General features: G+C 59.5%; 55 protein-coding genes (2 of these 55 only partly in view). 30 read left to right on the top strand and 25 right to left on the bottom strand.

Annotated features, from left to right (window positions below; genetic code table 11):
* Together GF108_RS15595 and mmsB are read left to right on the top strand one after the other, a co-directional pair.
* Positions 1–254, top strand: the end of a protein-coding gene (locus GF108_RS15595) for an isobutyryl-CoA dehydrogenase (RefSeq protein ID WP_153668833.1). Its footprint begins 910 nt before the window's first position; 254 of the gene's 1,164 nt are visible here — the last part of the coding sequence; its start codon lies beyond the left edge, outside the window; the stop codon is at positions 252–254.
* Between the two features lie 25 nt (positions 255–279).
* Positions 280–1,170, top strand: coding sequence for a 3-hydroxyisobutyrate dehydrogenase (gene mmsB / locus GF108_RS15590; RefSeq protein ID WP_153668831.1), 891 nt, complete (start codon positions 280–282; stop codon positions 1,168–1,170).
* On the opposite strand, the gene GF108_RS15585 is transcribed toward mmsB, so the two are convergent.
* Both GF108_RS15585 and GF108_RS15580 read right to left on the bottom strand, forming a co-directional pair.
* Positions 1,171–1,461: a hypothetical protein gene (locus GF108_RS15585; RefSeq protein WP_153668829.1), complete on the bottom strand. Its 291-nt coding sequence runs from the start codon at positions 1,459–1,461 to the stop codon at positions 1,171–1,173.
* A 375-nt stretch (positions 1,462–1,836) separates the two neighbouring features.
* Positions 1,837–2,184, bottom strand: coding sequence for a hypothetical protein (locus tag GF108_RS15580; protein ID WP_153668827.1), 348 nt, complete (start codon positions 2,182–2,184; stop codon positions 1,837–1,839).
* Positions 2,185–2,567: 383 nt separating this feature from the next.
* On the opposite strand from GF108_RS15580, the gene GF108_RS15575 reads away from it, so the two are divergent.
* The 5 genes from GF108_RS15575 (at position 2,568) to GF108_RS15555 (ending at position 10,110) form a co-directional block, all read left to right on the top strand.
* On the top strand, positions 2,568–3,572 hold the full coding sequence (locus GF108_RS15575) for an ABC transporter substrate-binding protein (protein ID WP_153668825.1): 1,005 nt from the start codon (positions 2,568–2,570) through the stop codon (positions 3,570–3,572).
* Between the two features lie 132 nt (positions 3,573–3,704).
* Positions 3,705–4,592 (top strand): proline/glycine betaine ABC transporter permease, encoded by an 888-nt coding sequence (locus GF108_RS15570; RefSeq protein WP_091945245.1) that lies wholly within the window; start codon positions 3,705–3,707, stop codon positions 4,590–4,592.
* Positions 4,585–5,658, top strand: a complete 1,074-nt coding sequence (locus tag GF108_RS15565) for a glycine betaine/L-proline ABC transporter ATP-binding protein (protein ID WP_153668823.1) — start codon at positions 4,585–4,587, stop codon at positions 5,656–5,658. Before GF108_RS15570 ends, GF108_RS15565 begins: the two co-directional genes overlap by 8 nt.
* Before the next feature lie 235 nt (positions 5,659–5,893).
* Positions 5,894–7,474, top strand: a complete 1,581-nt coding sequence (locus GF108_RS15560) for a trimethylamine methyltransferase family protein (RefSeq protein ID WP_153668821.1) — start codon at positions 5,894–5,896, stop codon at positions 7,472–7,474.
* Between the two features lie 59 nt (positions 7,475–7,533).
* A complete protein-coding gene (locus tag GF108_RS15555) occupies positions 7,534–10,110 on the top strand; it encodes an FAD-dependent oxidoreductase (RefSeq protein ID WP_153668819.1) in 2,577 nt (858 codons plus the stop codon).
* Here the strand turns inward: GF108_RS15555 and GF108_RS15550 are convergent.
* Positions 10,087–10,857: a phosphate/phosphite/phosphonate ABC transporter substrate-binding protein gene (locus GF108_RS15550; protein ID WP_153668817.1), complete on the bottom strand. Its 771-nt coding sequence runs from the start codon at positions 10,855–10,857 to the stop codon at positions 10,087–10,089. The two genes, GF108_RS15555 and GF108_RS15550, sit on opposite strands and share 24 nt — an antisense overlap.
* A gap of 6 nt (positions 10,858–10,863) precedes the next feature.
* Complete coding sequence (locus tag GF108_RS15545) at positions 10,864–11,793, bottom strand: fatty acid desaturase (protein ID WP_246663969.1); 930 nt, start codon at positions 11,791–11,793, stop codon at positions 10,864–10,866.
* 223 nt (positions 11,794–12,016) lie between these two features.
* Here GF108_RS15545 and GF108_RS15540 point away from each other — a divergent pair, with 223 nt between their 5' ends.
* Both GF108_RS15540 and bmt read left to right on the top strand, forming a co-directional pair.
* Positions 12,017–12,847, top strand: coding sequence for a helix-turn-helix domain-containing protein (locus GF108_RS15540; RefSeq protein ID WP_153668813.1), 831 nt, complete (start codon positions 12,017–12,019; stop codon positions 12,845–12,847).
* Between the two features lie 109 nt (positions 12,848–12,956).
* Complete coding sequence (gene bmt, locus GF108_RS15535; protein WP_153668811.1) at positions 12,957–13,970, top strand: betaine--homocysteine S-methyltransferase; 1,014 nt, start codon at positions 12,957–12,959, stop codon at positions 13,968–13,970.
* A gap of 66 nt (positions 13,971–14,036) precedes the next feature.
* Here the strand turns inward: bmt and GF108_RS15530 are convergent, their stop codons facing one another.
* The 3 genes from GF108_RS15530 to GF108_RS15520 all read right to left on the bottom strand — a co-directional run bounded on the left by GF108_RS15530 (position 14,037) and on the right by GF108_RS15520 (position 17,157).
* Entirely contained in the window at positions 14,037–14,642 is a 606-nt protein-coding gene (locus GF108_RS15530) for a PadR family transcriptional regulator (RefSeq protein WP_246663968.1), read from the bottom strand.
* Positions 14,643–14,781: 139 nt separating this feature from the next.
* Positions 14,782–15,447: a 4Fe-4S dicluster domain-containing protein gene (locus tag GF108_RS15525; protein WP_153668809.1), complete on the bottom strand. Its 666-nt coding sequence runs from the start codon at positions 15,445–15,447 to the stop codon at positions 14,782–14,784.
* A gap of 123 nt (positions 15,448–15,570) precedes the next feature.
* The gene (locus GF108_RS15520) at positions 15,571–17,157 is read right to left on the bottom strand and encodes a trimethylamine methyltransferase family protein (RefSeq protein WP_027231795.1); all 1,587 of its coding nucleotides are present in this window, start codon (positions 17,155–17,157) and stop codon (positions 15,571–15,573) included.
* A gap of 277 nt (positions 17,158–17,434) precedes the next feature.
* On the opposite strand from GF108_RS15520, the gene GF108_RS15515 reads away from it, so the two are divergent.
* A complete protein-coding gene (locus tag GF108_RS15515) occupies positions 17,435–18,130 on the top strand; it encodes a B12-binding domain-containing protein (protein WP_153668807.1) in 696 nt (231 codons plus the stop codon).
* A gap of 93 nt (positions 18,131–18,223) precedes the next feature.
* Here GF108_RS15515 and GF108_RS15510 read toward each other — a convergent pair whose 3' ends face one another.
* The gene (locus tag GF108_RS15510) at positions 18,224–18,379 is read right to left on the bottom strand and encodes an entericidin (protein WP_091922446.1); all 156 of its coding nucleotides are present in this window, start codon (positions 18,377–18,379) and stop codon (positions 18,224–18,226) included.
* Positions 18,380–18,449: 70 nt separating this feature from the next.
* Here GF108_RS15510 and GF108_RS15505 point away from each other — a divergent pair, with 70 nt between their 5' ends.
* The 9 genes from GF108_RS15505 (at position 18,450) to GF108_RS15465 (ending at position 26,602) form a co-directional block, all read left to right on the top strand.
* Complete coding sequence (locus tag GF108_RS15505; RefSeq protein ID WP_153668805.1) at positions 18,450–19,073, top strand: DUF1638 domain-containing protein; 624 nt, start codon at positions 18,450–18,452, stop codon at positions 19,071–19,073.
* Positions 19,074–19,111: 38 nt separating this feature from the next.
* Positions 19,112–19,693: a DUF4893 domain-containing protein gene (locus tag GF108_RS15500; protein ID WP_153668803.1), complete on the top strand. Its 582-nt coding sequence runs from the start codon at positions 19,112–19,114 to the stop codon at positions 19,691–19,693.
* A gap of 70 nt (positions 19,694–19,763) precedes the next feature.
* On the top strand, positions 19,764–20,432 hold the full coding sequence (locus GF108_RS15495) for an exopolysaccharide biosynthesis protein (RefSeq protein ID WP_091945218.1): 669 nt from the start codon (positions 19,764–19,766) through the stop codon (positions 20,430–20,432).
* Positions 20,433–20,549: 117 nt separating this feature from the next.
* Positions 20,550–20,852 carry a virulence factor gene (locus GF108_RS15490; protein WP_091922166.1) on the top strand — a complete coding sequence of 101 codons (303 nt, stop codon included), beginning with the start codon at positions 20,550–20,552 and terminating at the stop codon, positions 20,850–20,852.
* 16 nt (positions 20,853–20,868) lie between these two features.
* On the top strand, positions 20,869–21,741 hold the full coding sequence (locus tag GF108_RS15485) for a methylenetetrahydrofolate reductase (RefSeq protein WP_153668801.1): 873 nt from the start codon (positions 20,869–20,871) through the stop codon (positions 21,739–21,741).
* Between the two features lie 10 nt (positions 21,742–21,751).
* The gene (locus tag GF108_RS15480; protein WP_091922168.1) at positions 21,752–22,720 is read left to right on the top strand and encodes a methyltetrahydrofolate cobalamin methyltransferase; all 969 of its coding nucleotides are present in this window, start codon (positions 21,752–21,754) and stop codon (positions 22,718–22,720) included.
* Between the two features lie 144 nt (positions 22,721–22,864).
* Positions 22,865–24,892 carry an ASKHA domain-containing protein gene (locus tag GF108_RS15475; protein ID WP_153669496.1) on the top strand — a complete coding sequence of 676 codons (2,028 nt, stop codon included), beginning with the start codon at positions 22,865–22,867 and terminating at the stop codon, positions 24,890–24,892.
* 76 nt (positions 24,893–24,968) lie between these two features.
* On the top strand, positions 24,969–25,883 hold the full coding sequence (locus GF108_RS15470) for an ROK family protein (protein ID WP_153668799.1): 915 nt from the start codon (positions 24,969–24,971) through the stop codon (positions 25,881–25,883).
* Positions 25,880–26,602, top strand: coding sequence for a copper homeostasis protein CutC (locus GF108_RS15465; RefSeq protein WP_153668797.1), 723 nt, complete (start codon positions 25,880–25,882; stop codon positions 26,600–26,602). The genes GF108_RS15470 and GF108_RS15465 overlap by 4 nt, the downstream gene beginning before the upstream one ends.
* Before the next feature lie 11 nt (positions 26,603–26,613).
* Here the strand turns inward: GF108_RS15465 and GF108_RS15460 are convergent, their stop codons facing one another.
* Positions 26,614–27,516, bottom strand: coding sequence for a LysR family transcriptional regulator (locus GF108_RS15460; RefSeq protein ID WP_027231806.1), 903 nt, complete (start codon positions 27,514–27,516; stop codon positions 26,614–26,616).
* Between the two features lie 140 nt (positions 27,517–27,656).
* Here GF108_RS15460 and GF108_RS15455 point away from each other — a divergent pair, with 140 nt between their 5' ends.
* Together GF108_RS15455 and GF108_RS15450 are read left to right on the top strand one after the other, a co-directional pair.
* Positions 27,657–27,914, top strand: a complete 258-nt coding sequence (locus GF108_RS15455) for a hypothetical protein (RefSeq protein ID WP_246663967.1) — start codon at positions 27,657–27,659, stop codon at positions 27,912–27,914.
* 220 nt (positions 27,915–28,134) lie between these two features.
* Complete coding sequence (locus tag GF108_RS15450; protein ID WP_027231808.1) at positions 28,135–29,133, top strand: GlxA family transcriptional regulator; 999 nt, start codon at positions 28,135–28,137, stop codon at positions 29,131–29,133.
* 1 nt (position 29,134) lies between these two features.
* Here GF108_RS15450 and GF108_RS15445 read toward each other — a convergent pair whose 3' ends face one another.
* From GF108_RS15445 to GF108_RS15425, 5 genes are all read right to left on the bottom strand, one after another.
* Entirely contained in the window at positions 29,135–29,986 is an 852-nt protein-coding gene (locus tag GF108_RS15445) for a DUF1194 domain-containing protein (RefSeq protein WP_153668795.1), read from the bottom strand.
* 141 nt (positions 29,987–30,127) lie between these two features.
* Positions 30,128–32,644, bottom strand: a complete 2,517-nt coding sequence (locus tag GF108_RS15440; protein WP_153668793.1) for an FAD-dependent oxidoreductase — start codon at positions 32,642–32,644, stop codon at positions 30,128–30,130.
* Positions 32,645–32,871: 227 nt separating this feature from the next.
* Positions 32,872–33,135: a hypothetical protein gene (locus GF108_RS15435; protein WP_027231811.1), complete on the bottom strand. Its 264-nt coding sequence runs from the start codon at positions 33,133–33,135 to the stop codon at positions 32,872–32,874.
* 120 nt (positions 33,136–33,255) lie between these two features.
* A complete protein-coding gene (locus tag GF108_RS15430) occupies positions 33,256–35,706 on the bottom strand; it encodes a mechanosensitive ion channel domain-containing protein (RefSeq protein ID WP_370462186.1) in 2,451 nt (816 codons plus the stop codon).
* A complete protein-coding gene (locus GF108_RS15425; RefSeq protein WP_153668791.1) occupies positions 35,703–36,035 on the bottom strand; it encodes a hypothetical protein in 333 nt (110 codons plus the stop codon). The genes GF108_RS15430 and GF108_RS15425 overlap by 4 nt, the downstream gene beginning before the upstream one ends.
* Here GF108_RS15425 and GF108_RS15420 point away from each other — a divergent pair.
* The 3 genes from GF108_RS15420 to GF108_RS15410 are packed head-to-tail and all read left to right on the top strand — an operon-like array spanning position 36,028 to position 39,867.
* Positions 36,028–36,303 carry a sarcosine oxidase subunit delta gene (locus GF108_RS15420; RefSeq protein ID WP_027231813.1) on the top strand — a complete coding sequence of 92 codons (276 nt, stop codon included), beginning with the start codon at positions 36,028–36,030 and terminating at the stop codon, positions 36,301–36,303. The genes GF108_RS15425 and GF108_RS15420 overlap by 8 nt on opposite strands.
* Positions 36,300–39,287, top strand: a complete 2,988-nt coding sequence (locus GF108_RS15415) for a sarcosine oxidase subunit alpha family protein (RefSeq protein WP_153668788.1) — start codon at positions 36,300–36,302, stop codon at positions 39,285–39,287. Before GF108_RS15420 ends, GF108_RS15415 begins: the two co-directional genes overlap by 4 nt.
* On the top strand, positions 39,280–39,867 hold the full coding sequence (locus tag GF108_RS15410) for a sarcosine oxidase subunit gamma (protein ID WP_153668786.1): 588 nt from the start codon (positions 39,280–39,282) through the stop codon (positions 39,865–39,867). Before GF108_RS15415 ends, GF108_RS15410 begins: the two co-directional genes overlap by 8 nt.
* Before the next feature lie 3 nt (positions 39,868–39,870).
* On the opposite strand, the gene GF108_RS15405 is transcribed toward GF108_RS15410, so the two are convergent.
* The 4 genes from GF108_RS15405 to GF108_RS15390 all read right to left on the bottom strand — a co-directional run bounded on the left by GF108_RS15405 (position 39,871) and on the right by GF108_RS15390 (position 44,446).
* A complete protein-coding gene (locus tag GF108_RS15405) occupies positions 39,871–41,082 on the bottom strand; it encodes an FAD-binding oxidoreductase (protein WP_153668784.1) in 1,212 nt (403 codons plus the stop codon).
* A gap of 62 nt (positions 41,083–41,144) precedes the next feature.
* Positions 41,145–42,455: a guanine deaminase gene (gene guaD / locus GF108_RS15400; RefSeq protein WP_153668782.1), complete on the bottom strand. Its 1,311-nt coding sequence runs from the start codon at positions 42,453–42,455 to the stop codon at positions 41,145–41,147.
* On the bottom strand, positions 42,452–43,681 hold the full coding sequence (locus GF108_RS15395) for a urate hydroxylase PuuD (protein WP_153668780.1): 1,230 nt from the start codon (positions 43,679–43,681) through the stop codon (positions 42,452–42,454). The genes guaD and GF108_RS15395 overlap by 4 nt, the downstream gene beginning before the upstream one ends.
* A gap of 54 nt (positions 43,682–43,735) precedes the next feature.
* A complete protein-coding gene (locus GF108_RS15390; protein WP_153668778.1) occupies positions 43,736–44,446 on the bottom strand; it encodes a 2OG-Fe(II) oxygenase in 711 nt (236 codons plus the stop codon).
* 202 nt (positions 44,447–44,648) lie between these two features.
* Here GF108_RS15390 and GF108_RS15385 point away from each other — a divergent pair, with 202 nt between their 5' ends.
* The 5 genes from GF108_RS15385 to GF108_RS15365 all read left to right on the top strand — a co-directional run bounded on the left by GF108_RS15385 (position 44,649) and on the right by GF108_RS15365 (position 51,365).
* Entirely contained in the window at positions 44,649–45,077 is a 429-nt protein-coding gene (locus GF108_RS15385) for a hypothetical protein (RefSeq protein ID WP_153668776.1), read from the top strand.
* 102 nt (positions 45,078–45,179) lie between these two features.
* A complete protein-coding gene (gene secD / locus GF108_RS15380) occupies positions 45,180–47,708 on the top strand; it encodes a protein translocase subunit SecD (protein ID WP_153668774.1) in 2,529 nt (842 codons plus the stop codon).
* A gap of 185 nt (positions 47,709–47,893) precedes the next feature.
* Positions 47,894–49,651 (top strand): YbaL family putative K(+) efflux transporter, encoded by a 1,758-nt coding sequence (gene ybaL, locus GF108_RS15375; protein WP_153668771.1) that lies wholly within the window; start codon positions 47,894–47,896, stop codon positions 49,649–49,651.
* 43 nt (positions 49,652–49,694) lie between these two features.
* Complete coding sequence (locus GF108_RS15370) at positions 49,695–50,645, top strand: lysylphosphatidylglycerol synthase domain-containing protein (protein WP_027231823.1); 951 nt, start codon at positions 49,695–49,697, stop codon at positions 50,643–50,645.
* Between the two features lie 159 nt (positions 50,646–50,804).
* A complete protein-coding gene (locus GF108_RS15365) occupies positions 50,805–51,365 on the top strand; it encodes an alpha/beta hydrolase (RefSeq protein ID WP_153668769.1) in 561 nt (186 codons plus the stop codon).
* A gap of 11 nt (positions 51,366–51,376) precedes the next feature.
* Here the strand turns inward: GF108_RS15365 and cysW are convergent, their stop codons facing one another.
* The 4 genes from cysW to GF108_RS15345 form a co-directional block, all read right to left on the bottom strand.
* Positions 51,377–52,252, bottom strand: a complete 876-nt coding sequence (gene cysW, locus GF108_RS15360) for a sulfate ABC transporter permease subunit CysW (protein ID WP_153668767.1) — start codon at positions 52,250–52,252, stop codon at positions 51,377–51,379.
* Positions 52,236–53,078, bottom strand: coding sequence for a sulfate ABC transporter permease subunit CysT (cysT, locus tag GF108_RS15355; protein WP_153668765.1), 843 nt, complete (start codon positions 53,076–53,078; stop codon positions 52,236–52,238). Before cysT ends, cysW begins: the two co-directional genes overlap by 17 nt.
* A 99-nt stretch (positions 53,079–53,177) precedes the next feature.
* Complete coding sequence (locus GF108_RS15350) at positions 53,178–54,185, bottom strand: sulfate ABC transporter substrate-binding protein (protein WP_091945166.1); 1,008 nt, start codon at positions 54,183–54,185, stop codon at positions 53,178–53,180.
* A 222-nt stretch (positions 54,186–54,407) separates the two neighbouring features.
* A complete protein-coding gene (locus tag GF108_RS15345; RefSeq protein ID WP_153668763.1) occupies positions 54,408–54,599 on the bottom strand; it encodes a hypothetical protein in 192 nt (63 codons plus the stop codon).
* 306 nt (positions 54,600–54,905) lie between these two features.
* On the opposite strand from GF108_RS15345, the gene GF108_RS15340 reads away from it, so the two are divergent.
* A complete protein-coding gene (locus GF108_RS15340) occupies positions 54,906–55,355 on the top strand; it encodes an Rrf2 family transcriptional regulator (protein ID WP_153668761.1) in 450 nt (149 codons plus the stop codon).
* A gap of 719 nt (positions 55,356–56,074) precedes the next feature.
* Here the strand turns inward: GF108_RS15340 and GF108_RS15335 are convergent.
* The 3 genes in view from GF108_RS15335 to thiO are tightly spaced (at most 2 nt apart) and all read right to left on the bottom strand, a layout consistent with a single transcriptional unit that may run on beyond the window.
* Positions 56,075–56,848 carry a thiazole synthase gene (locus tag GF108_RS15335; RefSeq protein WP_153668759.1) on the bottom strand — a complete coding sequence of 258 codons (774 nt, stop codon included), beginning with the start codon at positions 56,846–56,848 and terminating at the stop codon, positions 56,075–56,077.
* A gap of 2 nt (positions 56,849–56,850) precedes the next feature.
* Entirely contained in the window at positions 56,851–57,048 is a 198-nt protein-coding gene (thiS, locus tag GF108_RS15330; RefSeq protein WP_153668757.1) for a sulfur carrier protein ThiS, read from the bottom strand.
* Positions 57,045–57,111, bottom strand: the 3' end of a protein-coding gene (thiO, locus tag GF108_RS15325; RefSeq protein WP_153668755.1) for a glycine oxidase ThiO. Its footprint extends 893 nt past the window's final position; 67 of the gene's 960 nt are visible here — the last part of the coding sequence; its start codon lies off the right edge, out of view; the stop codon is at positions 57,045–57,047. The genes thiS and thiO overlap by 4 nt, the downstream gene beginning before the upstream one ends.

The raw sequence follows: 57,111 nt of genomic DNA, 5'->3' as shown, positions 1-57,111 counted from the left end.
TGCTCTACACAGCGGCATCGAAGCTTGACCGCAAAGCCCACGACGCTTCCAAATGGTCCGCCATGGCCAAGCGCTTCGTCACCGACAAGGGGTTCGATATCGCCAACGACGCTCTGCAGATCCATGGCGGCTATGGCTACCTGCACGACTATGGCGTGGAGAAACTGGTACGTGACTTGCGGGTGCACCAGATCCTGGAAGGCACGAACGAAATCATGCGGGTAATCATCGCGCGGCACATGACGGGCCGTTGAAATTTCAAATTGAGGGAGAAGTGCGATGACGACTATCGCTTTTATCGGCCTTGGACATATGGGCAATCCGATGGCCGCCAATCTCGTCAAGGCAGGCCATAAGGTACTCGGGTTCGATCTCGTGTCCGAAAACCTCGATACCGCGCGGGGCAACGGCGTAACGATTGCAGACAATGCCAAAGCTGCCGTCGCCGGGGCCGATGTCGTCATTACGATGCTCCCGGCCGGCAAGCAAGTGCTGTCGGTGTACGAAGCGGTTGCCAAGGCAGCACGAAGCGGCGCGCTGTTCATCGATTCATCGACGATTGACGTCGACTCCGCCCGCAAGGCGCATGCAATCGCGACGGAGAACGGACTGTTGTCCGTCGATGCACCGGTCTCAGGCGGCATTGGCGGCGCGGCGGCGGGCACCCTCACCTTCATGGTGGGCGGTTCCGATGGAGCCTTCGTCAAAGCCGAACCGATCCTGAAACCGATGGCCGGGCGGATCGTTCATTGCGGCGAAGCGGGCAACGGCCAAGCGGCCAAAATCTGCAACAACATGATCCTCGGCATTTCGATGATCGGTGTCAGCGAAGCTTTCACGCTGGCCGAGAAGCTTGGGCTATCACACAAGGCGCTGTTCGACGTTGCCTCCACATCTTCCGGCCAATGTTGGTCTCTGACGACCTATTGTCCGGTACCGGGACCGGTGCCGAGCTCTCCGGCCAACAATGGCTATAAGCCCGGCTTTGCTGCCGCGCTCATGCTCAAGGACCTTAAATTGTCGCAGGAGGCGGCGACAAGTGTTGGCGCAGCAACGCCGCTCGGCGCCCATGCCGAGGCGCTTTATGCCGAGTTCGGGGCAGCGGGCAATGAAGGATCGGATTTCTCCGGCATTATCAATTATTTGCGCGACGCCAAGCGCGAAGGCTGATCACAATCCTGGCAGAAAAGTCGCAAATTTAGATTTGCTTAAGCTCTCGATAACCTCGCGGTAACGATGTCCGGCTAAAACTTTACGGGCGAGCAGGGTCAAACCTGTTCCCCGCTCCGGATCAGGTACCGCGTACCGGAGCTGTAATTTTCTGCCCGCGTTGAGTTCGGCAGAACTGCCATGCGTAACTTGGCAAAAACCGCGCTGTTCCATCGTGAACGGGGCGGTTTTTTTGCATCCTTCGGAAATTCCGAGCAAAGAAAAACCGCCACCTCGGAGGCAGCGGTTCACATGCCGTCTCGTCGATCGATTAGCCGGCCGAACGGGTCCAGATGAAGGACAATGCCGAGCCGATACCGCTCTTAGAATTGCTGGACGGAGCGTTGCGCTTTTCGGTTGCATTCCACGAAATGTGCACGCGGTTATTGCGATTGAAAATGTAGAGCATTTTGGCGACCTCGAAAGGAAATGAGTTGTTGCCGCTCAAATGCGCTTTTTGCTCAAAGTTTGATCACGAAATTTCGCCATGGCATGTCGCATTTACAGCAGGAACCCTTGCATTTTCGCATGGTCACCATGCCGGAACGGCATACCTCGCCCTTACAGAAAGGTAAGTTTTATAAAATCACCGTCGAAAACCAAGCGTGACGCTAACGGAAAAGCTGTTCAGCTCCCGGGAACAAGTCGTTTGTAGTTTGCCTGCAACGTCTTTCTGCCCGGCCGCAATGCCGCTGCGGCAGCCTTGTTGGCGGCTTCGGAAACGAGGCTTGCGGGCGACCTGCCGCGCATGACGTCAAACCAGAACGTCGCTGCGGAGTTCATGAGAGAAATCTGCGCGGACACGACACCATCCACGGACGCCGCCACTTTTTCCGAAACGGCCCGGTGCGTTTCTGCGCCGCCACCCTTCTCGCTCATCGCCTCCAGCATCATCATCGGCACGCGCATGGCAATTACCATCGATGCCAATTGCAGGTCACGGGTTTGGCGTCCAGTCTTCAGCTCAGATTTCATCGGGAGTTCCTTTTCGTTGGCAGGCCCATTGCAAACCTTCGGCGGGCAAAATGGTTTCATGCCGTGCGGAAAATATCGGTAGGGGCCGGATCGAGGCAGGCAAATCCGCCGATCGTGCAGGCAGATCGTCTAAAGCGTTGATCTTTCGTTTAAACCCTTGTTACGATACCTGATGGAGCCATGTGCCGTTTGGTGTCGCATCCTTTATCCCGGCGTCGCTATATCGACAGGGCTTGTCGCGATACACCGCATTAATTCGATGATTCCATTGCATTCTGACGGGATAAGAATGCCAAATGGCACATAAGCGAACGACTAGGTAAGGCAGTACCAAGTTAGAATTCGTTACCGGGTGAACTGTCAAAGAGTGGGAGATAAAGAACATGAAGAAGCTGCTTGCTTCAACTTTTCTGATTGCCGCTGGGTTTTTCGGCTACTCCGCGTCGGCTTCGGCTGCGGAATGCGGCACCGTTACTATTGCCAACATGAACTGGCAATCGGCCGAGGCACTTGCCAATCTCGATAAGATCATCCTGAGCGAAGGCTATGGATGCGACGCCGAGCTCGTAGCGGGCGATACTGTTCCAACCTTCACGTCCATGATCGAAAAGGGTCAGCCGGACATCGCCCCCGAGGGCTGGCTCAATGCCGTCCGCGAGCCGCTTGAAAAGGCGGTCAAGGAAAACAAGCTCGTCTACGCTGCACCGGCGATCACCGAAGGCGGCACGGAAAGCTGGTGGATCCCCAAATATTTCGCGGATGCCCACCCCGATATCAAGACCATTGCCGATGCCATGAAGCATCCAGAACTGTTCCCTGCTCCGGAAGATCCGAAGAAGGGCGCAGTCTTCAACTGCCCGTCAGGCTGGGCCTGCCAGATCACCACGACGAACTTCTACAAGGCTTTTGAGGGCGACAAGCACGGCTTCACCCTTGTCGATACGGGTTCGGCTGCGGGCCTCGATGGCTCGATCGCCAAGGCCTATGAGCGCAAGGAACCCTGGCTTGGCTATTATTGGGGTCCGACCGCCATACTCGGCAAGTATCCGATGGTCAAGCTCGACAATGGCGTGGCATGGGACGAAAAGGAATGGAACCGCTGCAACGCCATCGCGGATTGCCCGGATCCAAAGCCGAATGGCTGGCCGAAGGCTGATATCTTCACGATCGTCACCAAGAAGTTTGCCGACAGCGCCGGCGATGCCTTCGAATATCTGAAGAAGCGCCAGATCTCGACCGAGGAAGCCAACAAGCTTCTAGCATGGATGGTCGACAACCAGGCGACGGGCGAAGATGGCGCCAAGTACTATCTGAAAAACAACGAGGCGACCTGGTCCAAGTGGGTCTCTCCGGAAGCCGCCGAGAAGATCAAGGCTGCCGTACAATAATAATGTCTTGCGGCAGGGCACCGGTCCTGCCGCAATCCATTACCTCGCTGGAACAGGCTGTACGTATAATCGTCCGGCGCTTCGGTCATTAGAGAGAACGAGCCTCAATGGCCCAATGAAGGGGATACCAACATGGATTGGTTATATTCATTCCCGAACATGAATGATGACACGCTGCGCAACCTCAAGAAGGCCATGGACGAAGGCTTCAAGGCCTTCACCCGCGAATATGGCGACATCATCGAATCGTTCTTTCAGCCGCTGCAGTATTTCCTCATTGAGGCCGAGCGCTTCATGACGACGACGCCGTGGCCGATCATGCTGCTGTTGATCGGCGGCATCGCCTGGATCGCCAGCCGTAACTGGAAAATCGTTGCCGGCACCATCATCACGCTCCTCCTCATCGGCTATTTCGACATGTGGAGCGATGCGATGAAGACCATCGCCATGATCTTCGTCGGCACCGTCGTTTCGATCTTCGTCGGCATTCCGATCGGCATCATCATGGCCCGGTCAGACAGTTTCCAGCGCGTGGTCAATCCCATTCTCGACGTGATGCAGACGATGCCGAGCTTCGTCTACCTTATCCCCGTCGTCATGCTTCTGGGCATCGGCAAGGTGCCGGGCCTCATAGCGGTGGTGATCTACGCCATCCCGCCAATGATCCGCCTCACCAACCTCGGTATCCGGCTCGTCGACAAGGACGTCCTCGAAGCCGCTGATGCGTTCGGTTCATCGAGTTGGCAACGTCTCAAGAACGTGCAGATCCCCCTCGCCCTCCCGACAATCATGGCCGGTATCAACCAGACGATCATGATGGCTCTGGCAATGGTGGTCATTGCTTCGATGATCGGCGTCCAGGGCCTTGGGCAGCCGGTGCTGCGCTCCGTCAACGGGCAGTTCTTCTCACTCGGGCTTTTCAACGGCCTTGCCATTGTCGGCATCGCCATCATTTTCGACCGCGTTAGTCAGGCCTATGGCAAGCGTCTTCAGAAGCATCAGGAGGTGGTCCATGGCTGATCGTTCGGTCCAGGGTGCAGGCATCAAGATCAAGAATCTCTACAAGATTTTTGGCCAGAGACCCGTCAGTTACGTCGAAGCCGTCAAGAAGGGCATGTCCAAGACCGAACTCAACGAACAGCATGGGCACGTGCTCGGCCTCAGGGACATCAACATCGACATGCCGGCGGGCTGCATACAGGTTGTCATGGGGCTTTCAGGGTCGGGTAAATCGACCCTTATCCGCCACATCAACCGGCTTATCGACCCGACTTCCGGCGAGGTGATCATCGACGGCGCCGATGTCTGCAAAATGAACCAGAACGATCTGCGCGAATTTCGTCGCCACAAGACCGCGATGGTGTTCCAGAAGTTTGCGCTGCTTCCTCACCGCACCGTCCTCGACAACACGGTCTATGGCCTCGAGATCCAGGGGCTTCCCCGCGACAAGCAGGAAGCACAGGCGCGTCGCTGGATCGAGCGTGTCGGCCTCAAAGGATTTGAGGGCCACTACCCCAACCAGTTGTCGGGCGGCATGCAGCAGCGCGTGGGTCTTGCCCGTGCGCTGACCAACGACGCACCGATCCTCCTGATGGACGAAGCCTTCTCGGCGCTCGATCCGCTCATTCGCATGGATATGCAGTCGGTGCTTCTCGATCTGCAGAAGGAAATCCGCAAGACCGTCGTTTTCATCACCCACGATCTCGACGAGGCGCTGCGCCTCGGCGATCGCATCGCCATCCTGCGCGACGGTGAAGTGGTGCAGCAGGGCACCGGCCAGGACATCGTGCTGCAGCCCGCGGACGAATACATTTCCAACTTCGTCAAGGAAGTGAATCGCGGCCGGGTCATCATGGTCGATACGATCGCAACGCCAGCGGGCGCTCCGGCCACGAGCGGCAGCGTCACAGTGCGCACGGGCACGATCCTCGAGGAAGCCGCCAAGACGATGACCGACGCCAACCAGCAATATGCGACGATCATCGATGACAATGGCAAGCCGACCGGCGTCATCAGCATGAACAACCTGATCCAGGCGATGGTTACGCCAATCAGCCACCTGACGTCGAAGGCCGCTGCGGAGTAGGGATACTGTAGTTGCTATATGTGGGGTCGTTTCACCCCCTTTGCCCGGCAGGACAAAGGGGGTGTGGACGAACTCCAAGAACCGCCCTTGATCCGCCCAACTCTGGCCCCAGCGACCCACCCCACACCATGTCGCTTCCTTTGCGCTCGGCGTCGCTCACGCCGCGCACGCACAATGCCGCTCTGGCGATAGTGGCAACAGCGCACGCAAGACGTGCAAGCGAAGGGCATGGGCAATGAGCGAACCGGCAATCGAGATCGAAACCAACACGTCAGCGCGGGATCACGGACGACGGGGCGGACGAGCCCGGCCGCGCAGCACCGAAAGCGGAGCCTTCGACCAGCCGCCGTTTCGCCAGCTGAAAATTCCGTTCACGCCGACCAAGATCGTCTCGGACGACGAACTCGAATCGATCCACGACGCGTCGCTGCGCGTCCTGCAGGAAATCGGCGTCGAGGTTTTGCATGACGGCGCGCGCGAAATCATGAAGAGCGCCGGCGCTGACGTTCGCCCCGGCTCGATGCGGGTTCGCTTCGACAAGGACATGATCCTTGAATATGTCGGCTATGCGCCATCCGAATTCACGTTGCATGCCCGCAACCCGGCCCACAATGTCCGCTTCGGCGGCAATAATCTCATCTTCGCGCAGATGGGTTCGGCGCCGAACTGCTCGGATACCGACAATGGCCGGCGCTCCGGCAACCAGGCCGACTTCCGTAATTTCATCAAGCTCGCCCAGATGCACAATATCATCAACACGACCGGCGGCTATCCGGTCGAACCGATCGATATTCACCCGTCCGTTCGGCATCTCGAATGCATCCGCGACCTTACGACGCTCAGCGACAAGGCGTTCCACATCTATTCGCTCGGCAAGGAGCGCAATCAGGACGGTATCGAGATCGCCCGCCTCGCGCGCGGTGTCAGCCACGAACAGCTTCAGCAGGAGCCATCCTGCTATACGATCATCAATACCAATTCCCCGCTCAAGCTCGACATACCGATGATGGAAGGCATCATCCAGATGTCGGGCAAAGGCCAGATCGTCATCGTAACGCCCTTTACCCTCGCCGGTGCCATGGCTCCGGTGACGATTGCCGGTGCCCTCGTGCAGCAGAATGCGGAAGCGCTTGCCGGAATCTCGTTCACGCAGATGGTGAGGAAAGGCGCTCCCGTCGGCTATGGCGGCTTTACGTCCAATGTCGACATGAAGTCCGGCGCGCCGGCCTTCGGCACGCCCGAATACATGAAGGCGCAGTTGGTCGGCGGTCAGCTTGCCCGCCGCTACGGAATTCCCTATCGCACCTCCAATGTCTGCGCCGCCAATACCGTGGACGCGCAAGCCGCCTACGAATCGGTCTTCTCACTCTGGGGCGCCATCCAGGGCGGTGGCAACTTCATGCTGCATTCCGCCGGCTGGCTCGAAGGCGGCCTTTGCTGCTCCTATGAGAAGATGATCCTCGATTTCGACCTCCTGCAGATGGTGGCAGAGTTCTTGACCCCGCTCGATCTTTCCGAAGATGCGCTCGGCGTCGATGCCATGCGCGATGTAGGCCCCGGCGGTCATTTCTTCGGCACGGCTCATACACAGTCGCGCTACAAGACCGCCTTCTACGCACCGATCATCTCCGACTGGCGCAATTATGAAACCTGGCAGGAGGCTGGCTCGCCGATTGCGATCGAGAAGGCCAACCGCATCTGGAAGGAGCGCCTTGCAACCTACCAGAAGCCCGAAATCGACCCTGCGGTCGAAGAGGCCATCAACGCCTTCGTCGCCCGCCGCAAATCAGAAGGCGGCGCGCCCACGGATTTCTGATCGCTTGAATCGAAGTCTCAACGCATTGAATCACTTTTCCACATACGAGGCACAAGAGTATGAAATCGCACGTTAAAGCAGTTGTCATCGGCGGTGGCGTCGTTGGGTGTTCGGTGCTTTACCACCTTGCGCGCGCCGGCTGGACCGATGTGATGCTGATCGAACGCTCGGAACTGACGTCCGGCTCTTCCTGGCATGCCGCCGGCGGTTTCCATACGCTCAATGGCGATCCCAACGTTGCCAAGCTCCAGGCCTATACGGTCAGCCTCTACAAGGAAATCGAGGAGCTTTCCGGACAGTCCTGCGGCCTGCATTTGACAGGCGGCGTCATGATGGCGGATTCGCCGGAGCGCATGGATTTCCTGCGGCTCGCCCATGCGCGCGGCCGCTATCTCGGCATGGATACGGAGCTGATCACGCCATCGGAGGCCAAGGCCATGTTCCCGCTCATGGACGAGACGAATTTCGTCGGCGCCATGTGGGACCCGGTCGAGGGCCATCTCGACCCTTCCGGGACCACCCATGCCTATGCCAAGGCCGCGCGCAAGCTCGGTGCTGAAATTACCTTGCGTAACCGCGTCGTCGAACTTACGCAGGATAGCGATGGCACTTGGAACGTTGTCACCGAACAGGGCACCGTGAAGGCGGAGCACGTCGTCAACTGCGGTGGTCTCTGGGCCCGCGAAGTCGGGCGCATGGTCGGGCTCGAACTGCCGGTCCTTGCCATGGAACACATGTACCTTCTCACCGAAGACGTTCCGGAGGTTATGGAATTCAATAAGTCCACGGGCCGCGAACTCATCGGCGTCATGGATTTCAAGGGCGAGATCTATACCCGCCAGGAGCGGAACGGCATCCTGCTCGGCACCTATGAGAAGGCAGCAAAGCCCTGGTCTCCGGTCAACACGCCATGGGATTTCGGCCACGAGCTTCTGGCGCCCGATCTCGACCGCATTGCCCCGTCCCTCGAAGTCGGCTTCAAGCATTTCCCCGGCATCGAGAAGGCGGGTATCAAGCAGATCATCAACGGCCCCTTCACCTTTGCGCCGGATGGCAATCCTCTGGTCGGCCCAGTACCCGGCCTTACCAATTACTGGACGGCATGCGCCGTCATGGCCGGTTTCAGTCAGGGCGGCGGCGTCGGGCTCGCGCTCTCCAACTGGATGGTGCATGGCGAACCCGGCTTCGACGTCTGGGGCATGGACGTGGCGCGTTTCGGCGAATGGGCGACGTTGCGCTACACCAACGCCAAGGTGCGCGAGAACTATTCTCGGCGCTTCTCGATCCGTTTCCCCAACGAGGAGTTGCCCGCGGCGCGGCCGCAGCAAACCACGCCGCTCTACGACACGATGCTGGCGCAGAATGCCGTCATGGGCGATTCCTGGGGCCTTGAAACCCCGCTCTGGTTTGCGCCAAAGGGCACTGAAGCGCGCGACATCGTCTCCTATCATCGCTCCAACGATTTCGAGCATATCGGCAACGAGGTAAGGGCGACACGCGCCGGCGTCGGCGTGACCGAGATTGCCAACTTCGCAAAGTACGAAGTAACCGGCAGCGGCGCCGAAGCGTTCCTGTCGCGCCTGATGACGAATACGATGCCCAAAGTTGGAAGGCTCGTCCTGACGCCCATGCTCAACGAAGAGGGCAAGCTCATCGGCGACTTCACCATCGCCAAGGCGGCCGACGACCGCTTCCTGATCTGGGGCTCGTCTGCCGCCCAGCGCTATCATATGCGCTGGTTCCAGAAGCAGCAGCCGAAGGATGGCTCAGTGCATATCCACCGCTTCGACCAGACACTGGTCGGTCTTGCGATCGCCGGGCCGAAGTCGCGCGACCTTCTTGCCAAGCTCGTCGACGAAGACGTGTCGAATGCCGCCTTCCGGTTCATGGATTTCCGCGAAATGGCCGTTGGCGGCGCGCCGTGCAAGGTCAATCGCATTTCGTATACGGGTGACCTTGGCTACGAAATCTGGATGGAACCTGCCTATCAGCGCCTCGTCTACAAGGCGATCAAGGACGAGGGGGCCGCGTTCGGCATTGTCGATTTCGGCATGCGCGCCCTGCTCTCCATGCGGCTCGAAAAGAACTTCCCCACGTGGTTCCGCGAGCTTCGCCCCATCTACGGCGGCTATGAGGGATCGATGGATCGCTTCATCAAGCTGTCGAAGAACGATTTCATCGGCCGCGAACATGCCGCCAGGGAAAAAGCCGAGTTCGACGCCGGGACGAGCACGAAGCTGCGCCGGGTTTCCTTCCTCATCGACGTGCCGCACGGCGAAGGCGCCGCGGATGTGATGGGCGACGAGCCGATCTGGGCCAAGGTCTCCAAGGACTACGGTACGGTCCAGGCCGGCCATGGCGTCGGCGCTCCCCGCTTCGATGCGTCCGGTGCTGTCGTCTCGGATGCGAGTGACAAGGGCGCCGTACGGGGCGACTGGCGCGTTGTCGGCTGGGTCACGTCCGGTGGCTACGCCCATTTCGTGCAGCATTCGATGGCGCAGGGTTACGTGCCGGCGGAACTCGCATCAAACGAATCCAATGGCCTGTTCGAGGTGGAGATTCTCGGTGTTCGGCGCCCCGCCCGCATCAATCTCGAGCCGCCATTCGATCCCTCAGGCGAAAAGATGCGCGGGTAGCGGCAGCGCGGAAATAAACGGCAGGCCCTTGCGCCTGCCGGTCCAGCCGACAACGGCAAGTGTGGCTGCCGCCGCGTCAAAGCGCTGGCTTCTTGCCCAGGATTTGCAGTCGATAGCGGCTACATCCGCCTTGCCGGACGCCACAGCAGCCACGGAGGCGCGGTGTCCGCCGGTCTGGAGTTCGCCGGCAAATATCGCAAGTGATTCACCCGTCGCCACCAGGTCGCGTTGCAGCCCCAGATAGCCAGACATTGAATCGTGGCTGTTGAAGGCAAAGCGTTTGCCGCGCAGCAGTTCCAGCGGCAGTATGGGCTTGCCGTCTTCCGGCGCAGCGACTGCCGCCCGCCCCTCGCCGCGCCGCATGACGAGCGCACTCGAATAAAGCGCGCCGTCCCCACCCTCAATGCCCGAATAGTCATCCTGCCCGGCAAGGTGAACGTGGGATTGAATCCCGAGTTCCATCGGCCCCCAGCATGTCTGTGTGATCAGCAATGCCGGATGGAGCCACAAGGTCGGCAGGTAGAGTTCGTCGGGAGGCAATGTAGCTGGGTCAGGCGAAATCAAATTGCCTGACCGGTCTCTGATGCCGCCTGGAACCGCCGGAAGGTCGCCATTGCGGGAAACGAGCTTTTCCGGCGCATCATAGCCATTGTCTAGCAGCACGCCGCGCATTCTTTGCCATTGCGCATGAAGTTCCGATTGCATTTCCGGCCAGTCATACATCGGCAAGGCCGCAATCAACGTCATGCGCAGCTACTCTTTGGGAGGCTCGGCTGGAATGGGAACGGTCGAACCGCCCTGCAAGCTGATGCCATGTGCCCGAGGCCGGAAAGCGCGGCCGGGAGCCAATTCGCGGCGCAGCACCGGGTGAACGACATCCTGCTTCTGTCTGAATGCGTAAGCACGCAGAATCTCGAAGTAGTTGCGGAAGACATAGCCTCCATTCATCCTCAGCCATTCATCACGCTGTTCGCTGTAAAGCCCCGGCAAATCGTACCAAGGTACAGTCGGACGGTTATGATGGACGAAGTGAAGATTGTTGTTAAGGAAGATCAACGCCAAGGGCGATTTTTCGACGATAACCGTCCGCCCGTCCGGGCGTTCCGACCACTGGTGTTCGCAATAGCTGCGGATCGAGATGATCGCAAGGCCCAGATAGACGGACGTCAACGCGTAAAGCCAAACGGGAATTCCGAAGACAAACCAAACGATCGCGAGCATCGGCACAAGGCCAAGGCCATGCAGCACCCATGCCGTTTGCGTTTTCTTGTCGCCGCCCCTTACGAGCTTGATCTCGGTGATGACGAAACCGACCACCATGAGAAACGGGCCGAGGACAACGCGGCCGACCAGCGAATTGTTGAAGTTGAGCAATGCTTTGACAAAGCCCGGCAGTTTTTCCCAGTCACCGAGCGCACGGTAATAGCTTTCGGGGTCATCGTAGGGATCGGTCAAGCGCTCGTCCGCATGGTGCTTGAGATGCAGATGCTTGTAGCGCCGATAGGGAAAGACAAGGCCGAGCGGCAGCGAAACGAGGAGTTCATTGATCATGCCACTGCGGGTCGGATGACCATGAAGGGCTTCATGCTGCAAGGATGAATGAAACGCGACAGCGATCCCCATGAGTGTCAGCGCGACGATCGGCAGGCTCGGATAGAGATAATATCCCCCTATGAACCACATTCCATAGCATGCTGTGAGCAGTGCAATGGTTGGCCACTCAATGCCGGGGTGTTTTCGCGGGTGTTGAGATCGGGAGGCGGGTATTTCGGTATGTCTTTCTGATTCCATGATTTTCATGGTCTCATTGTCAGGAACTGTCAGCAATGCGATTATTGTGAGAAAGTGTTGATTTTGGTCACCAAATGGCGCACTTGTTGTATATTATAAACAACCGAGTGTTTTCATGGACAAGCGCGACCTTGCACGGCTTTTTCAGGAGCGGATCAAGAGCCTGCTTACCCGCAGCGGTGAAAATCAATCCGCATTCGCGGCTTCCGTTGGCATAGACCGCTCTGCACTCTCCCAGTTGCTCTCCGGGCAATCGACTCGCCTCCCCCGCGTGGAAACGCTGCTCAACATCGCCGAACGGCATTCCGTATCGCTCGACTGGCTGCTTGGCCTCAGCCAGGACGAGGGCATTACCGGCGAACTGCGGCCAAGCCTTGAAATCGAGGAAGGGTTCGACAACCAGACCTTGCTGGTCAAATGGCATGCCGAGGCCACAGGCACGAAGATACGTTATGTGCCGGCCCGTATCCCCGATCTTCTACGCACGCAAGCGGTGATCGCCTATGAAACCCTGATGGTCCATCGCGATCCAGCCATACAGATGAGCGAAACGGCATTCCGCCTCGACTATAACCGCCAGCCCGGTACGGACATGGAAGTATGCATGCCGTTCCAGACCTTGCACGATTTCGCCGCGGGCTGCAGCCTTTGGGGTGACCTGCCGCGCAAGGTCCGCGTCGAGCAACTTGAACATATGGCGTCGCTGGTGGACGAACTCTATCCATCGTTCCGCCTCTATCTGTACGATGGGCGCGAGCGCTATTCGGTTCCCTATACGGTATTCGGCCCCTACCGCGCCGCCATCTTCGTCGGCGAGATGTACCTCGTGCTCTATACGACCGAGGCGGTGCTCACCATGCAGCGTCACTTTGACGGGCTGATCCGCGTCGCCAAGGTCAATGCCCACGAGGTTGCGGGTTATATTTCGTCGCTCAAGGTCACTTAGCAGCTTTACGGTTTACGACCGCTCGCGAGCCCCGATGTCGCAAAGAAGCATTGACCACATATAAAGACTTCCTTATATGGTTATCTAACTTGTTTTAAGGGACGTTCCCATGACCATTCACAATCCGCTTGCCGACCTTATCGCCGAAAAGGGTGTTCTCCTTGCCGATGGCGCGACAGGCACGAACCTCTTTGCATCGGGCCTGGAAGCGGGTGAAGCTCCGGAGCTCTGGAACGAAGCCAAGCCCGAAAAGATCACTGCCCTGCACCAGGGCTTTGTCGATGCCGGCGCCGATATCATCCTTACCAATTCCTTCGGCGGGACACGGCATCGCCTGAAACTGCATTATGCCCAGGACCGCGTCTTCGAGCTTAACAAGAAGGCGGCCGAACTGGCGCGCGAAGTCGCAGACAATGCCGGCCGCAAGGTCATTGTCGCGGGCTCGGTCGGTCCGACCGGCGAACTGCTCGTACCGCTCGGCGCGCTCACCGAGGAAGATGCCGTCGCAGCCTTTACCGAGCAACTCGAAGGCCTCAAGGCCGGCGGCGTCGATGTCGCCTGGATCGAAACAATGTCGGCCCCGGGCGAAATTCGCGCCGCTGCCGAAGCTGCGGTCAAGGTCGGATTGCCTTACGTCTATACCGGCTCTTTCGATACGGCCGGCAAGACGATGATGGGCCTGCCGCCCAAGGAAATCCATGGCGTTGCCGAAGGTCTCGAAGCAAAGCCCGTCGCGGTTGGCGCCAATTGCGGCGTCGGCGCATCCGATATCCTTGCCTCGCTTCTCGATATGAGCGAAGCAAATCCTGAAGCGACCATCGTGATCAAGGGCAATTGCGGCATCCCCGAATTTCGCGGCTCGGAAATCTTCTATTCGGGCACGCCCGATCTGATGGCAAACTATGCTCGCCTCGCAATTGACGGCGGCGCCAAGATCGTCGGCGGCTGCTGCGGAACCTCGTTCGAGCATCTCGCCGCCATGCGCAAGGCGCTCGACAGCCACACCAGCGGTCCGCGCCCGACTGTCGAGACCATCATCGAGACCATTGGACCGATGCGCAACAAGCTCGCTGCCCATGCGGACGATACGCCGAAGCGCGAACGTCGTGGGCGCCGCGGATAGTCAACGGGCTTTGAAGAAAAAAACCGGCAGCGTAGGCTGCCGGTTTTTTATTGGCTTTTACAGGTGTCAGAGATCTTCGATCTCGCGACGGACCTTCTTGAGGATTTCGCGCAGCTGCTCGGCCTTTTCCGCGTTAAGCGAACCACTGCGCAGCTTTGAATGGAGCGCAAAGCGCAAGGCGTGCATCTCCTCGCCGAGTGCCGCCCCGCGTATTTCGCCGGAAGCGTCGTCGAGCTGCGCGTTGATCTTGTCGAGTTCGGGGCGGTTCTCTTCGAGATAAGCCAGGCCCTGCTCGGTAATCGTATAGAGCCGCTTGTTGCCGTTGGTGCTGGAGGTAACGAGATCTGCCTCCTCCATCATCTGCAGCATCGGATAGATCGCACCCGGGCTTGGGCTATAAGCGCCCTGGAACCGCGCCTCGAGCGCCTTGATGACGTCATAGCCGTGACGCGGCTCTTCCGCGATCAGGCCAAGAACGACGAGACGCAGTGCGCCCGGATCGAACATGCGCGGACCGCGTCCGCCAAAGGGGCCGCCACGATGCCGGCCGAAAGGCCCGCCGCGACCGCGACCGCCGAAACGTCCGCCGCCTTCGTGCGAGCCGGCCATCCTGTCCATCCGCGACCAGTGATCGCCGCCATGGCCGTGGTTGTGTCTGCAATGATTATGCATGGGAATTTCTCCTAGTTAGTACTTCAATGCGTTATATCTAACAAACGATATATCTTTATTCAAGTCAAAGATATATCTTTTGACAGTAAATCGAGTCAACATATTGAAAACAAGATGAAATTTCTGGTGGCAATAATGATTAAGAGCGCGCGAAGGCCATATGGAAGCGCTGCTGATCGCCAAGGTAGGCGTATTGCAGTCCGACCGGGCACGCGAGCCGGGCAAGACAGCCGCCTTCCATGCAGGTCTGGCCTGGCTCCGTTGCGAGATAATCGCGGCAGCGCGCCACGGCATAAGTTTCGCCGTCAAAGGCATCAACGGGGCATGCGCTGAGACACGGTTTTGACGCACAGACGTCGCATGGATGCCCGTTCTCGGGGAGCGGCGCAAAAGCGATGGATTGCGGAAACAGCAGTGCGCCGCGAAATGCCTGCCAGAGACCATATTGCGGGTGGATCAACAGGCCGAGCGGTGACGGCCGCAACCCTTCCGCGCGCATCGCCCATTGCTGGAACGGCAGATAAGGTCGGTCCGAGGGGAAGACGGCATACCCGCCAAATTCGCTCGCGATCGCGTTGAGGACCTGCTTCGACCACGTATCGAGCGGATTGGCTACCCCCGGATTGTCCCGACGCCAGGCGGTGAACGCTGGCCAGATGGACAAGCCGAAATGACCCACAAGAACGACGCTTCGGGCTCGCGTGCCATCAGGCATGACCGGGGTGTCATCTGCTGCGCCGAATACGAAGCCGCCGCGTGGAACAAGCCCATGGGGTTCCAGCGCGGCGGCGATCGTATCAAGCATCGGCGTCAACGCCCGTCGCCGTGAATGTAAAGTTCATCCCTCGCCCGAACCCTTGATTGCGGAGGCCCAGACTTCTTTATGGATCAGATTGGCCACTTTAGCCCGGCCGTCCTCGGGCTTCTTTCAAGTGAAAGCGTCGGGCATCGAGGCCTTCTTCTTGGCGATATACTCGTTCAGAGATTCATCGATTGCCGGATCGAGATACGGGGCCTCATAGGAATCGAGCCAGCGCCGTGCGAGCTCGTTGGCGCGCTGATCGGCGCGCTTTTCGCCCTCGGCCAGCCACTGCTCGTAAGAGTTGTTGTCGGCGATGTTCGAGCGGTAGAAGGCCGTCTGGAAATTCGCCTGCGTATGGTCGCAGCCTAGATAGTGGCTGCCTGGTCCAACCTGGCGGATGGCGTCCATCGCCTGGCCGTTTTCCGAAAGATCGACGCCGGCCGCAAACTTCTGCGCCATGCCGAGCTGGTCGATATCCATCATGAACTTTTCATAGGACGATACCAGACCGCCTTCGAGCCATCCGGCCGAATGGAGGACGAAGTTCGTGCCGGCGAGCAGCGTCGAATTCAGCGTATTGGCGCTTTCATAGGCGGCCTGCGCGTCCGAAACCTTGGACGCGCAAAGCGAGCCGCCTGTACGGAATGGCAGGCCAAGGCGGCGAGCGAGCTGTGCGGCACCATAGGAGACCAGCGACGGCTCCGGAGTGCCGAAGGTCGGCGCGCCCGACTGCATGGAAATCGACGAGGCGAACGTGCCGAAAATGACCGGCGCGCCCGGCCGGATGAGCTGCGTCAGGGCCGCGCCAGCCAGCACTTCGGCCAGGATCTGGGTGAGCGTGCCGGCAACAGTCACCGGGCTCATCGCGCCGGCAAGGATGAACGGCGTAACGATGCACGCCTGGTTATTGCGGGCATAGACCTTCAGGGCACCGAGCATCGTCTCGTCGAACACCATCGGCGAGTTCGCATTGATCAGGCTGGTCAAAACCGTATTTTCGTCGAGATAGTTCTCGCCGAATACGAGCTTGCACATGGCGATCGTATCTTCAGCGCGCTCGGGCGCAGTCACCGAGCCCATGAACGGCTTGTCGGAATATTTGATATGGGCATAGATCATATCGAGGTGGCGCTTGTTGACCGGCACGTCGACCGGTTCGCACACCGTGCCGCCCGAATGATGGATCGACGGCGCCATATAGGCGAGTTTCACGAAATTATTGAAATCCTCGATCGTCGCATAGCGGCGATTGCCGTCGAGGTCGCGGACGAAAGGCGGACCGTAGACGGGCGCAAATACCGTCGCGTCGCCGCCGATCTGGACAGAACGTTCGGGATTGCGCGCATGCTGGGTGTAGATCGAGGGCGCAGTCTTCAAAAGCGACCGCGGCAGCCCTTTCGGAAAATGGACGCGCTCGCCCTTGATGTCGGCGCCCGCTTCCTTCCACAGCGCCAAAGCTTCCGCGTCGTCGCGAAATTCGATGCCAGTCTCTTCGAGCACCGTGTCTGCATTGGCCTCGATCAGCGCCAGTCCTTCTTCATCGAGCACTTCGTAGGTGCGAATCTTGCGCGTGATATAGGTCAGCGATTTGCCGGGACCACCGCCGGAACGTGCCGCGCGACGAGCGGCAGCGCCACCACTGGCGCCACGACTGCGGCGTCCGCCGCCGGTGTCGGTTTCCGCGGGTGCATCGACGGGTGTTTCCTCAATCATTGTCTTTCTCCAGGCGCACGAAGCGCAGACTTCCAATCAATCAGACCAAATCCTAACCGTCATGCCTGCGGGGGCGTTTCCGTGTGCGGCACATGATGGCGCATCGGAGACAAACATCCGGTCGTTTTCGTCATTTACAAGGTCGCTTTTAAGCAATGCGTTTTCAGCAACTTGCCCGATATGTTAAACGAATGCCAGCGGGCGACAAAGCACCCATATTATCCAGTGTCGCTCTGTGCTACGGACCTGTGCATAACGCTTGAAAGGAAGCAGACCCATGGCCGATGATGAAATCATTCTTTCGGAGCTTTCGGACGATGAACTCGTCGAGCAAATGCATGACGATCTGTATGACGGTTTGAAGGAAGAGATCGAAGAAGGCACCAACATCCTGCTTGAGCGCGGCTGGGTACCCTACAGGGTCCTCACCGAGGCGCTCGTCGAAGGCATGCGCATCGTCGGCGAGGATTTCCGCGACGGTATCCTGTTCGTCCCCGAAGTCCTCCTCTCGGCCAATGCGATGAAGGCCGGCATGTTCATTCTGCGCCCGCTGCTTGCAGCGACCGGAGCGCCAAAACAGGGCAAGCTCGTCATCGGTACCGTCAAGGGTGACATTCACGACATCGGCAAGAACCTCGTCGGCATGATGATGGAAGGCGCCGGCTTTGACGTGATCGACCTCGGCATCAACAATCCCGTCGAGAACTACCTCGCCGCCATCGAAGAGCATCAGCCAGACATTCTCGGCATGTCGGCCCTGCTGACGACGACCATGCCCTATATGAAGGTCGTCATCGACACGATGAAGGAAAAGGGCATTCGCGACGACTATGTCGTTCTCGTCGGCGGCGCGCCGCTCAACGAGGAATTCGGCAAGGCTGTCGGCGCTGACGCCTATTGCCGCGATGCTGCCGTCGCGGTCGAAACGGCCAAATCCTACATGAAGCGCAAGCACAACCAGCTTTCCGCTTAAAGCATATGAAAACGGCCGCGACAGGCGCGGCCGTTTTCAGAACATCTATAAAGAATAGACTACTAAGTAATAAAATTAATCTGAATCAACAGATTAGTTGGCAGCCTTGGCGACGCGATGGCCGGCGTTCTGCGTAGCATTTACGGTGTTGGCCGCATCGGCGCCCACGCCGCGTATGGTATTTGCGCAACCTGCAAGTGCAACAACTGCAAGTACAGCGGCAATCGGAACGATATGTGATAGTTTCATGGATTGTGTCTCCCGTTCTGCTAAAATGAAATTCAACGGTCGGATAACGCGATAGAGCATCATCGGTTCCATGACTCTTCAACAAAAGTCAACGAAATCAACACAGACCGTGCGCGTCATCGCCTGCGGCATGATTGCGCGCGAAATTCTTGCCATCCAAGAGCAATTCGGCCTTCACCATATCGATTTGAAATGCCTGCCGGCGATCTATCACCATTACCCGGACAAGATTGCTCCTGCTGTGGATCGCGCCATAGTCAAGGCCAAGGCGGCGGGCATTTCCCGTATTTTCGTTGGCTATGCGGATTGCGGCACCGGAGGCCTGCTCGACCGTGTGTGTGAGAAGCATGGCGTCGAGCGGATCGAAGGTCCGCACTGTTTTTCCTTCTACGCCGGCAATGCAGCCTTCGGTGCGCAGTGGGAGGATGACATGACATCGTTCTTCATGACCGATTTCCTCGCAAGGCATTTCGAGGCCTTCATGGTGAAGCCGCTCGGCCTCGACCGTCACCCCGAACTGCGCGACATGTATTTCAGCAATTACACCAAGATGATCTACATGGCGCAAACCGACGATCCGGCCCTCAGCCGCAAGGCCGAAGCAGCCGCAGCTTTTTTGGGTCTTGCCTATGAGCGCCGCCTCACCGGCTATGGCGATCTCATACCCGCCCTGACCGCAACTGCAGCCCTTTAGACGCGCACCGCAAACCCCACGCCTTCCAAGGAGCCCTCATGACCTGTCGCGCCGCCCTCGCCACGATCTTCTGCCTGTTGTTGCCTGCCAGTGCGCTTGCAGATGGCGAGATCACACGGCTGATCACCAAATCGGACCAGGCGCGGCTCGATAAATATGAAGCGACGCGAACCGCTGCTGTCGATGCGGCGAGGAAGGGCGGCACTTCAGGCGATGTGGCGCAGCTTGATGGGGTTCTCGCCAAGCCGGCGCTCGCCTTCAATGAAGGCTTCGACATGGTGGGCAATTGGCAATGCCGCACCATCAAGCTTGGCAAGCAACCGCCGCTGACCGTCTATGGTTGGTTCAAATGCCGCGTTACGGACGACGGATCCGGCTGGATGCTCGAGAAAACCAGCGGTTCGCAGCGCACCAAGGGCCGCTTCTACACAGAAAGCGACAAGCGCCTGACCTATCTCGGCGTCGGCTATGTTGCAGGCGAAAAGCCGAAACGCTATGGCGCCGGGCCCGATACCGATCAGGTCGGCTACGCCTATCGCACGGGCAAAAACGAGTTCCGCATCGAGTTTCCAGCCCCCGCGCTCGAATCCCTCATGGACATCATCGAACTCAGGCGCTGAGACACTTTCGTCATTGCAATGTCACCATTGCCGCGCCATATGCGTCGAAACTTGAACCTACGACGATAAGATGGCCGCCATCGACGCGAACAACGAAATAAAGCCGCACAAGCCTGATTTGCATGCGGCCGACAACGATCCCCGCTCCCTGTCCCAGGTCTTCGAGGACCTGGCGCGGTCGGCAACGGAGCCGGTATCGTTCGCCGAGCTGGAAGATGCCTTCACAGATCGCAGCTTCGCCGCGCTCCTCACCTTCTTCGCCATCTTGAACCTGCTGCCGCTGCCACCTGGAACCGGTGTCATCACCGGTATACCGCTGGTGCTTCTTTCCGTGCAGATGGTCATGGGCCGCGAATCCGTGTGGCTTCCTTCATTCATGCGCGACAAGACCATTTCGCCCGAGCGTTTCCGGCTTGTTTCCGACAAGGTCGTTCCCTGGTTGCAGTGGCTGGAGCGCTTTATCCGGCCACGCAACTGGCCGTTCGGCCGCCGTCAGGGCGACCGCTGGCTTGGCGTATTCACGACCATTCTCGGCATGTCGGTCGTCATTCCCATGCCGTTGTCGAACTGGCTGCCGGCGCTCGCCACGGTCATCATCGGCATTGCGCTTTGCGAGCGCGACGGCAGGCTGATGATTGCCGGTCTTGCACTTGGCCTTATCTCGATGAGTATTGTCTTCGGCGTCGCCTTTGCTGCGGCAAGCGCAGTCAGCTACGCGGCGACGTTCTGGCCCTTCTGATTGCCTGTCGCAAAAGCGCAAATGAATGACGTCGCATTTGAGTGGTCGCGCGTCGTGAGATAGCAAGCTTAACCCCTGATATTCCGGCAAAAGGGTCGTTATCGGAGGTTGAATTGCATGGCTGATCTTATTGTCGTTTATTGGCGGGACATTCCCGCTCAAGTGACCGTCAAGAAAGGCCGCCAGGCAGCCAAGCGCGAGCTTTCCCTTCGATTTACCGAGGCTATCGACATGTGCGCGATGCGCATAGGCGCCAGGGATTCCGACGCCTATCTCGCGGAGTGGCGTCGCGGCACCCCGGTGCCGGTGAGTGATGATCTTGACGGTGAGGCTGACGCAGCCCTTGCCCGCATTGAAAATGAATATGATCGGGAACGCCTTGTGGCGCTTGTAAAGGCAGGTGGACATGACAATTCATGAATTGAAAGCGAAGCCAATGACAAAGATCGCAGCATCCATCGAAGTGGCGGCACGCCAGGCTATCGAATCGCAGGACCTGCCTGGTCTGTTTCCAGCCGGTACCCGCGTCTACATTACCGACATGGGCACCGACAGCGTCGATACGCTGACGGCCGCGGCCAAGCGCGTTCATGATCTCGGCTACAAGCCCGTTCCGCACTTTGCCTCACGCCGCTTGTCGACGAAGGCTGCGCTTGAAACGCGCATCCGCCGCGCTGCCGAAGAGGCAGGCGTGACTGACATATTGGTTATCGGCGGTGGGCTGGAGCGCCAGGCCGGCGAGTTCTCCTCGACCATGCAGGTGCTCGAAACCGGCTTCTTCGACAAATACGGCATCAACGAAATGGGCGTTGCCGGCCATCCCGAAGGCAGCCCAGAATTTTCCGAAGCGGTCGCGCTCCAGGCGCTTCGCCTCAAGAAAAACTTCGGCGAGCGCACCGGTGCAAAGCTGCGCGTCGTTACCCAGTTCGGGTTTGATGCCGAGCGCTTCATCCGCTACGCCGAATCGCTGCGCGAGCATGGCATCGACCTACCGGTCCATCTCGGTGTTGCCGGTCCCGCCAAGATCACCACGCTCATTAAATACGCGGCCATGTGCGGCGTCGGCAATTCGATCAGCTTCCTGAAGAAGAACGCGCTTTCCCTGACCGCTCTCGCCACCAGCCATTCGCCGGAAGGCGTTGTCGGCCCGATCGAGCAGCATGTCATCGGCAATCCGATGTCGGCGATCAAGCAGATCCACCTCTTCCCGTTTGGCGGCCTGAAAAAGACCTCCGAGTGGCTTGTCGAACGTGGCTCCTGGAACGTAAACAACGCGCATTACTCTTCCGCAAACGCAGCCGCAAACTGAGGTTCCCTGCATGACCCGTACGATCGTTGCCTCGGCGACCAAAGAAATCATCATCGGATTTGACCAGCCTTTCTGCGTGATCGGCGAGCGGATCAATCCGACCGGCCGCAAGAAGCTCGCTGCCGAAATGGTCGCAGGCAACTTCGACACGGTGATCAAGGACGCACTGGAGCAGGTTGCGGCCGGCGCCACTATGCTCGACGTCAATGCCGGCGTTACCGCCGTCGATCCCAACGCCACGGAGCCTGGCCTGCTCGTGCAGACGCTGGAGATCGTCCAGGGCCTCGTCGACGTACCGCTCTCCATCGACAGCTCGGTAACAGCCGCCATCGAGGCGGCTCTGAAGGTTGCCAAGGGCCGTCCGCTCGTCAATTCGGTGACGGGTGAAGAAGAAAAGCTCGAGGCGATCCTTCCGCTCATCAAGAAGTACAACGTCCCTGTTGTCGCCATCTCGAATGACGAGACCGGCATTTCGATGGATCCGGACGTGCGCTTTGCCGTCGCTAAGAAGATTGTCGAACGCGCTGCCGACTTCGGCATTCCGGCGCATGATATTGTTGTTGATCCGCTGGTGATGCCGATCGGTGCGCTCGGTGATGCGGGACGCCAGGTATTTGCGCTGCTGCGCCGCCTGCGCGAGGAGCTCAAGGTCAACACGACGTGCGGCCTTTCCAATATTTCCTTCGGCCTGCCGCATCGCCATGGCATCAATGCGGGCTTCATACCGATGGTGATCGGGGCCGGCATGACCTCCGCGATCATGAACCCATGCCGCCCGCAGGAAATGGAGGCAGTGCACGCCGCCAATGTCCTCAACGGCACCGACCCGAACTGTACCTACTGGATCAAGAAGTATCGCGACCATCAGCCGGCAGCGGCTGGAGCGGCTCCCGCAGCCACACCCTCGGTTCCTGCCGATGGCGCCGGTGGCGGTCGCCGCCGTGGCGGCCGCGAGGCGCGGCGCGGCGCCGCAGGCTGAGCATTTGCCTCAGCCGGACAGCCCGGTCTAACAAGGCGGTGGGTGGCAGATGCTGCCCCTCGCCCCGCAAGTTTTGGAGCATCGATCTTGAACGCACCCGTCAAAGCACCTGAGACATCGGCAAAGGAAGCGCTGGTTCTCTTCATGCCGTCGGGGAAGCGCGGACGATTTGCCGTTGGAACGCCAATACTCGAAGCGGCGCGCACCCTCGGCGTGTATGTCGAGAGCGTCTGCGGCGGCCGTGGCATTTGCGGACGCTGCCAGGTCGAGGTTCAGGAAGGCCGTTTCGCCAAGCATGGCATTACGTCATCCAATGACCACATCTCGGAATTCGGCCCCAAGGAGCAGCGCTATGCCGAAAAGCGCGACCTCAAGGAAGGCCGCCGCCTTTCCTGCTCCGCCACGATCCTCGGCGATCTCGTCGTCGATGTTCCCCAGGACGTGCAGGTCAATGCGCAGGTCGTGCGCAAGGCCGCCGATACGCGCATCATCGAGCGCAACCCTGCGATCCACATGTGCTATGTCGAGGTCGAAGAGCCGGACATGCACAAGCCGCTTGGCGATCTCGATCGCCTGAAGGCTGCGCTGGAAAAGGAATGGGGCATTCGCAACCTTCAGGTGGATACGCACATCCTGCCGAACGTGCAGAAGATCCTGCGCAAGGGCAATTGGGGCGTCACCGCCGCCATCTACCACGACGAGGAGACCTCGCGTCCCGCCATGGTCGGTCTCTGGCCGGGTCTCAAAAACGAGGCCTACGGCATCGCCTGCGATATCGGCTCGACGACGATCGCCATGCATCTTTCGTCGCTGCTTTCGGTGCGCACCATTGCTTCGGCCGGCGCGTCCAATCCGCAGATCAGATTCGGCGAAGATCTGATGAGCCGCGTATCCTACGTCATGATGAACCCCGACGGGCGTGAAGCGATGACCGCGGCCGTGCGCGAGGCCATCAACGGGCTGATCGACAAGGTTTGCGCCGAAGGCGAGGTCGCGCGCGAGGATATACTCGATGCGGTGTTTGTCGGAAATCCGATCATGCACCACCTCTTTCTCGGGATCGACCCGACGGAACTTGGCGGCGCGCCGTTCGCGCTCGCCGTCTCCGGCGCCGTGCATTTGAAGGCATCGGATATCGGCCTGCCGATGAATGCCGGAACCCGCGTCTATATGCTGCCTTGCATTGCCGGCCACGTCGGCGCTGACGCTGCGGCCGCAACGCTTGCTGAAGGTCCGCACCGCCAGGACGAAATGATGCTGCTCGTCGATGTCGGCACCAATGCCGAAATCGTGCTCGGCAACAGGCATCGCACGGTCGCGGCCTCGTCGCCCACCGGCCCGGCCTTCGAAGGCGCGGAAATTTCCGGTGGCCAGCGTGCAGCCCCGGGCGCTATTGAACGCGTGCGCATCGATCCGTTGACACTCGAGCCACGCTTCCGCGTCATCGGCACCGAACAATGGTCCGACGAACCGGGCTTCGACGCAGCGGTGCAGACAAGCGGCATTACCGGAATATGCGGCTCGGCAATCATCGAGGTCATTGCCGAAATGTACCTCTCGGGCATCATTTCCGAAGATGGTGTCGTTGACGGCAGCCTCGCCGCCCGTTCGCCGCGCGTCAGGGCCAATGGCCGGACATTCTCATATCTCCTGCACGAAGGCTCGCCGACGATCACGATCACGCAGAACGACGTTCGCGCCATCCAGCTTGCCAAGGCCGCGCTCTATGCTGGCGTCAAGCTCCTGATGGACAAGCTTGGCATCGACCACGTCGATCAGATCAGCTTTGCCGGCGCCTTCGGCTCGTTCATCGATCCGAAATATGCGATGGTACTCGGCCTTATCCCCGATTGCGATCTCGACAAGGTCAAGGCGGTCGGCAATGCCGCAGGCACCGGGGCACGCATGGCGCTCCTCAACCGCAATTATCGGCGCGAGATCGAGGATACAGTGACGCGGATCGAAAAGATCGAGACCGCTCTCGAGCCGAAGTTCCAGGAGCATTTCGTCCACGCCATGGCGATGCCGAACAAGATCGACCCCTTTCCGAAACTCTCGCACGCCGTGATCTTGCCTCCTCGCAAGAATGTCAGCGAGGACGGGATTGCCGGAGATGCTACGCCGCGCCGCCGCTCGCGCGAGGATCGCGCGGCAAGGCGCAACCGGGAATAGGCTTCAGCCGCTTTGTCCTTGTCGCGGTTTTCCGCTATCAAGCATCGATGATGTTTGATTCCGGATATGATTTTCCATGATAGCCTGCTTCGATATTGGCGGATCTGCGATCAAGGGTGCGATCGCCTATTCGCCCGAGGATATAAGACCGGTGCCCAAGGTGGCGACGCCGCTCCATGATTTCGACGCGTTTGCGGGCGTAATTCAAAAGATCGCCGTGGATGGCGGTGCGGATCCGCAAAGCCTCATCGCCATTTCCATTGCCGGGGTGGTCGATGCGGATACGGGCCGGATCACCTGCGCCAATATTCCTTGCGTTCACCAGCGCAGGCTCGAAGCCGACCTGAGCGAAAAGCTGCAGCGGCGCGTGCTCATTGCCAATGATGCCGACTGTTTCGCGCTGTCGGAGGCTGTCGTCGGCGCCGGGCGTGGTCACCGCGTCGTCTTCGGCATCATCCTCGGCACCGGCGTCGGCGGCGGCATCGTCATCGACGGCAAGATTCATGAGGGCGCGGGCGGTTTTGCCGGGGAATGGGGCCATGGCCCCGTCGCGGCGACACTCGCCGGCAATCCGCCGCTCGCCATACCGCGTTTTGCCTGCGGCTGCGGCCAGATCGGCTGCGTCGATGCCATCGGCGCGGCGCGGGGCATGGAAAAGCTCCATGCGCATCTTCATGGCGTGAACCTGCCGAGCACCGAGATCATCGCGGCCTGGGATTTGGGCGACGCGACAGCGGAGCGCACAATCGATTGCTATATCGATATCGTCAGCGGTCCTCTCGCAATGACCCTCAATGTCGTCGGCGCTTCGATCGTCCCGGTCGGCGGCGGACTCGCCAATTCGGTAAACCTGATCCGCCGGCTCGATGAAGCGGTGCGCGCGCGAATCCTGCGGAAGACTGACAAGCCGCTGGTCATCCCGGGCGAATTGAAAATTGAGCCCGGCCTTATCGGTGCCGGGGTCCTCGGATTGATGGAAGCTGCCAAATGAGTGTTCTTCTCGAAATATGCGTCGACAGCCCCGAGGGACTTGCGACGGCTATTGCCGGGGGCGCGGACCGTATCGAACTCTGTTCGGCGCTCGAAGTCGGCGGCCTTACGCCGACCCCCGGGCTGATCGGACAGGCTGCGGTCGCACCCATACCCGTCTATGCGATGATCCGCCCGCGGCCCGGACACTTCGTCTATGGGGAAGCCGATATAGACGCCATGCTGCGCGAGATCGATGCCATGCGCAGCGCCGGTCTCGCCGGCGTCGTCTTCGGCGCCAACCATGCGGATGGGACACTGGACCATACGACGCTCGAACGGCTGATCCGGCAATGCGATGGGTTCGGCGTCACCTTGCACCGCGCCTTCGACCTTGTCCCTGACCTTGATGAAGCGGTGGAAACAGCGGTCGAACTCGGTTTCGAGCGCATATTGACCTCCGGCCGCGCCCTGACCGGGATTGAGGGCATCGACGATCTGGAACGAACGTTTGCTCGCGCCGACGGCCGGATCAAGGTCATGCCCGGCTCGGGTGTCAACATCGGCAATGTCGAGACGTTGCTCAAGCGTATCCCATTCACTGAGATTCACTCGTCCGGGTCTGTCGATGCGCCGCCATTGAGCGAAGGCGCGCGGCGCCTCGGTTTCGAGACGCCGACGCAGAAAATGACGAGCGTCGAGCGCGTGCGCGCCTTGAAGGAATTCTGCCTGCGGGCGTAAGAGCCCAGGACTCAGAGCCTGCCGGTCCGCTCGTACCCTTCGAAATAAACCCTGAGATGCTGGGCGACTGCCTTCACATGGGCGCCTGCATTCTTGGCAACCAGCATTCCAAGCTTCGATTCGCCGAGCCTCGGCAGGCCGTGCTCGGATCCGAGCTGCACCATATTATCGTCCAGCAGGAACTTCGAGAACGGGGCAACGGCGAGATCGGCGAGAATGGCGGCGCGCTGGCCCATCGTATGCGCACTCATATAGGCCACGCGATAGTCGCGGCCAGCGCTTTCGAGCGCGCTGATCGCATTGGCGCGCCAGATGCACCCTTCTTCCCACATGGAAAGCGGCAGCGGATTACGCTCATGTGCGGTGCCGCACTTGGCCCCAGCCCAGATAATCTCCTCGGTCATGAGAATTTCGATCTCCTCGACCTTGGCCAGCGTTTCGTTGACATTGACCAGCGTTACGTCAAGGCGCTGCTCATCGAGCCGCTTGCGCAGGCCGTTGCTCTGGTCGATGACAACATCCACCGTAACATCGGGATGGGTTTCGGCGAATCGCTTCAACACGAAGGGAAGAACCCGCTCGCCGATATCGTCAGGCGCGCCGAGGCGCACCACGCCCGACACGGTCGGCGCAATGAACTTTGCCACCGTCTCGCGATTGAGCGCCAGCATACGCCGCGCATAGCCGAGCAGGACCTCGCCGCTCGGCGTCAATTTTACTGAACGCGCATCGCGTTCGAGCAATACGTGACCAAGCGTTTCCTCAAGCTTCTTGATCTGCATCGAAACGGCTGAGGGCGTGCGGAACACCGCATTCGCCGCACTCGAAAAACTCCCCGTCTCCGCAATCATCGCGAACGTGCGCAAGACGTCGAGATCCAGGATTGGGATGGGATGATGCATTGGTGCTGACATATCGCCAAATCCTCTATCAATTTTTCTTAAGCATAGTGTTCCGTAATTTCGTTTGATTGAACATCAACTTGGGCAGATAGTCAAGATCATAGAAACGGACGGCGTTGAAATTGCCACCGTAACCTTGAGAGGAGAAGACAATGTCTACCTATCACGAACTCTATCATCGCAATGCAAGCGTAGCCGAGCGTCTCGCATCATTCGCAACCGATCAGCTGAACCGCTGGGCCGAAGGCCTGAACTATGCTCGCCAGCTCATTGCTCGCCGCCGCCGGCTGCGCGAAACGGAATTGGCCCTTGATTCGCTCCCCGATAGCATCCGTTGCGACATCGGCTGGCCGGACCTCTATGAACGACAGATCAGGGACTACAACGAAATCAAGCCTACCCGGCGCTAAGATCATGAGACTAGCCTTGTAAGGGAGCGGATAACGGCGTATCCGCTCCCTTTTATCATATGTGATCCCTGCGCTTTTGCGACACAGGGCAAGACCCTTCCATTTAGAATAATTCTATGTTTCTATCTGCAAAAAAGCTCAAAAGACCACAGCGATAATCTGAAGCCACTGCTTCAGTTGCGACATGGCCTTGAAGCCAATAGCGGGAACACAGAATCAAATGGATCATGTTGGTCTGACCAAGCGGTCTTTCGTATTTTTCCTCGTACCCAACTTTTCGATGATCGCATTTGCGACAGCGATCGAGCCGCTGCGCATTGCCAATAGAATGCTTGGATACGAAGCCTATCGCTGGCGCCTTGCTTCCGTGGATGGGAAGCCGGTGACGGCATCCAACGGCGTCGAATGCGCCGCATCCTCATCCCTGGAAGACGAACGTCGCTACCTCACCGGCGGAGATCGACCGTCCATGGTCTTTGTCTGCTCCGGCGTCCACGTCGAGAAATTCCAGAACAAATCCGTGTTCGCGTGGCTCCGCGAAGAGTTCAATCGCGGCGTCGCGGTAGGCGGGCTTTGTACCGGCGCACACATCCTGGCGGCGGCCGGTCTGCTTTCGGGCAAGCGCTGCGCTATCCATTGGGAAAACCTACCGGGCTTTGCCGAAGCATTCCCCAAGGCAGACGTCTATGCTGATCTCTTTGAGGTTGACGGCAACATCTATACCTGCGCCGGCGGCACCGCGGCGCTCGACATGATGCTCAAGCTCATCGGCGATGATTTCGGCGACAATATCGTCAATCGCGTCTGCGAGCAGGCCCTCACCGACCGTGTTCGCAGCCCGCACGACCGCCAGCGCCTACCGCTGCGGGCGCGCCTTGGCGTTCAGAACTCCAAGGTCCTGACGATTATTGAACTCATGGAAGCGCGCCTCTCCGAACCTTTGTCGCTGATCGAGATCGCCGATCATGTCGGCCTGTCGCGCCGGCAGATCGAGCGGCTCTTCCGCCAGGAAATGGGCAGATCCCCTGCCCGCTACTATCTTGAAATCCGCCTCGACCGCGCGCGCCACCTGCTGATCCAGTCGTCAATGCCGATTGTCGAGGTCGCCGTTGCCTGCGGTTTCGTCTCCGCTTCGCATTTCTCCAAATGCTACCGCGAACTCTACGGCCGCTCGCCGCAACAGGAGCGCGCGGACCGCAAGCAATTGATGGCCGCCTGATTTACCGGGATTCCCAGTCCTGCATGCGGCGCTGCCATATGCGCTCGCCGGAAAGGCAATCATACATGGGCTTGTCTTCAGCGAGGATGACGGGCAGTTTCCCTGCATCCCGCCAATCGGCCTTCTGCACCACTGGCGACTTGCCTGCGAGTTCCAGCACCAGCTTGCGGCGGACCGCCTCCGGGAACTGATCCCATGAATTGACGGGGATCATGAAGGCGCCGGGACCGCCGATCACGCAGTTGCTGTAATAGATGTCGAGATCGGCAACGGCCCAGTCTGAATAGAAATCGCCCCGCGTCATCAGCGGCAACCCATTGACGACGATGCCCTTGGCCACCGCCTCATTGCGTGCATCGGCTACCGGACGGCCATTATTGTTGGCGCCGTCGCCGGAAATATCGATAACCTTGCGCATGCCCTTGAAGCCGTTATTGTCGAACAGCGAACTGCCGAAATCGATTGCACCGGAAATTGACGTGCGGCTTTGGGTTGAAGGTATCGGCTGGTCCAGCGCATCCGCCAGTTTCTGCGATGCTTCCGCACTATCGACCAGCGTCCAGGGAATGATGATCCGCTGCACGGTCGAGCCGGCCCATTCGACATAGGTGATCGCGACGCGCCCGTTCACCCCTTCGCGAATGGCATCAATAACTTCCTTGCGCCGAAACGCGGCGATATAGCCTTCGCGCTGAATCTTCTGCTCGAAAGGCTCCATTGAGCGCGAAGCATCGACGGCAAGAACAAGTTCGACGTCCACATCGAGATCGGCGGCAAGCGCGCGCGTTTCAAAGCTGGCGATCAGTGCCGCCAGTGACAGAAAACTGCAGAGAGCTTTCCTTCGCGATGACATGAAGCAAAGTGTAGCGCAAAACGATGCAACGCAAAGCAACTTCCAGTGCGTTCACATTCTGTTGAACAACCACAGGTTCAAAAGCAGAAACGGCGCCTCCACGGCGCCGTCCAGCATTTCATGTTCGCTATTGCGAAGGCGCTACGCCTTTAGCCGTTCGTTCTCGGTGTCGAACGGCGATTCCGGAATGACGGTAACCTTGTGCATCTTGTCGAGGATCTTGATCTCGAGTTGTGTGCCAAGCGCCGAATATTCCGGCTTGACCATGGCGAGTGCAATGCTTTTGCCGAGGCGCCAGCCATAACCGCCATGGGTGGCGCGGCCGACGAGTTCGCCTTTCACATAGATCGGTTCGCTGCCGCGAGCATCGACGTCAGAGACACCCGGCACCTGCACTTCAAGCGTGACAAAATTCCATTTCAAGCCGTCTTCGCGAGCCTTCACCACCGCGTCGCGGCCAATGAACTCGCCCTTGTTCGGGTGCACGAAACGATCAAGACCGCTTTCGAAGGCATTGTATTCGATCGACAATTCGCGCGGGATCAGACGGTACGACTTCTCGACGGCCATAGCCGTCATCGCGCGGATGCCGAACGGCTTGATACCGAATTCGGCACCGGCCTCGAGCAGGAGATCGTAGATCGTATTCTGCTGCTCGATCGGATGATGCAGTTCCCAGCCAAGCTCGCCAACGAAGTTGACGCGCAGCGCATGTGCTGTTGCCGTTCCGACGCTGATCTCCTTGCCCGAAAGCCAGGGGAAAGCTTCGTTGGAAAGATCGGCGCGGGTGAGCTTTTCCAGAACCTGCCGGCTCTTCGGACCCGCAAGCACGAGGACCCCGTACATCTGGGTAATCGGGCGCAGCGTCACCGAACCATCGTCGGGCAGCAGCTTGTGCAGATAATCGTGGTCGTGGTTTTCATAGGCACCGGCCGAGACAAGGTAGAACTTGCCGGGCGCCCATTCATATACGGTGAACTCCGAACGCACGCCGCCGCGCGTCGTCAGAAGATGGCAAAGGGCGATCCGGCCCTGCTTCTTCGGGATGCGATTGGCAAGGATCGAGTCGAGCCAGGCGCGCGCGCCAGGTCCGGTAACTTCCATCTTGGCGAAGGCCGACATGTCGAGCAGGCCGACATTGTTGGTGACATTCTTGATCTCGTTGCCGACATGCTCGAAATAGTTGGAGCGGCGGAACGACCAAAGTTCCTTCACCTTGCCTTCGGCATCCGGCTTCGGATGGTTCTGGTTCATGAGAACATCGGGCTTTTCCAGCTTGGCGACGTCGAGCCCATAACCTTCAGGGGCAAACCAGTTGGCCCGTTCCCAGCCATAGACGGTTCCGAACACGGCGCCGAGCCTCTTCTGGCGGTCATAGGACGGCGAACGCTTGAGCGGCCGCGCTGCGCCGCGTTCTTCATCCGGGTAGTGGACCGAAAAGACCTCGGCGTAGGCTTCCTCGTTCTTCTCCTTGAGATAGCCTTCGGTCGCATAGGGACCGAAGCGGCGCGGATCGACGCCCATCATGTCGATTGAGGGTTCTCCCTCGACGATCCATTCGGCCAACTGCCAGCCAGCGCCGCCAGCGGCTGTCACGCCGAAGGAGTGGCCTTCGTTGAGCCAGAAATTCTTCAGGCGCGGCGCAGGTCCAATGATTGGCGAGCCGTCAGGTGTATAGGCGATCGCGCCGTTATAAACCTTCTTGATGCCGACCTCGGCAAAGGCGGGTACACGGGCAATCGCGGTTTCGATGTGCGGTTCGAGCCGGTCGAGATCCTCCTGGAAGAGTTCGTACTCGCTCTCGTCCGACGGACCATCGACATAACAGACCGGCGCGCCTTTCTCGTAAGGTCCGAGCAGCAGGCCGCCATTTTCCTCGCGCATATACCAGGAAGAATCGCTTTCGCGCAGGACGCCCATTTCCGGCAGGCCCTTGGCCTTGCGCTCCAGGATCGCCGGATGCGGCTCGGTAACGATGTACTGGTGTTCCACCGGAATGACGGGAACATCAAGGCCGACCATCTTGCCGGTCTTGCGGGCAAAGTTGCCAGTTGCCGATACGACGTGTTCAGCGGTGATGTCACCCTTGTCCGTCTTCACCAGCCACTGGCCGGACGGCAGTTGCTCGATGCCGAGCACGGTCGTGTAGCGATAGATGGTTGCGCCACGATCGCGAGCGCCCTTGGCGAGCGCCTGCGTGAGGTCCGCTGGCTGGATATATCCATCATCCGGATGCTGGATCGCGCCGAGAATGCCGTCGATTTCGGCGAGCGGCCAAATTTCCTTGACCTGCTGCGGCGTCAGAACCTTGACCGGGACGCCGATCGTCTCGGCGACGCCTGCATAATACATGTACTCGTCCCAGCGGTCCTTGGTGCGGGCGAGACGAATATTGGAGCAATTGGTGAAGCCGACATTCATGCCGGTTTCCTTCTGCAGTTCCTGATAGAACTTGACCGAGTACTTGTGGATCTGGCCGACCGAGTAGCTCATGTTGAACAGCGGCAGCAATCCGGCCGCATGCCAGGTTGAGCCCGAGGTGAGTTCCTTGCGCTCGATCAGGACAACGTCGCTCCAGCCCTTCTTGGCAAGATGATAGAGCGTCGAGACGCCCACCACACCACCGCCGATAACGACAACACGCGCCTCAGTCTTCATTGCACTTTATCCTTTGATATCGATCGATGGGCGAAAAGCTTGCGCCGGTTTTTTGCACTATGCCGCCCAGCATGTCCATCGCTAAGGCCTGTTTGCGACATGGCGAAAACACGCCGCGACGCGTGGCAAACAGTCAAGGACTTGCTAGGTCATCCGGTGCCCCAAAAACCAATGGCCGGCTGAAAATCAATCCAGCCAGCCACCGTTCTTTCAAGCATTTCGTCAGGCTATTTGATCGAGATCTTGCCGCCAGTCATTTCTACGGTCTCGCCACCAGTCAGTGCCTCGCGGTCGCCGTTCGGAAAGGTGACGAAGCAACCGCCGCTGCAGAACTCCACAGTCTCACCGGCGCCAACCTGCAACTGCGTCTTTGTCGAACCTTCGGTCACGACAAGCGTCTGCGCATTGGTGTCATTGTTCTTTACGCTCGCCGCATAGGCCGATCCGATCGAGATCGCACTCGCCACAACGGCAATCACAAACTTCTTCATTCCATACCCGGTGGTAGCCACCGCCCCTGTTGCAGGGCCCCGCCAGGCCCTTTGTCACCCACATTTATAACGGCATCAACGTGAACGGCAACTGAACACTGGAGCCCCGGGCGCAAGCGACTATTGCTTGAACTTCTTGCCATCTGCCGCGAGTTCGTCGCGCACGCGCTTGGTCAGGAGTTCGACGATCGAATCCGCATCCTCCAAATGCAGGTTCACGTCGCGCTGAGGATAGGGAATTTCGATTCCTTCTTCTGAGAAGCGATCGATGATGGCAAATCGAACGTCGTTCTGGACCGTGCCGGAATTGGACAGATCGGCAAGGTGAACCCTTATTTCGAATTGCATGGTCGAATCGAGGATTGCCGAGAACGCCACGAAGGGTTCCGGGTTCTTGAGCACCAGAGGATGGCTGCGGGCGATCTCCATCAACAGGTCATGAACGCGACGAGGATCGACCTTGTGCGAAACGCCGATCGCAATATCAACGCGCCCAAGCTTGTTACGATGCGTCCAGTTGCCGACGCTGCCGTTGATGAACGACGAGTTCGGAATGATGAGCGACTGGCGCTGGAAGGTCTCGACCTCCGTCGCGCGCACGCTGATCTTCTTGACGATGCCGCCGACGCCGCCGGTCTCGATCCAGTCGCCGACCTTGAACGGCCGCTCGGCAAGAAGAATGAGGCCCGAGACGAAGTTCGATACGATTGCCTGCATGCCGAAACCGATACCGAGCGAGAGACCACCGGCAACGAGCGCGAGGCTGGAGAGATTTATGCCCGCTGCGGAGACGCCGATGACAGCGGCAACGCCAAGTCCGAGATAACCGACTGCGGTTCTGATCGAGTTGCGCACGCCGGAATCGAGCTTGCCACGCGCCATGACGCGCGTGTCGAGCCAGCCCTGGAACCAGCGCGTGAAGAAATAGAACAGCGCGAAGAGAAGGACGCCGGTGGCGATGGCGATTAGCGAAATGTTGAAAGAGCCAATCTGGAAGCCGGTGGCGATCGTCAGGAACCATGCCGACATCTCGCTCCACTGGAAGCCCCATAGCAGCAGGATGACTGGGATGCCCAGGATGACGACAAAGACGTTGATGACGATGCTGGCAACGAGACCGAGCTGGTCCATCGTCGTCTCGTCAAGCCCGAACCGCTTCTGTATCGCCTGGCCGAGCTTGGTGCCTGCCAGCGCATTTTCGTCCGACACCGCCCGCGCCGTCAGGAAGCCGAGATACATCGTCACAAGCACGGCGCCGTTGATGATGATCTGCTGCGAAACGAAGCGGGCAAGCCCGATATAGCCGAAGAACGCCGCGATGATAGGAACGAGGCCAATCGTAAAAAGGAATATCCGCATGGCGCGCGGCCAAGGCTTGGTCGCCCCGGTCTCCGCGTCCTCGAGCGGCTTCAGGAAGGCCATGGCAATGATCAGCAAGCCGACAAGGACCGTGGCAAAGAGGCTCTTGGCCACAGTCAGCGACAGCGCCGATGCGGCGATCTGGTTGATCGTATCGGCAATGTAATCAAGTCCGGTGATCGTCGCCGTCGCCGTAATCAGCACCATGAGAATACGGCCCGGCCGCGGCGCGACCCGCACCAGCCGCCAGTTCGGCGCCCCGGGACAGATTACCGCCTGCGCCAGGGCGTGCACGAAGAAGACGATGCCGATCACGCAGAAGAGCATGTAGATCAGGGACGCAATGTCCGGCCGCATCACATTGAAATAGCCCAGGAAAAGGTAAGTCGTCGCCAGAAACACGATCACGGTGAGCGAGCGCATCAGCGTCGACCAGAATGCCACCGCGAGGCGACTGAGATAGGACGGCGCCTCAATGCCCGGATCGCGGAAATAGAGATGGCCGATCGTGCGCCGGCCACCGATCAGCAGTACCAATGCGGCGATACCGGCAAAGAAGGTGGCAGCCAGCATCGATTGCCATTTGAAAGTGACGACAAACCGCCACCAGGACGAGACGAGCCGGTTCATCGTCTGCAGTTCCTGGCCATAGGCGGTGACGATCTCGCTGCCGAGCGAATAGTTGATATCGACCCGCTGCGACAAAGTGTTGGTGAAGAGCTCGCGCCGCGCCTCGCCAATGGCATCGATCATCCGGTTGACCTGTATCAGCAGGTCTTCGGTCTCGCCCAGAACCGCATTGATTTCCGCCTTCTCCGTCGTCAGCCGTATGCGCTCGTCGGTGACGATCTGGGCCTCAGGCGGCTGGCCCTGCGGCGGAGGAGGTCCGAGTTGATCGAGACGAGCGTTGATTTCGGTGATGCGCGGGCGAAACGACACGCCGATATCGAGGAGTTTCTTCGATGTGCCTTCAAGGTTGAGGCGAAGGTCGGCGAGCGTGGCGTCCGTATCGGCCTTCAGCTTCTGCTGGTCGTAGTTCGAGATTTGCTTCTTCACGGCATCGATTGCAGGTCGCTGTTCGGCGACAACTGCCGACTCCACGTCCGGTACGGCGTCCGGCGCCTGTTGTGCGCTTGCATATGGAACCACGGCTGCCAGAAGCATTACCGCGACAATCATCGATACGAACTGCCGGATCATGCGGAAAATCACGATTTCATATCCACCTGTGAACTGTCTTCGTTGCGCATAAGCATACGGATCTCGGCACAATCAAGGCTGTTGTTGATTTCATTGCCTGAATGGTCGGCGCAGCGACAGTGCCCGCCGCAATCGTGGTGATCGAGCTTTGCTTCGGACAGTAGCATAATCTGGGGAATACCATGAAGAGCCGGAGCACACTTCGATCGTGCATTTTGCCCGAATACAACCGGGCTCGTCTTGACCCGTCCCTTGAGTTTCTGCTGGATTGGGCTTCCCGATACCAACGCTGCCATCAACGTCCAAACGATTCGCCTTCGAGACAATGAGATCATGATCATCAAATGCCCCTATTGCGGACCGCGCGACGTCATCGAGTTTACCTATCAGGGCGATGCGACGCGAAAGCGCCCGGAGCCCTTGTCCAATGATCCGGACGTCTGGAACGCCTATGTGTACGACCGCAGCAATCCATCGGGACTGCACCGTGAGTTCTGGCTCCACAGCGGCGGCTGCCGGCAGCATCTGGTCGTCACCCGCGACATGACCACCCATGCCATTTCATCCGTGGCTTTTGCGCGCGACGTTGCGAGCGGTGGACAGGCATGACGAGTTCAAGGCTTCCCAGGGGTGGGCGCATCGAGCGCTCGAAATCGGTTCGCTTCACGTTCGACGGCAAGGCTTACAGCGGTCATCCCGGCGACACGCTCGCTTCGGCGCTGCTTGCGAGCGGCATCACCCTGTTTGGCCGGTCGTTCAAGTATCACCGGCCGCGCGGCGTGTTTGCCGCGGGAAGCGACGAGCCGAATGCGCTTGTCACCGTGCTTTCCGGCGACGTCCGCGAACCGAACGTGCGCGCAACCGAGCTTGAGATCCATGACGGGCTGGTAACCCAGAGCCAGAATCGCTTTCCCTCGCTCGACCATGATTTCATGGCCATCAACCAGCTGGCCGGACCGCTGTTTTCCGCCGGATTTTACTACAAGACGTTCATGGGCCCGGCTATCGGCCCGCTGCGAGGCACGCGGTTCTGGATGTTCTGCGAAAAATTCATTCGCCGCGCCGCCGGCCTTGGCAGGGCCGGAACCGCGCCCGATCCGGATCGCTACGAACGCATGAACGCCTGGTGCGACGTGCTCGTCGTCGGCAGTGGTCCTGCTGGCCTCATTGCAGCGGAAGCAGCTGCCGGCACTGGCGCGCGCGTTATCATTGCTGAAGAAAAGCCGCTTCCGGGAGGTTCGCTGCTCGCCTCGGCCGAGACGATCGACGGCCGCGACCCGTCGGTTTGGGCACGTGAAAAGGCGGCGGCTCTGGCAGCCATGCCGAATGTGCGCTTTCTGACCCGGACGTCGGTTTGGGGCTATTACGACGGCAATGTGCTGACTGCCATCGAACACGTATCCGACTTCAAGCCCAACCGCACCAAGGGACAGCCCCGCCAGCGCCACTGGATCATTCGTACCGGCAAGACCATTCTTGCAACCGGTGCTTTCGAGCGGCCCATGGTCTTCCCGGGCAATGACTGTCCAGGCGTCATGCTCGCCGACGCGGTGCGCCGCTATGCGGTGGAATATGGTGTCGCCGCCGGCAGCAACGTCACGCTCTTCACCAACAATGACAGCGCCTACGAAGCCGCGCGGGCGCTTTCCCTTGCAGGCGTCAATATCATCGCCATCGTCGATGTTCGCGCCGATGTGTCGGGTGCCTGCCGCGATATCGCCACTGCGGCAAACGCCGAGCTTCTGACCGGCCACGCCGTGACTGGAACCCATGCCGGCAAGACGCTGAGTTCGATCACCGTCCAGCATTTCAATGCCGAAACCGGCCGGGTCTCAGGCGCGCCCCGCGAAATCCGCACCGACTGCCTTGGCGTTTCCGGCGGCTGGTCACCGGCCATTCACCTTGCGAGCCAGGCCGGCGGCAAGCCGGAATGGGACGAGGACCTGCAGGCATTCCTGCCGCCCGAACCAAACCAGAACTGGGTGGTGACGGGTGCTGCCGCCGGCTACATGGATACGATCAGCGTGCTCTCCGATGCGGCGACCAAGGGCTCGGCCAAGAGCCGGCTGGTCCTGCCACCTGTCGAAGCGCCGATGCTCGACGCCTCGCCTGCACCTGTGTTCCAGATCGAGCCTTCGGCAAAATCGCAAAAGGCATTCGTCGACTTCCAGCATGATGTGACCGCCGACGATGTTCGCCTCGCCTACCGGGAGGGCTTCCATTCTGTCGAGCATCTCAAGCGCTATACGACCCTCGGCATGGCGACGGATCAGGGCAAAACGTCGAATGTCCCCGGCCTCGCGATCATGGCGGATGCCCGCGGCATCTCGATACCGGAAGCTGGCACGACGCGCTTCCGCCCACCGTTCACGCCGGTGTCGTTTGGCGCTCTTGCCGGCGAACGCTACGGCGACCTGCGTCCGCACCGGCTGACGCCAATGCATGACTGGCACCTCGCCAACGGCGCCAAGATGTACGAGGCCGGTCTTTGGCATCGTCCGATGATCTATGGCAGCCACGGCGAAACGGTCGAGCAGGCCTATGTGCGCGAGGCGCGCGCCGTGCGCCAGAGCGTCGGCATTGTCGATGTTTCGACACTTGGCAAAATCGATATTCAAGGACCGGATGCGGCGGAGCTTCTCGACCGCGTCTATACCAACATGTTCTCGACCCTGCCGGTCGGCAAGGCGCGCTACGGCCTGATGTTGCGCGAGGATGGGCTTGCCTTCGATGACGGCACGACATGGCGGCTCGGCGAGACGCAATTCCTGATGACGACCACGACCGCGAATGCCGGCCCGGTGATGCAGCATCTGGAATACTACCTCGACTGCATCTGGCCGGAACTGCGCGTCCATCTGACCTCGGTCACCGACGTTTGGGCGGGTACGGCCGTTGCCGGACCGAAGGCACGCGCGCTGCTCGAAGCCTGCGTCACCGGCACAAAGGTCGACAATGATACCCTGCCGTTCATGGGCATCGTCCATGGCAAGATCGAGGGCGTACCAGTCATGGTCTGCCGCCTCTCATTCTCGGGCGAACTCGCCTATGAAGTCTATTGCGGTTCGGGCTACGGGACGAGGGTCTGGGAAGCCCTGCTCACGGCCGGTAAACCGTTCGACGTCATGCCCTACGGCCTTGAGGCGCTCGGAACGCTGCGCATCGAGAAGGGGCACGTGACCGGCGCCGAGATCGACGGACGCGCCAGCGCCCATGATCTTCACCTCGACTGGATGCTGTCGAAGAAAAAGCCATTCATCGGCTCCGCCATGCTTGGCCGCGAAGGGCTCAAGGACGAGAACCGCCTTTCGCTCGTCGGCCTGGTCTCGCTCGACAATCAGGCGATCACCGGCGGCAGCCACATCGTCACCGATGCACGGCCGCGCGAGCCCGCCGACAGCTTTGGCCATGTCACCGCCGCCTGCTATTCGCCGGCGCTCGGCAAATATATCGCGCTGGCGCTGGTCAAGCACGGAACGTCGATGATCGGCAATCGCGCCTTCGCCACCGACCTTTTGCGCGGCAGGCACTGCCCGGTCGAGATTGTCAGCCACCATATGTATGATCCAGAAGGGAGCCGCATTCATGGCTGAGCTTCAATCGCCAATCGGCTCCGCCTACGTGACGGGCGATCATGGCAATGCCGCCGGCGGGGTCGGCGTGACGATCCGCGAGCGGACCGGACTTTCGATTATCCAGATCACCGCCTGGAGCGATACCATTCCCGAAGTGCTGACCGCCATAGGCAGCGCGACGGGACTCGTCTTGCAGAACAAGCCGGGGCTTGGCCGCGTTGCTGGCGAGAAGTCAGTGTTCGGCTTTGCGCCCGGACGCTATTTTGTCGTCGCCGCAACACCGGAGCTCGAGCTGCGCCTGCGCTCCGTCATTTCCGCCGAGCTTGCGACGATCATCGACCTCACACACGGGCGGACGGTGATCCGGGTCAGTGGCCCTGACGCCGAATGGGTACTATCCAAGCTCTTCGCCATCGACTTTTCGGAACACGCCTTTCCTATCGCCTATGGACGGGCGACCGTGCATCACGACATCCACGCCAATATCCAGCGTATCGACGACGAGACCTTCGACCTTTATGTCTTCCGCACCTTTGCGCGGTCGTTCTGGAAGACGCTCGGCCATGCGGCGGAAGAGGTGGGGTACAAGGTCGAATGATCGCTATTTGAAGGCGAAGACATCCGCGTCAGGATCACCAGTGCCGGTGATCTGTCCGCGGATAATCTGCGCGGCGACCATCGAGAACGTAATTCCGTTGCCGCCATAGCCGAGAACGGCATAACAGCGGTTCATGCCGGGTACCGGACCGATTGACGGCAGACCGGTCACACTCGCACCAAAGCTTCCGGTCCATGCATAGTCTGCCTCGGCGCTAACGTCGGGGAACAACTTCTTGAGCTTGGCGAGTATCGCTTTCGTTTTCGCCGGCAGTTTGCCGTCGCGTTTGTCCTCGTCCTCGAACTCCTCATCCTCGCCACCGACGATGATGCGCCCATCCGCCGTCGTGCGCATATAGAGGTAAGGGTCGGAGGCTTCCCAGATCAGGCAGCGTTGCGGCCACGGCGTCTGCTTTTGCGGAACCGTCGCAACGGCCCAGGTCGAGATGATCGAATGCCCCTTTTGCGGCACCTGTTTTGGGATTTCGTATCCGGTCGCGAAGATCAGGTGCTTGCAACGGATCGTCTGTCCGGTCGCAGTCATGGCCCGAACCCCACGTTGGGCCGGTTCGACAGCCACGATGTCGGCGGGCGCGAAGACCTTCGCTCCGCGCCCTATCGCCGTTTTCAAATAGCCTGCTGCAAGCTTGCGCGGATTTGCCTCTATATTGTCGAAGCTCATCAATGCCGCTTCGCGGTCGATGTTGAACACCGTCTTCAGTTCTTCGCGGCCAAGCAACTGCGTTTCAAAACCGGCGCGGCGTCGCGCAGCAAGCTCCTTTTCAAGGCCGTCCTTGTCGAGGAGATTGCCTGCGAGATAAAGCGAATCGCGATTTTCCATCTCGCAATTAATCTGCAGTCGCCGCGTCCGTTCGCGCAGGGCATCGACGGCAAGCTTCGATCGGCGCCATGCCCGCTCGGCATCATTGATGCCGATCTTGCGCGCGAGTTGATGCAGAGGCGTGTCAACTTCAAATTGCAAAAGGGCCGTGCTCGCGGGCGTTGACCCGGTGACCGGTTTGCGCCTGTCGAAGACGCAGACACTGAAACCAGCCTCCGTAAGGCTTTCGGCCATCAGCGCGCCGCTGATGCCCGCCCCGATGATCGCAACATCCGTTCGGATATCTTCGACCAGAAGTTGTGTCTCGATACGGGGTGCCCGTCGGGCGAGCCAGATCGGCTGGCCGGTTCGCAAATCGCGATGTTGTGTGATCATAAGGCTTTCGCAGGTGCGAGGAAGTGACTGCTGCCAAACGGTGCCAATGCTGTTGCGGTTCCCTACAGCGTCGATTTGGCCGGACGGCCCGCTACATAGACCTCGACGATGGACCGGTCGTCGCCCATGGTCTGGAGAAGAAAGAGTTCCTCAACCAGCGTCTCGACCGTTTCCATGCGAAGCCGCATGGCCGGCGTGGCGCCCGCGTCGAGAACGATGCAATCCGCCTCTGTTCCCACTTTAAGCGAACCGATGAAATCTTCCAGCGACAGCGCCCGGGCATTGCCAAGCGTCGCCTGATAGAAGGAACGCAGCGGATGATAGCGCTGCCCCTGGATATTGAGAATCTTGTAGCCTTCATCGAGGGTGCGCAGCATGGAATAGGAAGTCCCGCCGCCGATATCCGTCGCAATGGCGTTGCGGACGGAGGGCTCCGAAGCGCGCAATCGGGCAAGATCGAACAAGCCGCTGCCGATGAACAGATTTGACGTAGGGCAGAAAACCGCAACGGAACGGCTCTCCGCAATAGCGCGGATTTCGGCGTCCGTCAGGTGAATGCAATGGCCGAGAAGCGTTTTCGGCCCCAGCAGCCCAAAGTGCTCGTAGACGTGCGTATAGTCGCGGCTCCACGGGAAGAGTTCGGCGACGAAGGCGATTTCGGCAACATTTTCGCATAGATGCGTCTGAATGTGCAGATCCGGATGTTCGCGGGCAAGCGCGCCGCTCATCTCCAGTTGCTCCGGCGTCGATGTCGGCGCAAAGCGCGGCGTGATGGCGTAGTGTTGGCGGCCCTTGCCATGCCATTCGGCGATGAGCGCCTTGCTGTCGTCATAGCCCGACTGCGCCGTATCAAGGAGACCCGGCGGCGCATTGCGGTCCATCATCACCTTGCCCGCCACCATCCGCGTATTGCGCCGGTGCGATTCGGCGAAAAAAGCCTGAACCGATGTCTTGTGCACTGAACAATAGGCGGCCGCGGTCGTGGTTCCATGGCGGATCAGTTCATCGAAAAATGCCGAGGCGATGCGTTCCGGGTGTCCCTGGTTGGAGAATTTCTGTTCCTCGACGAAGGTGTACTTGTTGAGCCACTCGAGCAACGCACCCGCATAGGAGCCGACCACCTGCATCTGCGGAAAATGGATATGGGCGTCGATGAACCCCGGCATGATCAGGTGCGGGCGATGGTCGATGACCTCCAGGTTGCGGCCCTCGCCCGCCCGCAGCGCCGAAAACTCGTCCACTGCTGCAATCGCGCCATCGCGCAGCAAGAGGCCGCCATCCTCGATGTAGGTGAAGGCGTCGGCGCTCGCCTCGCCTGCCATCGGCTCATCATGGAAGGTCAGAAGGCGGCCGCGCAGCAGAATTTCGGTCATTGCACCGGCTTTCCAGCGGTCGCGCTGCGATACCAGGCGACGAGCAAGGCGCGTTCGGCGTCGGTCACCTGCGTGACATTACCCGGCGGCATCGCATGACTGGCGCCGGCCTGGATATAGATCTCGCTGGCATGCGCGGCGATCAGGTCATCCGTGTCGAGCCTGACGCCCTTCGGCGGCAGCATGATACCCTCCCACGACGGCTCGGCGGAATGGCACATCGAGCAGCGCCCCAACACCGTGTCGCGCACCTGTTCGAAATGTGCCGCGGTCAGGAATGGTTCGGCTGCCCGCGAAACCTTTGCCTCCCCGGTCAAAACCCTGGGGACCGTCGAGAGCCAGATGATGACGATGAACAGTATGGCGCTCGCAAGCCAGGTCCAGTGTGGATTGCCCGTTCCGGCGTGGCGCGAATTGAAATAGTGGCGGATCAAAACACCGATGATGAACACGAGCGACGCGATGATCCAGTTGAACGCCGTGGACGTTGCCAGCGGATAGTGGTTCGACAACATCAGGAAAATGACGGGCAAAGTCAGGTAGTTATTATGCGTCGAGCGTTGTTTTGCCTGCTTGCCGAGCTTGGGATCGGGCGATTTTCCGGCGATGAGGTCAGCGACGACTTTCTTCTGGTTGGGAATAATCAGCAGAAACACATTCGCCGACATGATGGTCGCCGTGAATGCACCGAGATGCAGGAAGGCGGCGCGGCCCGTGAAGAGATGCGTGTAGCCCCAGGCCATGAAGACGATGACACCATAGAGGATGAGCATCAGCGCCGTGTCATTCGCCGCGAGCGGTGATTTGCACAGGAGGTCGTAGATCAGCCAGCCGATCGAGATGGAGGCGAGTGAAATGAGGATCGCGACCCAAGTCGAGACATCGAGCACATTGCGGTCGATGAGATAAAGGTCGGCGCCAGCATAGTAGACGATGCAAAGCAGCGCAAAGCCGGAGAGCCAGGTCGCATAGGATTCCCACTTGAACCAGATGAGGTGCTCGGGCATGTGCGCCGGCGCCACCATATATTTCTGTATGTGGTAGAAGCCGCCGCCATGCACCTGCCACTCCTCGCCGTTGACGCCTGCGGGCAGAGCGGCGTGGCGGCGGAGCCCGAGATCGAGCGCGATAAAATAGAAGGACGATCCGATCCAGGCGATTGCGGTGATGACATGCAGCCAGCGTGCGGCGAAGCTCAGCCATTCCCAGAAAATGAGATAATCCATCGACGCCCCACGAGATTGCCCTGCTACAATGCGGTCGTTCGCGGGTCGATGCAACTATTTCGAATCGTGAAAGATAATGCCGAGCGTGTGACGCTTGCCGCTGCGCAGGCGGCTGACACCGTGGCGCATATTGACCCGGTAATGGCCTCGCGAACCCTTGACCGGACGATTGCTTACCGGAAAGATCACGGCATCGCCTTGCTTCAGCGGCACAACTTCGACGCGTGACTGCATGCGGGGCCGCTGCTCGGTCAGAACGAATTCGCCGCCGCTGAAATCCTCGCCCGGACGCGACAGGAGAAAGGCGGCCTGCAGCGGGAAAACATGCTCGCCATAGATATCCTGATGCAGGCAATTGTAGTCGCCTTCCTTGTATTCGAGCAGCAGCGGCGTCGGGCGGTTCTGACCGGCTGCATGGCAGCGTTCGATGAACGCTGCGTGCTCGCCCGGATACCGCACATCGATGCCCATCAACTCATTCAAATGATTGGCGATCCCGGCCAGTGGCCCGTAAAGCGATTGGCGAAGATCGTTCACCAGCGACGGCAGCGGATAGCTGAAATATTTGTATTCGCCGCGCCCGAAGCCGTGTTTGGCCATGACGATCCGCTTGCGGAAATGGCTGTCGTCCCCGTAACCCGCTGCCAGCTGTTCGCACGCGTTTGGCGACAGCACCCCTTTCAAGATCGCATAGCCGATATCGTCGAGACTTGTCGCAATGTCGTTCCACCGTGTGGTGGCAAGTGGCGTAACGCTGTCAGTCATGTCAGGGCCTCCATGCAATTTCCTATCGGGCTTAGAGTGCGCTTAGCTTGACTGGGTTCCACCCGTTTCCTGCGCGCTGCGCGATTTTTCTTGGTCGAACCGGCCAAACACGTCGATTTTAAGTGACTCAGCCGACAAGACTTCATAATACAGGAACCAACGAGGCGCTTTGCGCCGCGGGAGATTGATATTGGGTAGCGGCATGGACAAGCATGGAAATAGCAGGACAGGAAAGCGCAGCGCTGCTCCGCTCCTAATCTCTATTTTCTGGCTTGTCTCCACGATCGGCGCGGCCCTTGGCGCTTCTTACATGTCGGCGCCGGACCGCAATCTGGCTGAACGGGCGATCGGCGCGGCCAAGTCGCACGAAACACGTGTCGCCCACGAAACCGACAATCACTCGACTCCGGTCGAGCGGCCCATGCGCGTCATCGCGCTTGAAGCGCTGCATCTGAAAATCAAGAGCGGGCTCGGCGCCGACAGCGGTCCCCAGGATGCGTTGCTTCCGGGCGGATCGCAGCTTACGCTCGCTGACCAGACCGGTATCCGGATTTTTGCGCCGAGCGCCACATTGCTTCTCGGCCACGATCCGCTTTTCAGCGCCCGCGCGCCGCCGTGCGCCCTTGGCTGATATCACCATTTCCGGCAGGAAATGACGAACAACTTCGGCGCTCGCCAGGCAGACGCGTAAGCAGTTCCCGGCAGTGCCCCCATCTCATAACGGAAAACGACCATGCGTACTTCGAGGTGGGTCCTCTGGACCTATATTTTCATCATTCTGGCGGGTATTACGCTCGCGCTACCCAATCTTTTCACCAAGGCACAGCTTGATGCGATGCCGGGCTGGTTCCCCAAGAAGCAGGTTGCGCTCGGCCTCGACCTGCGCGGCGGTTCCTATCTGGTTCTCGAAGTTGATGCCGCGGCCCTGAAGAAGGACCGTATCCGCTCGATCCTCGATGACGCGCGCGGCCATTTGCGCACGGCGAAGATCCAGCCGCAGTCGGTGCGTGTTGCCGGCGATTCCGTTATCGTGACGCTTTCCGATCCATCGCAGCGCGATGCTGCCGTTGCTGTCTTGCGTGAATTGTCCTCGCAGGTTGCTCAGGTCGGTTTCGCCGCCCCTGTCAGCGATATCGACATCACGTCGACCGACAATCAGATCCGCCTGACGCTCACCGAGGCCGGCATGAAGGACAAGCTCGACAATGCCTTGCAGCAGAGTCTTGAAATCGTCCGCCGCCGCGTGGACCAGGTCGGCGTCGCCGAACCATCGATCCAGCGCGTCGGTTCCGACCGTATCGTGGTCCAGTTGCCCGGCCTCCAGGATCCGAGCCAGCTGCGTGCCCTGCTCGGCAGCACGGCAAAAATGACGTTCCATATGGTCGCCGACCATGATGCCGGTACCAACCCGCCTCCCGGCGTCTCGATCCTTCCTGACGCCAAGACTCCCGGCGTCACATTTCCGGTCGAGGATCGCGTTGCGATCAGCGGCGAACGGCTGACCGACGCCCGCGCCGCCTTCGACCAGCAGACCAACCAGCCAATCATCACCTTCCGCTTCGATAATGTCGGCGCACGTCAGTTCGCGGACATCACCAGCCAGAATGTCGGTCGGCCGTTCGCCATTGTGCTCGACGGTAAGGTTTTGACCGCACCGGTCATCCAGGTGCCGATCACCGGCGGCTCAGGCCAGATCACCGGCAATTTCACCGTACAGGATACGGTGACGACGGCCGCGCTGCTGCGCGCCGGCGCGCTGCCGGCTCCGCTTACCGTCATCGAAGAGCGGACGGTCGGTCCTGATCTTGGCGGCGACGTCATCAAGATGGGCCTTTTGACCGGCTTCATCGGCTTCGCCCTCGTCGTTGCCTTTATCTTTATCCTCTATAGCGGCTGGGGTCTCATCGCGAACCTTGCCCTTGCTCTCAACGTTGCCCTGACCTTCGGCATATTGAGCTTGCTCGGAGCGACGCTGACACTGCCGGGCATCGCCGCCATCATTCTCGGCATCGGCTTTGCGGTCGACGCGAACATTCTCATCAACGAGCGTATCCGGGAAGAAGCGCGCAAGGGTATCGGCGCGATGGCCGCGGTCGATCGTGGTTTCAGACTTGCCTATTCGACCATTGTCGACGCTAACGCCACGCACCTGATCGCGACGTTCCTGCTGTTCCTTTTCGGCACCGGCCCGGTCCGCGGCTTCGCGATCACCATGATCATCGGCGCCCTCGTCTCGATGTTCACCGCCGTGACCGTCGTTCGCATTATCATGATGGCGATCGTGCGTCGCCGTAAGATGAAGACCATCCGCATCGAGCACCTGTTCAAGCTCGTTCCGGAGAACACGAACATCTCGTTCATGAATGCCCGCTTCTTCGGTATCGGCGTGTCGATCTTCCTGTCGATTGCATCGGTGATCCTGTTCATCCATCCGGGCCTCAACTACGGCATCGACTTCAAGGGCGGTATCCAGGTCGACGTGACGACATCGCAGCCGGCGGATCTGGCCACCATGCGCTCGACGCTCGAAGGTCTCGGCCTCGGCGAAGTCGCCCTGCAGCAGGGCGGCGGCGACAATCGCGTCCTCATCCGCGTCCAGCGTCAGGAAGGCGGCGAAGAGGCGCAGACCGTTGCTGTCACCAAGGTCAAGGATGCCGTGCAAAAGCTTGACCCCGCCGTCAAGTTCGAAAGCTCGGAAGTCGTCGGGCCGAAGGTCAGCGGCGAGCTTGCGCGGTCCGGCATTCTTGCCGTCGTCCTCGCCAGCCTTGCCATGCTGTTCTACATCTGGTGGCGGTTCGAGTGGCATTTCGCGCTGGGCGCCATTGCAACGCTCATTCTCGATACCACCAAGACCGTCGGCTTCTTTGCGCTGATGGGCCTCGACTTCAACCTGACCGCCATCGCCGCATTGCTGACGATCATCGGCTACTCAGTCAACGACAAGGTCGTGGTCTATGACCGTATGCGCGAAAACCTGCGCATCCACAAGAAGATGCCGCTGCGCCAGATCATCGACCTCAGTATCAACCAGACGCTGGCGCGTTGTATCTACACCTCATTGACCGTCTTCCTCGCCATGCTTCCGATGGCGATCTGGGGCGGCAAGGCGGTCGAGAACTTTGCGCTGCCGATGCTCTTCGGCGTCATTATCGCGACAAGTTCCTCGCTCTTTATCGCAGCACCCATCCTGCTCTTGCTTGGAACCTGGTGGGAGAAGAACCACCAGCACCGCATCGGTGAAAAGCCGGTCGCGCAAAGTTGATGCCGCGCGACCAGCACAAAGCCTAAATATTTGCGGCACATGGAAAAAATGCCTTCCATGTGCCGCAGAATTGACGAAAGCGGTTTGCAAGACTTCCCCGGTACGCAATACTGCTGCGACAGGACCCTGTTCGCAGGTTCATCAAATTTCATTTTTCAACGATCCCACGGAGGAGATGCCGACATATGCCTCATGAAACGCCGCTGATTGCGACAATCGTCATTGGTCTGGTTCTGGCCTTTATTTTTGGTGCGATTGCCAATCGGTTGCGAGTTCCTCCCCTTGTCGGATATCTCCTCGCCGGCGTGCTCGCCGGCTCCCATACCCCCGGTTTCGTCGCCGACCAGAAGCTCGCGGCGGAGCTTGCCGAAATCGGCGTGATCCTGCTTATGTTCGGCGTTGGCCTGCATTTTTCCCTGAAGGACCTTCTCTCCGTCCGCGCAATCGCCATTCCGGGCGCCGTCGTACAGATCGTGGCGGCTACAATCCTCGGCGCGGGTCTCGCCTGGATCCTTGGCTGGGGTCTGCAGGCAGGCCTTGTCTTCGGTCTGGCCCTGTCCGTAGCAAGTACGGTGGTGCTGCTTCGCGCCATGCAGGAGCGCCGCCTTATCGAGACCGAGCGCGGACGCATCGCCGTCGGCTGGCTTATCGTCGAAGACCTTGCCATGGTCCTCGCGCTCGTCCTGCTGCCGGCAATTGCCGGCGCGCTCAACAGCGGCGGTGACGGCGAGCAGGCCATGCGCGCGCTCAGCGATCCGATCGTCAACTATTTCAACCTCGGCGTCCTCGGCGTCATTCTTTTGACCCTCGGCAAGGTGGCCGCCTTTGTGGCCGTTATGCTCATCGTCGGCCGACGCGTTATTCCCTGGACGCTGCACGCCATTGCGCATACGGGGTCCCGCGAACTGTTTCGCCTCGCCGTACTCGCCATCGCGCTCGGCGTCGCCTTCGGTGCGGCAAAGCTCTTCGGCGTATCGCTGGCGCTCGGCGCCTTCTTTGCCGGCATGATCATGAGCGAATCCGAGCTCAGCCACCGTGCCGCCGAAGAATCGCTGCCGCTTCGCGATGCTTTCGCGGTACTGTTCTTCGTTTCGGTCGGCATGCTGTTCGATCCGATGACAATCGTCCAGGATCCGCTGCCGCTGCTGGCAACGCTGGCGATCATCGTCATCGGCAAGTCGCTCGCTGCTTTCTTCATCGTGCGCGCCTTCGGTTATCCGTCCGGCACGGCGCTCATCATTTCGGCAAGTCTGGCGCAGATCGGCGAATTCTCCTTCATTCTCGCCGAGCTTGGCGTCGATCTTGGCATGCTGCCGCAGGAGGGACGCGACCTCATCCTTGGCGGCGCCATCCTGTCGATCCTCGTCAATCCGCTGGCATTTGCCGCCGTGACATACCTCAAACCCAGGCTGGAAAAGCGGGCGGCAGCAACCGAACCTGTTGCGGATGCGGCCGAGCCTTCCACTGTCGAGGCGGAGGCCGTGGAGGAAGTGCAACCCACGACGCTGACCGATCATGCGGTGCTCGTCGGCTACGGCCGGGTAGGCAGTCTCGTTGGCGAGGCGCTCAAGGAACGAGGCAAGCCGTTCCTCGTTATTGAAGATGCCGACAAGACCGTCGCCAGGTTGCGGGATGACAATATCGAGACCATCGTCGGCAACGCCGCCAATGGCGACATACTTGCGGCGGCGAATCTGGTTGGAGCCCGGCAGTTGATTCTGGCGATCCCCAATGCTTTCGAGGCCGGGCAGGTCGTCGTCAAGGCACGTGCTGCGAACCCGACGATCAACATTCTGGCGCGCGCCCATTCGGACGCCGAAGTGCAGCACTTGCAGGACCTCGGCGCCGATACGGTGATCATGGGCGAACGCGAGATCGCGCGCGGTCTGGTTTCCCAGATTCTCGGTCTCGATGAGCCGTTGCCCGCACCATTGACTGAATAAAGACAACAACAAAAGCGACCGGTATGAGTGGGCAGGACCGAGTATGAAGCTGAAGGATTATGTATGGCCGGTTGTCGGACTGGCTGCCGTCGGGATCTCCGTATGGCTCCTCTACAAGGAGCTGCGGAGCATCTCGCTGGATGACGTAATCGACAGCATCTACGCGATTCCTCCGCATCGCTGGGTCCTCGCCGCGTTGTCCTCGCTTGCCGCCTACGCCGCCCTCGCCGGCTACGACCGAGTGGCGCTCCTGCATCTTCGCCGCAAGATTTCCTGGCTGTTCATCGCCCTTTGTTCATTCACGACCTATGCGCTCTCCCACAATATTGGCGCGTCGGTGCTTTCAGGAGCCGTCGTTCGCTATCGTGCCTATTCCTCGCAAGGGATGAGCGGATCTGAAATCGCTTTGCTGATTGCCTTCTGCTCCTTCACTTTCATGCTCGGCATACTGACGCTCAGTGCTTTCGTGCTTTTGATCGAGCCGGAACTACTTCAGCGCTTCAACGCGGATTTGCCGGTTTCCGTGGGCTATGTCCTCGGTTACGGCTCGCTGGCGATCGTCCTCCTCTATGTCTTTGGCAGTTGGCTGCAATTCAAACCCTTGCGCATTCGCCAGTTCACGCTCGAGTATCCGCGTCTCTCGGTTGTCGCGCAGCAGCTGATCGTCGGACCGCTGGAGCTCATCGGCGCTGCGGCCATCATCTATTTCACGCTGCCCGCCGAAGGAAATCCCGGGTTTCTGATCATCCTCGGCATTTTTCTCGTGTCGTTTTCAGCAGCTCTCATCTCCCATGCGCCTGGCGGTCTCGGCGTCCTTGAACTCGTATTCCTGACCGGCCTGCCCGACATGAACCATGCCGACGTTCTCGCCGCGCTCATCATCTTCCGTCTGTTCTATCTCTTGATTCCCTTTGCCCTCTCGCTGCTCGTGGTGCTCTATTTCGAACGCTCCCAGCTTCTGATCCGCTGGTACAAGAAAGACGGAGAAACGTAAGCGGCGCTTTCCACACAAGCGCGGTTTTGCAGGGCCAGATTTTCCCATTATGCCGGCTCTTTAGTGGGCTGTTTCTTCAAGAATTGCCGCGGCAACCTTATTTTTGGGCCACATCAGAGTTCCTTCAGGCGATTTTGCATCAAGGGAGTTGTGGCACCGATGACGACATTGATCATTCCGGGATATCGCGGATCCGAAAGCGGCCATTGGCAAAGGCAATGGCTTGCCGAGGATGATACCGCCCATCTCGTCGAGCAGGACGATTGGGAAAACCCGGTCCTGTCACAGTGGCTGCACGTGCTGGAAGCAAAGCTTGCCGAAACTCCGGATGCGGTTCTCGTTGCGCACAGCCTCGGCTGCGTTCTCGTCTCTCACCTCGCAAGCCGGCCCTCGGCGGCTCACATTGCGGGAGCCGTCCTCGTTGCGCCCGCCGACGCTGAGCGCATGGCATCGCAGGATTCGAAGTTCGCGAGTTTTGCGCCCCTGCCCCGCTACAATCTCGGGTTCCCGTCGATCGTCGTCGCCAGTCGCAACGATCCCTACATGTCGTTCAAGAAGGCGGAAGCCCTTGCCGGCGTCTGGGGTTCGGGTTTTGTCGACCTGCAACATGCCGGCCACATCAATGTAGAAGCGGGCTTTGGCGCCTGGCCTGACGGTCATGTCCTTGCCAACTCCCTCCGACGCCCGCAGCGAGACTACCGTCCACAGCGCGCCGCATGAGCCTGACTTCCCTAGCCTGCCCGTTGCTTCCGTTCGAGCGCATACTTCAACACCAGCGTCACGATTGCGATCAACGCCAATGTCGATGAAGCGGCAAAGGCGCCGGTAACATTGTAGTCGTTGAACAGCAATTCGATCTGCAACGGCAATGTATTGGTCTGGCCGCGAATGGCGCCGGACACGACGGATACTGCGCCGAACTCGCCCATGACGCGGGCATTGCACAGCACCGCGCCATAGAGCAGCGCCCATTTGATGTTCGGCAGCGTCACATAGCGGAACGTCTGCAATCCGGTGGCGCCCAGCGTGATGGCTGCCTCTTCGTCCTCGCTGCCCTGCGTCTGCATCAGCGGAATGAGTTCACGGGCAACGAAAGGGCTCGTGACGAACAGGCTGACGAGAAAGATCGCCGGCACGGTGAACATGATCTTGATATCGTAGCTTTCGAGTAGCGGCCCGAGCAGTCCCTGGCTGCCGTAGAGAAACAGATACGTCACGCCGGCAACGATCGGCGAGACCGAAAAGGGAATCTCGATAAGGCTCATCAGCAGCTGGCGACCCGGGAAGCGATACCGCGTCACCAGCCACGCGGCGCAGATGCCGAACACCATGTTGATAGGCACGACCACGATCGCGGTAAGCACCGTCAGCCAGATGGCATGCAGCGTCGCCGGCTGGGTGATCTGCGAGAAATAGACGCCCATGCCTTCGCGGAAGGCATAGGTGAAGATCACCAGCATGGGGACGCCGATAAAGAGCCCCGAAAGGATGAACGCGGCGCCGATGAGAACGCGATGCACTGCGCTCGCCGCAGGTTTGCCGCGCCGGTGCGAAGAATAGGCCGAGACGGCCGGCGCGGGCAGCGCGGATTCAGTTGCGTTCTGCATATCTCAAATGCCAGGCCTGGATCGAGTTGGTTATGACGAGCATGAGAAAGGCGGTGACCAGCATCACTGTCGCCAGCGCTGCGGCGGCCGGATAGTCATATTCATCGAGCCGGATGAAAACGAGCAACGACATCACCTCGGTTTCAAAAGGCAGGTTGCCGGAGATGAAGACGATCGCCCCGAACTCGCCAAGGCTGCGGGCGAAGGACAGGCTACAACCCGCTATAAATGCGGGCAAAATTGCCGGCCAGATGACCCTCGTGAATATCTGCAAATTGGAGGCGCCGAGGGATCTTGCCGCCTCTTCCACGTCACTGGCAAGATCTTCCAGTACCGGCTGCACCGTACGGATGACGAAGGGGATGCTGGTGAACATCATGGCTAGCGCGATGCCGAGAGGCGCATAGGCGACCTTGATACCGAGCGGCTCGAGATAGCGGCCGAACCAGCCATTGGCCGAAAATACGGTGACCAGGGCAAGACCTGCGACCGCAGTCGGCAGCGCGAAAGGCAAATCGACAATGGCATCGAGCAACCGGCGACCCGGAAACTCATAGCGCACCAGCACCCAGGCGAGCAGCATGCCGAACATCGCATTGAGAAGGGTTGCCAGCGCAGCCGTCGAGACCGTGATGCGATAGGTGGCAAGCGCTCTTTCAGAGGTGACGATCGCCCAGAAGTCCGCAAAGCCGAGATTGGCCGACTTGTAGAGCATGGCAACAAGCGGCAGCGCTACGATCACCACGAAATAGAGCAAGGTCACACCAAGGGTGAGACCGAAGCCTGGCAGAATTCCGCGCGAGGAAGACCTTGAAAACAATGACATTCCAGCTTTCTAGCCTGTGCATGTCCGAATGCAAGTCGTGGTTGAAAATAGAATGGCGCAGCATCGCCGCTGCGCCATATGAGCTGCTGGCCGGTCCGGTTAGCGCTTGGTGAAAACCTTGTCGAGAATGCCGCCTTCGGAGAAATGCTCCTTGGACAGCTTGTCCCAGCCGCCGAAGACATCTTCCACCGTGAGGAGCCGCGTTTCCGGGAACTGCGCGGCATATTTCGCCTTCACCGATGCGTCGTTCACACGGTTGAAGTTTTGGGCAAGGATGTCCTGACCCTCCGGTGTATAAAGGAACTTCAGGTAATCCTCGGCGATGGCGCGCGAGCCGCGCTTGTCGACCACCTTGTCGACGACGGTCACCGGGAATTCGGCAAGGAGGCTGACCGGCGGCACGACGGCTTCATACTTGTCCTCGCCAAGCTGTTTGCGCGTTCCGAGCACTTCCGCCTCGAATGTAATCAGCACATCGCCAATGCCGCGCTCGGCAAAGGTTGTGGTGGCCGCGCGCCCGCCCGTGTCGAACACCGGCACATTGGCGAACAGCTTCTTGACGAACTCCTGCGCTTTCGCTTCATCCTTGTTGTTGGCTTCGAGCGCATAGGCGTAGGCAGCCAGATAGGTATAGCGCGCATTGCCCGATGTCTTCGGGTTGGGAAACACGACCTTGACGTCGTCGCGTACAAGATCATCCCAGTTCTTGATGTTCTTGGGATTTCCCGCCCGCACCAGGAAGGCGGGAAGCGAGTAATAGGGCGAGGAATTATTCGGCAGGCGGGACTGCCAGTCGGCAGGGATGAAGTTGCCCTTGTCGTGCAGGACCTGAACGTCGGTGACCTGGTTGAAGGTCACGACATCGGCGTCGAGGCCTTCAAGGATCGAGCGCGCCTGCTTGGACGAGCCGGCGTGCGACTGGTTGACGGTGATGTCCTTGCCCTTCTCGCTCTTGTAGGCAGCGGAAAACGCCTTGTCGATCTGCTCGTAGAGTTCGCGCGAAATGTCGTAGGAAACGTTGAGGATTTCGCTCGGCTCGTCAGCCGCTTTCACCGCATTAAGGCTGAGGCCGAGCGCCACAGCCGTCAAAACCAATAGTCTTTTCATGGAAAACTCCCGCACAGGCCGGGAGCGAAAGCACCGGCAATGATGACCATTGCCACTCTGGTTCAAGATGGGCAATTTTTGCCAGAATGGCCGGAGCGTGCCCGGCGCGGAAGGACTTTTGTTCTATTGTTTAAGCAATAAATGAAACCAAATTCTACAACTATTGTGGCGCGGAGCAACTGCCTGCAGAGCGTCGCTCCCGACCGCCGGATACGCTCGCGATTACCAGAAACCGCGATGCTGCCAGCACCAGAGAAAGTCTTCTTCCGTCCAATTGCGATGGCGCTTGGCGGACGCTTCCTCGCAGTCACGCTTCTTGGAGTCGCCGGTATCTAGTTCCAACGTTTCGGCTGTAAATACGTCGCGCCACAAGCGTTCGGCCCGATTGAAAATGCTCGATACTTCACTGTACATCGCGACCTCCGATAATGGTTTCGGTTGCAGAGTGCAGTTGCCTTTTGGGGTCAACCGATAGCTGATGATGACCGCTTGAAATCATTTGTCAATAATCTCTACCGGTTCAATCGTGTATCAAACGTGTGAAGCTATCTTCGGCAAAGAGGCAAATATCTTAATGAATTCTTATTTTTCAGCGCCTTACACGCCATTTTTAAGCCATTCCTCCGCCGCAAAAAAACTTAAGATTTTTAACACTTCTACACTGGAAAATGGTATGCGACGGACTATGACTGCAGCTGAAACGGTGGTCAGGCAGAGAAAATGATATCGCAAAAAGCCAAATACGCACTGCGGGCTCTTGTCGTGCTCGCCAGGGCGGATGCCGAGAAAGCGCTCTTTATCTCCGACATCGCCGAAGAGCAGAACATACCAAAGAAGTTCCTCGAGCAGATTCTTCTCGATCTGAAGCATCAGGGCATCGTCATGAGCCGTCGCGGCAAGATGGGCGGGTATCTGCTACTGAAGTCCGCGGAGGACATCACTTTCGGCGAAGTGCTCCGGCTCATCGACGGACCGATTGCGCCGCTCCCCTGCCTCAGCAAGATCGCCTATCGCCGCTGCGAGGATTGCGCCAGCGAAGCGACCTGCGAGATTCGCCATGTCTTCAACGAGGTGGCCAATGTGACGCGGGGCGTCCTCGATAAGACAACCATAGCCGATTGCCTCGTCTACGGCGAAAACCACAACGTCGCAGCCTTGCTCGATAGCTGATAGGGCAAACCTGTTCTCGGTAAATCACATCTATTCGCCGAGCGGCCAAAACCCTCCTTCGTACTCTGCATCATAAATTCGTTTGGTGAGATCTGGAGGCCTACTAATCCAAAAAACTATCCCTCGGTTCTTTCGTCCAGTTGTAGAATCCACGGGGTTGTCATCGAGCCTGCGGGTTGCTTTCACAGGCAAGAACTTTCCATCTTTGATGTCGATAATCAGTAAGTAGCTTCTCGCAACGGGACGGATCGCGTTAAGAGCCACTTCCCTGCATTGCACCGATATAAGACATAAGTCGTTGCTTACCGTGTCGCACTCGCCCTTTCTGAATATGTGAGATGCTCCGGACCTGCGCAGTGCCGCTATAAAGTGTTGGCGGCGATCTTCACCGTACGTGGCAGTGCGCAGCGAAATCGCGAGAGGCGTCATAGAGTCAGTTGCCTCAATAGAGCGCGCGAAAACCTCCTTGGTCGGAGTGTCGTAGGTCCGACAGAGGATTTGCTTTCCGCCCAGTTCCTTGATTGCCGTGGACCGATCGCCGCACGCGGTTAGTAAAATGGACGTGGCGGCAACCGCCAACACTGGCAATCGAGTGCGATATGGAAGCTTGCGAACGAAAGCCAGCGGCGAAAGCTGCAGGTTCCTTGGTTTTTCCGCTTCAACTTCTATCATCTCAACATTCATCCTTCTGCAAAACCATACCCCGACGGAGCAATCGTCTAGGCAAAAACCGCTTTGCCGATCACCGGCGTTGACGGCACGGCAACATCGCGCGGCTCGAGCATGCCGGCGCGAAATGCGGCGTAGCCGGCCTCCGTCGCCTTGGCGAAGGCGCCGGCCATCGCCACCGGATCACCTGCCTTCGCCACGGCCGTGTTGAGCAGAATCGCATCAAAGCCGAGTTCCATAACGGTCGCCGCATGCGACGGACGGCCGAGGCCGGCATCGACAATCAACGGGACATCCGGAAAATGACCGCGCAGCGAGCGCAGCGCATGCAGGTTCAGCGGGCCTTGCGCCGAGCCGATCGGAGCGCACCATGGCATCAGCACCTCGCAGCCGGCATCGATCAGCCTCCCGGCGACGACAAGGTCGTCGGTCGTATAGGGAAAGACCTTGAATCCCTCGTTGCTGAGGATACCCGCGGCCTCGACCAGCGCGAAAACATCCGGTTGCAGCGTGTCGTGGTTGCCGATGACTTCGAGCTTGATCCAATCCGTGGCGAAGAGATCACGCGCCATCTGTGCCGTCAGCACCGCTTCCTTCGCCGAATGGCAGCCGGCCGTATTCGGCAGCACGCGCATGCCGGACGAGCGGATCAACGACCAGAACCTTTCGCCGGAACTTCCACCCGCCGTCTCGCGGCGCAAGGAAACCGTGACGACCCCGGTGCCTGAGGCCTTAATGGCGTCGAGCAGAATTGCCGGCGATGGGTATTGCGCGGTTCCGAGCAGCAAATGCGAATGAAGTTCGGTACCGTAAAGCGTCAGCATGGTCAGCCTCCCTGCCGCGGCGTCAGAATTTCGATGCGGTCCCCCTCCCGGAGCGCGCAGTCTGCACGCTCGGCCGAGCGGACGAGTTCGCCATTCAGCGCTGTCGCAAGCCATTCGCCCTCGAACTCCAGCTCGCTCAGCAGCGCGTTGAGGAATTGCGCCCCGACCTCACGCGTTTCACCGTTGACGATGAGTTTCATTGCGCCTTGTTCCTTTCATCGAAAATCATGTCCGCAGCCTGCCGCGCCATGGCGGGAGCAAGC

Source organism: Phyllobacterium sp. SYP-B3895 (assembly GCF_009647635.1).
In the GTDB taxonomy this organism is placed as follows: domain Bacteria; phylum Pseudomonadota; class Alphaproteobacteria; order Rhizobiales; family Rhizobiaceae; genus Phyllobacterium; species Phyllobacterium pellucidum.
Note: the sequence above shows the minus strand (reverse complement) of the source record. Positions and strands in the feature narration are given on the sequence as shown.

Coding starts and splice junctions, on each gene's coding strand:
- GF108_RS15570 (WP_091945245.1), top strand. CDS start 3,705: ATGGATTGGTTATATTCATTCCCGAACATGAATGATGACACGCTGCGC.
- GF108_RS15580 (WP_153668827.1), bottom strand. CDS start 2,184: ATGAAATCTGAGCTGAAGACTGGACGCCAAACCCGTGACCTGCAATTG.
- GF108_RS15560 (WP_153668821.1), top strand. CDS start 5,894: ATGAGCGAACCGGCAATCGAGATCGAAACCAACACGTCAGCGCGGGAT.
- GF108_RS15445 (WP_153668795.1), bottom strand. CDS start 29,986: ATGTCATCGCGAAGGAAAGCTCTCTGCAGTTTTCTGTCACTGGCGGCA.
- GF108_RS15420 (WP_027231813.1), top strand. CDS start 36,028: ATGATCATCAAATGCCCCTATTGCGGACCGCGCGACGTCATCGAGTTT.
- GF108_RS15455 (WP_246663967.1), top strand. CDS start 27,657: ATGTCTACCTATCACGAACTCTATCATCGCAATGCAAGCGTAGCCGAG.
- GF108_RS15540 (WP_153668813.1), top strand. CDS start 12,017: ATGGACAAGCGCGACCTTGCACGGCTTTTTCAGGAGCGGATCAAGAGC.
- GF108_RS15500 (WP_153668803.1), top strand. CDS start 19,112: ATGACCTGTCGCGCCGCCCTCGCCACGATCTTCTGCCTGTTGTTGCCT.
- ybaL (WP_153668771.1), top strand. CDS start 47,894: ATGCCTCATGAAACGCCGCTGATTGCGACAATCGTCATTGGTCTGGTT.
- GF108_RS15510 (WP_091922446.1), bottom strand. CDS start 18,379: ATGAAACTATCACATATCGTTCCGATTGCCGCTGTACTTGCAGTTGTT.
- bmt (WP_153668811.1), top strand. CDS start 12,957: ATGACCATTCACAATCCGCTTGCCGACCTTATCGCCGAAAAGGGTGTT.
- GF108_RS15440 (WP_153668793.1), bottom strand. CDS start 32,644: ATGAAGACTGAGGCGCGTGTTGTCGTTATCGGCGGTGGTGTGGTGGGC.
- GF108_RS15465 (WP_153668797.1), top strand. CDS start 25,880: ATGAGTGTTCTTCTCGAAATATGCGTCGACAGCCCCGAGGGACTTGCG.
- GF108_RS15365 (WP_153668769.1), top strand. CDS start 50,805: ATGACGACATTGATCATTCCGGGATATCGCGGATCCGAAAGCGGCCAT.
- GF108_RS15555 (WP_153668819.1), top strand. CDS start 7,534: ATGAAATCGCACGTTAAAGCAGTTGTCATCGGCGGTGGCGTCGTTGGG.
- GF108_RS15460 (WP_027231806.1), bottom strand. CDS start 27,516: ATGTCAGCACCAATGCATCATCCCATCCCAATCCTGGATCTCGACGTC.
- GF108_RS15415 (WP_153668788.1), top strand. CDS start 36,300: ATGACGAGTTCAAGGCTTCCCAGGGGTGGGCGCATCGAGCGCTCGAAA.
- GF108_RS15525 (WP_153668809.1), bottom strand. CDS start 15,447: ATGCTTGATACGATCGCCGCCGCGCTGGAACCCCATGGGCTTGTTCCA.
- cysW (WP_153668767.1), bottom strand. CDS start 52,252: ATGCAGAACGCAACTGAATCCGCGCTGCCCGCGCCGGCCGTCTCGGCC.
- secD (WP_153668774.1), top strand. CDS start 45,180: ATGCGTACTTCGAGGTGGGTCCTCTGGACCTATATTTTCATCATTCTG.
- GF108_RS15530 (WP_246663968.1), bottom strand. CDS start 14,642: ATGCATAATCATTGCAGACACAACCACGGCCATGGCGGCGATCACTGG.
- GF108_RS15515 (WP_153668807.1), top strand. CDS start 17,435: ATGGCCGATGATGAAATCATTCTTTCGGAGCTTTCGGACGATGAACTC.
- GF108_RS15505 (WP_153668805.1), top strand. CDS start 18,450: ATGACTCTTCAACAAAAGTCAACGAAATCAACACAGACCGTGCGCGTC.
- GF108_RS15470 (WP_153668799.1), top strand. CDS start 24,969: ATGATAGCCTGCTTCGATATTGGCGGATCTGCGATCAAGGGTGCGATC.
- GF108_RS15385 (WP_153668776.1), top strand. CDS start 44,649: ATGGACAAGCATGGAAATAGCAGGACAGGAAAGCGCAGCGCTGCTCCG.
- mmsB (WP_153668831.1), top strand. CDS start 280: ATGACGACTATCGCTTTTATCGGCCTTGGACATATGGGCAATCCGATG.
- GF108_RS15425 (WP_153668791.1), bottom strand. CDS start 36,035: ATGATCATGATCTCATTGTCTCGAAGGCGAATCGTTTGGACGTTGATG.
- GF108_RS15490 (WP_091922166.1), top strand. CDS start 20,550: ATGGCTGATCTTATTGTCGTTTATTGGCGGGACATTCCCGCTCAAGTG.
- GF108_RS15335 (WP_153668759.1), bottom strand. CDS start 56,848: ATGCTGACGCTTTACGGTACCGAACTTCATTCGCATTTGCTGCTCGGA.
- GF108_RS15495 (WP_091945218.1), top strand. CDS start 19,764: ATGGCCGCCATCGACGCGAACAACGAAATAAAGCCGCACAAGCCTGAT.
- GF108_RS15435 (WP_027231811.1), bottom strand. CDS start 33,135: ATGAAGAAGTTTGTGATTGCCGTTGTGGCGAGTGCGATCTCGATCGGA.
- thiS (WP_153668757.1), bottom strand. CDS start 57,048: ATGAAACTCATCGTCAACGGTGAAACGCGTGAGGTCGGGGCGCAATTC.
- guaD (WP_153668782.1), bottom strand. CDS start 42,455: ATGACCGAAATTCTGCTGCGCGGCCGCCTTCTGACCTTCCATGATGAG.
- GF108_RS15480 (WP_091922168.1), top strand. CDS start 21,752: ATGACCCGTACGATCGTTGCCTCGGCGACCAAAGAAATCATCATCGGA.
- GF108_RS15550 (WP_153668817.1), bottom strand. CDS start 10,857: ATGACGTTGATTGCGGCCTTGCCGATGTATGACTGGCCGGAAATGCAA.
- GF108_RS15350 (WP_091945166.1), bottom strand. CDS start 54,185: ATGAAAAGACTATTGGTTTTGACGGCTGTGGCGCTCGGCCTCAGCCTT.
- GF108_RS15345 (WP_153668763.1), bottom strand. CDS start 54,599: ATGTACAGTGAAGTATCGAGCATTTTCAATCGGGCCGAACGCTTGTGG.
- GF108_RS15395 (WP_153668780.1), bottom strand. CDS start 43,681: ATGGATTATCTCATTTTCTGGGAATGGCTGAGCTTCGCCGCACGCTGG.
- GF108_RS15390 (WP_153668778.1), bottom strand. CDS start 44,446: ATGACTGACAGCGTTACGCCACTTGCCACCACACGGTGGAACGACATT.
- GF108_RS15450 (WP_027231808.1), top strand. CDS start 28,135: ATGGATCATGTTGGTCTGACCAAGCGGTCTTTCGTATTTTTCCTCGTA.
- GF108_RS15520 (WP_027231795.1), bottom strand. CDS start 17,157: ATGATTGAGGAAACACCCGTCGATGCACCCGCGGAAACCGACACCGGC.
- GF108_RS15340 (WP_153668761.1), top strand. CDS start 54,906: ATGATATCGCAAAAAGCCAAATACGCACTGCGGGCTCTTGTCGTGCTC.
- GF108_RS15545 (WP_246663969.1), bottom strand. CDS start 11,793: ATGTGGTTCATAGGGGGATATTATCTCTATCCGAGCCTGCCGATCGTC.
- GF108_RS15485 (WP_153668801.1), top strand. CDS start 20,869: ATGACAAAGATCGCAGCATCCATCGAAGTGGCGGCACGCCAGGCTATC.
- GF108_RS15370 (WP_027231823.1), top strand. CDS start 49,695: ATGAAGCTGAAGGATTATGTATGGCCGGTTGTCGGACTGGCTGCCGTC.
- GF108_RS15475 (WP_153669496.1), top strand. CDS start 22,865: ATGCCGTCGGGGAAGCGCGGACGATTTGCCGTTGGAACGCCAATACTC.
- cysT (WP_153668765.1), bottom strand. CDS start 53,078: ATGTCATTGTTTTCAAGGTCTTCCTCGCGCGGAATTCTGCCAGGCTTC.
- GF108_RS15565 (WP_153668823.1), top strand. CDS start 4,585: ATGGCTGATCGTTCGGTCCAGGGTGCAGGCATCAAGATCAAGAATCTC.
- GF108_RS15410 (WP_153668786.1), top strand. CDS start 39,280: ATGGCTGAGCTTCAATCGCCAATCGGCTCCGCCTACGTGACGGGCGAT.
- GF108_RS15575 (WP_153668825.1), top strand. CDS start 2,568: ATGAAGAAGCTGCTTGCTTCAACTTTTCTGATTGCCGCTGGGTTTTTC.
- GF108_RS15405 (WP_153668784.1), bottom strand. CDS start 41,082: ATGATCACACAACATCGCGATTTGCGAACCGGCCAGCCGATCTGGCTC.